Below are 57102 nucleotides of genomic sequence, written 5' to 3'. Positions count from 1 at the left end.
TCCGGATGCGCGTGCTCCGCGCCCCGGGCCGCCCTATTCCAGGTGGATATCGGCCTTGCGGATCACCTCGGCCCAGCGTTTCGTTTCGCTGGCGACATAGGCGCCGAATTCGGCGGGGGTCGAGCCGGTGGGGATGTAGCCCAGCGGCTCGACCAGTTTCTTGAACTCGGGATCCTGCAAGGACGCGTTGATTTCGGCGTTCAGCTTGGCGACCACCGCGTCGGGCGTCCCGGCCGGCGCCAGGATGCCGTACCAGCCGTAGACCTCGAAGCCCTTCAAGGTCTCGGCGATGGCCGGCACGTCGGGGGCCAGCGCGGAACGCTCCAGGCTGGTCACCGCCACGGTATGCAGGCGGCCCGAGCGGGCGATGGCCAGGGAGTCGGGGCCGGCGAAGACCATGGGTATCTCGCCGCCGATGGCCGCGGTGATCGACGGACCGCCGCCCTTGTAGGGCACGTGCATCAGCTTCACGCCGGCGGTGCTGGCGAACAACTCGCCGGCCAGGTGGCTGGTGTTGCCGCTGCCGGCCGAGCCGAAACTCAACTGCCCCGGATTCTTCCTGGCGTAGTCGATGATTTCCGCCACGGTCTTGGGCCCGAACCTGGGATTGGTGTAAAGGACCAGGGGAAGGCGCGCCACCATGGACACCGGCGCGAAATCCTTGGCCGAGTCGTACGGCAGGTTCTTGTACAGGCTGGGGTTGATGGCATGCGCGGCCAGGATCATCAGCAGCGTGTAGCCGTCGGGATTGGAACGCGCCACGTATTGCGTGGCGATGGCGCCGCCCGCGCCCCCCTTGTATTCGAGCACCACCGGCACGCCCAGGCGCTTGCCCAGGACCACCGACAGCGGCCGCGCGATGGCGTCGGCGGTGCCCGCCGGCGGATAGGGAATCATCAGGGTGATGGGGCGCGCCGGGAAGCCGGCGGCCGCGGCGGTCAGCGCGGGCAGCGCCAGCGCGGCGGTGCATAGGGCCTTGCGTAGCAGCGTGAACATGGGTTTGTCTCCGGTTATCGGTTTGTTTGTTGTGTAGGTGGTATGGGTACTCAATGCGCCAGCACGACGACGTCCTCGGCCCAGTGCAACGGCGCCTCGGTCAGGGCCTGGACGGCGTCGCGGCTGACGCCCTCCGCCAGGCCGCGCACCACGAAACCGCGGCCGGGAACGACGTCGATGGCCGCGAGGTCGGTGTACACGGAGGTGACGACGCCGCAGCCGGTCAGCGGAAAGACGCAGCGCGACAGCAGTTTCGGCCGGCCGTCCCGCGTGGTGTGCTCCATCGTGACGATGACGCGGCGCGCCCCCGCCACCAGGTCCATCGCCCCGCCGATGCCGGGCACCGCGTCGGGATCGCCGGTCGACCAACTGGCGATGTCGCCGTTGGCCGCCACCTGGAAGGCGCCGAGGATGGTGGCGTCGAGATGGCCGCCGCGCATCATCGCGAACGAGGTGGACTGCTCGCAGATCGACGAGCCGGGCACCAACTGGACGTGTTCCTTGCTGGCGTTGATCAGGTCGACGTCGCCCGGCTCGCCCGCGCGCAGGCCGCGCAGGCCCAGGATGCCGTTCTCGCTGTGCAGGATCACCTCCTTGGCGGGATCCAGGTAGCGGGCCACCAGCGTCGGGATGCCCAGGCCCACGTTGACGTAGCTGCCGTCGGGAATCTCGTCGGCGACGATCTGCGCCAGCCGCTGGCGGGACAGTTTTCTGATTTCAGCCATGACCGTGTCTCCTCACCGCGCGCGCCACGAAGATGCCCGGCGTCGCCACGGCATCGGGGGCGATGGCCCCCAGGGGCAGGACGTCCTCGACCTGCGCGATGGCGTGCCGCGCCGCCATGCACATCACCGGACCGAAGCCGCGGCCGGCCAGGCGGTAGGTCAGGTTGCCCCATCGGTCCGCCTGGTAGGCGCGGACCAGCGCGTAGTCCGCGCGCAGCGGCTGTTCCAGCACGTAGCCGCGGCCGTCGATCACGCGGGTCTCCTTGCCGTCGGCGATGGGCGTCCCATAGCCCGTGGGCGTGAAGAAAGGCCCCAGCCCCGCGCCGCCCGCGCGCATCCGCTCCAGCATCGTGCCTTGCGGCACCAGTTCGAGCTCGATCCGTCCCGCCTTGTAGAGGCGTTCGAATACGTGCGCGCCCGAGGACTTGGGATAGCTGCACACCATCTTGCGCACGCGGCCGGCCGCCAGCAGGGCCGCCAGCGCGTGGTCGCCCGTCCCGGCGTTGTTGCTGATGACGGTCAGGTCGCGCGCGCCATGGTCCACCAGCGCATGCAGCAGTTCGATAGGCAGCCCGGAATCGCCAAAGCCGCTGACCATGACCGAGGCCCCGTCGACGATATCGACCACCGCCTCGCGCAGGCTCGTCGCAATCTTGTCGATCACAGCGCGGCCTCCGTCGCCAGGATGGCGGTCGACTGGCTGGACAGCGTGGCGCCGTTGCCGTGCACCAGCGCCACCTCGACGCCGGCCTGCTGGCGGGCGCCGGCGCTTCCGCGCAACTGCGCCACCGCCTCCAGGATGAGGAAAATCCCGTACATGCCGGGGTGGCCGTAGGACAGGCCGCCGCCGTTGGTGTTCACGGGCAGCCGCCCGCCCGGCGCGATGCCGCCGTCCTGCACGAAGGCGCCGCCTTCGCCCTTGGCGCAGAAGCCGAGGTCTTCCAGGAAGAGAATGACGTTGATGGTGAAGGCGTCGTAGAGGCAGGCCAGGTCGACGTCGCCGATCGACAGCCCGGCCATCGCCAGCGCGCGCGGCCCCGAGCGGCTGGCCGAGGTCACGGTGAGGTCCGGCATGGAGGACACCTGCCGGTGCCAGGTCTCGCTGGCATTGCCCAGCACGTAGACGGGCTTGCGCGGGCCGTCCTTGGCGCGCTCCGCCAAGGTCAGCACGAAGGCGCCGGCGCCATCGGTCAACAGGCAGCAGTCGCGCACGGTGAGGGGATCGCAGACCTTGCGGGCGTCGATCACGTCCTCGATGGTCAGCGGATCCCGGCTGTAGGCGTCCGGGTTCAGGCGCGCCCATTGCCGCGCGGCGACGGCGACTTCCGCGAGCTGGCGGCGCGTGGTGCCGTATCGATGCATGTGGCGCGCGGTCGCCAGCGCGTAGGCGCTGATCGGCTGCATGGGCTGGTAAGGCGTTTCGTAGGGCTGCGGGTCCAGCACCTGCCGCATGCGCGTGACGGCGGCGCGGTCGACCGCGCCGCTGCGCTGCGTACTGCCGTAGCAGACCAGCACGTGGGTGCAGTCGCCAGCCAGCAGGGCGTGGACCGCGGGCAGCAGGTGCGCGACGAAGCTGGAGCCGCCCAGCATGGTGCTGTCGACGAAGGCCGGCCGCAAACCCAGGTACTCCGCCACCGGCAGCGCCCACATCGTCGCCGAGGCGCTGCAGGTGCACAGTCCGTCGATGTCCGCCATCTTCAGGCCGGCGTCGGCCACGGCGCGTTGCGCGGCCAGGGACAGGATTTCCATCTCGGTGTAGCCGCTGGCGTCGCCCATGCCGGCGCAACCGATGCCGGTGATCGCGGCGGCGCCGCGCAAGGGCGCGAAATTGCCGTGCATCATTGCGCGTCCCCCGCCATGCGGAACAGCACCAGGGGCGTCTCGCCCGCCTGGCCGACATAGGCGGCCACGCGGTCGCCGATGGCGACGCTGGCGGGGTCCGCCTCCTCCACGCGGCTCATCATGCGAAAGCCCTCTTCCAGGTCGACCAGGCACAGGTGCAGGTCGCCGCCGGCCTTTGCGGGCCGGCGCATGACGGTGGTGGCGTGGACCACGCCGCGGCCGCTGGGCGCGAACCAGTCGTAGTCGGCCGAGCCGCAATGCGGGCAGGCGGTGCGAGGAAAGAAGATAACCTGGCGGCAGGCGTTGCAGCGCTGCACCTCCCAGCGTCCGGCCGCCAGGGCCGCGGCGTAGCGGGCATCGGGCCCGCGCGCGTCGAGGACGTCGTTTTTCATGCGTCTCCTTTATGTATAGACAAATAATATGTACGAACATATTTTCCGTCAATAGCGGCAATCGAAAAGGGGAAGCAGGCGTAGCGATGGACGAATGCGACCGGCGGCCCGGTCATGGGGACGCGCCGGCGGCCGAATGGCCGCCGTTGCAGGAACGAGGCGTCGAAAATACGGCGGCGGCGGCGTTGCCGGTCCGCCAGCACGGCTTCCCGGAACACCGCGCGGCGCGCCGGGGCTATTTGCTCTATTTGCTTCTTGGCGGGCTATTTGCTTCTTTTCAGGACCGTCGTGTACGACGAGCGGTCCGCGGGATGCACGCTCACGGAAATCTGGAACAGCTCGCCGGCCTGGTCGAAATACTGGCGCGTGAACTCCAGCGCGTGGGTGTCCGGGGCGACCTCCAGTTCGGCGGCCAGGGATTCCGGCACGCCGATGGCGCGCACCGTCTGCCGCACCTCGTTGAGCACGCGGCCCGTCGCCTCGTGGATCAGGTCGGAGATGAGCCGCTGGTCGGTCTTGAGCTTGCCGCGTATCAACGCGCCGTCCGCCTGCGTGACATAGACGCGCCAAGAGGCCATGGGCGGGCCCTCGACGCCGGGTTCGGTGCGCGCGGCGTCGATGCGCATCCACGCCGAACCGGCCGCGCAGCCCAGCCGCGCGGCCAGGTCCCTGTCGGCCACGATGCGGCGGACCCGGTGGACCGTGCGCTGCGAATGGGCGGAATACTGGATCAGTTCGTCGACCGAGGAGATGCTCGGTTCGTAGGTGGAGACGGGAGGATATTGCGCTTCGACCCGCGTGCCGGCGCGGCGGCGGCGGGAGATCAGGCCCAGGTCCTGCAACTTGTCCAGCGCCACGCGGACCGTGCCGCGGCTGACGCTGAAGGCTTGCGCCAGGTCGGTCTCGCTGGGCAGTGTGCTGCCCACAGGGTAGGTTCCAGCGGCGATACGGCTGACCAGGGCCTTGGTAATGGCGGCGTAGCGCTGCTCCACGTGTGGCGATCCCGCAAACGAATTGTCGAGGCTGGATTTTATGGCCTGGCATCGAGGAACGCCATTTGGGCCGCTCGCTATAACGCTCTCTATAAATGAGAATTATTTATAATAAGTCCACCGCCGGTCGACCAGGTCTTCGCGGCCGAATCGATGTCTTCGCGTTGGAATCCATCCTTTGCCGCTTCCCCGACTTCTCAACCGTCCCGAACCGATGGCGTCCTCCGTAAACTGGTCCCGGCAATTCTCCACCGACATGACCGTATCGGCGGGTTGCGTCATGCCGAGGACGCCGCTGAAGATCACCGCGCCGGTATTCGAGGGCCTGCAGGTCATCGCCTCGCTGGGCAGCCGGCTCAGCAGCCGGGTCGACGACGGGCCGCTTTTCGACATCTCCGGCGCGGGCGTCTACCTGGTGATCTCATCGGGCCAGCATGAGGGTTACGACCGTCTTGCTTCCGGCACGCTGCACCAGTTCGTGCGCGTCGGCATCGACCCGCAAAGCGCCGACCGCAACGGTTTCGACCTCGGAAGAATGCTCCAAAGCGGCTGCAAGAAGCTGTACAGCCACGGCGTCACCGTCTTCCAGTTGCCGCTCACGCCGACGCTGCAGGCCATCGCCCGGCAAACGCTGACGTGCCCGGTCCAAGGTCCCATGCAGGACATGTTCATCGCCGGCAAGGGACTGGAACTCGCGTCGATCGCGATCGACAGCGTCCTGGACCGGCGCAATGCGCATCACGACAAGTTGACGAATGCCGACCTGGAACGGCTATGGCATGCCCGGGAACTGGCCGTCGGCCACTACCAGCAGCCGCTGACCTTGCATGAAATCGCCCGGCAGGTCGGCACGAACGTGGGGAAACTCAATACCGGCTTCCGGCAATTGTTCGGCGCGACCGTCTTCCAGTACGTGCAGCAACACCGCTTGCAGGAAGCACACAGGATGCTGTCGACGGGCGCCTATTCGGTCTCCGAAGTCGCCTCGTTCGTCGGCTATGCCATCCCTCACTTCTCCACGCTCTTTCGCAAGCGCTTCGGTTTCCCGCCGAAGAACCTGGTCCGTTAGTTCACTAGTTCGATAGTCCGACAGCCCCTGCCCTCGCCATCCGCGGCTTCCGGCTCCCGGCTCCGCCCAGGGCCGGACACGCCTTTTCCCCCGCAACTTCCCGCCGCGGAAAAAACGAAAGAAATAATGCCGTTCGCTTAAGCATCCCGGATCGTCCGTCCCTAGACTAGATGAAATTAATTCTCATTTATCCAGATCCGGAATTCCTTGATGCCGCGCCCGACACGACGCTCCCCCGCCTTCCCTTTTCCGCGCCGTCATGGCGCCGCACCCGCCGTGATCGCCACGGCGCTCGCCGCGGGCGTGACGCCCGCCGCATGGGGGCAAGACCTTTCCGGCCGGGAAGAAAGCCAGACCTTGCCCGCGATCACGGTAACGGGCAGCGCCGCCGAGGGTCCGTCGGAAGACACCGGCTCGTACACCACGCGCGATACGAGCGTCGGCACCAAGATGCCCACCTCGCAGAAGGAGACGCCGCAGTCCGTCTCGGTCATGACCCGCGAGCGCATGGACCAGCAGAACCTGACCACGCTGGACCAGGTCATGGGCCAGGCGACGGGCGTCACGACGGACTTGAGCGGCACCGCGGTCATCCCGGCGTTCTACATTCGCGGCTATCCCGTCGAATACTTCGAGTACGACGGCGTGCCGATCCAGACCGGCGGCGCCTCCTGGGCCATGCCCGACATGATCATGTTCGATCGCGTGGAAATCCTGCGCGGCGCGGGCGGCCTGTTCAACGGCGCCGGCCAACCGGGCGGCGTCGTCAACCTGGTCCGCAAGCGCCCGACGCTCGAACCCCGTCTGTCCGGCTCGCTGAGCGCGGGTTCGTGGGACGCCTATCGGGGCGAGCTGGACTACAGCACGCCGTTGAATCGAAGCGGCTCGGTCCGCGGCCGGGTCGCCGCCTCGTACGACGATCGCGGTTCCCATGTCGACTATGCGAACAGCCGGCAGCGGGCCGTCTACGGCATCGTCGAAGCCGACGTCACGGACGACACCACGGTTTCCGTCGGCGCGAGCTACTCGAAGCGCGACTGGCGGCCCGCCATGATGGGCCTGCCGCGCTACAAGGACGGGGGCGACCTGGGCTTGCCGCGCAGCACCTTCCTGAGCACGCCCTGGACGCACTGGAACTTCGAGACCACGCAGGTCTTCGCCGACCTGTCGCACCGCTTCAACAGCGATTGGAAGCTCAAGCTGAGCGCGGTCTCCGATCATGAAACCAGCGATCTCAAATATGCCTACGTGTCGGGCGCCGTCGACCGGACGACCCACATGGGGCCGGTGCTCAACGGCGGCGCCAACGCCTATGACAACAAGCAGATCGGCCTCGACGCCAACCTGACCGGCGCCTTCCAGGCATTCGGGCTGCGCCACGAAGTCGTCGTGGGAGCGAACTGGTACGACCGCAAGGCCGAGTCCGAAGGCGGCAGGCTGCCCGGGTTCGGCGGCACGCCCGTCGATGTCTTTCATTTCGATCCCTCATCCATTCCCGACCCCGGCGATCCAGTCTGGACCAGCGACAGCCGCACCGACACCAGGCAATACGGCGTCTACGGCGCGACGCGCCTGAAGCTGGGCGAACCCCTGACCCTGCTGCTGGGCGGCCGGGTCAGTTGGTGGAAGAGTTCGACCCGCAACCTCATGACGGGGGCGTCGACATCGGACTACCGGCAGAGCGCCCGTTTCACGCCCTACGCCGGCATCGTCCATGACCTGAACCCGACATGGTCCGTCTACGCCAGCTACGCCGACATCTTCCGCGTGCAAAGCAACTACAAGGACGATGACGGCAAGAGCCTGCCCCCGGTCGTGGGCGCCAACTACGAAGCGGGCATCAAGGGCGCCTTCGACGACGGCAGGCTCAATGCCTCCTTCTCCGTCTTCCGCATCCGGGAAAGCAACCGGGCCATCCTGGTTTCGCCCCTGGCCGTGGACAACTGCTGCTACGCGACCAACGGCAAGGTGCAAAGCCAGGGCTTCGAAGCGGAGGTGTCGGGCGAGCTTGCCAGCGGCTGGCAAGCCATGGCGGGCTACACCTTCAACACGACCAGGTACCTGCAAGACGCCACCTACCAGGGCCAGTCCTTCCGCAGCTTCGCGCCCAAGCACCTGCTGCGGCTGTGGACGACCTACCGGCTGCCGGGCGAGCTGAACGCCTGGACCATCGGGGGCGGCGTCGACGTCCAAAGCGGCATCTACAGCACGGGCGGTTCGCCCAGCGTGAAGGTGACGCAGGGAGGCTACGCGGTGGCCAATGCCTACCTGGGCTATCGCATCGACAAGCATTGGTCGGTGGCCCTGAACGTCAACAACCTGTTCGATAGGACCTACTACGCGCGGCTCGGCTCCGCCGGCGCGTTCGGCCCGGCCAACTTCGGCAACGTCTACGGCGAACCGCGCAACGTCATGCTGACCCTGAGGGCAAAACTATGAGCCGGTCCCCTACCCTGACATCCCGTCTGGCGCGGCGTCTGCTGCCGTCGATCCTGGCCGCGGCGCTGGCCGTGCCGGCCTGGGCGGCCTGGGCGGACGACCATCCTTCGTTCGCCGCGCCGCCTGCCGTCGCCGCGCCCGCCTGGGCCGGCGCCTACCGTTGGTCCTTGAAAATGAAAGGACAGACCGAGCCGCCGTTCCGGCTGCGGCTCGGCTTCATGGCGCTGCCCGACGGCGAATGGTCGACGACGGGCTCGCTGCTTCTCGACGACGCCGAACTCGGCGCCCACGGATCGGCGCGCCTGCGCGCGGGGAAACTCGTCATCGACCTGATCGTCAGCGGCGGCGTCCGCGACGTCCCGCCGGACCCGGCCAAGCGGGCGCTTTTCCCGCCCGGCCACGTCCCCGAGCGGATCAGTTCGGCGGGTTTTGCGACGATGCGCATCGAACTGGACCCAGGCCGGCTCGACGGCATCGCCTCGATGTACATGACCAACGTGGTCGACGGCAACCGGGTGCAGGGACCGTTCTATATGGACGGAACGCTGACCCTGGATCGGCAATGACGATAGCGCATGCGATCGGTCGGGTAGCCGGCTCATCTCCGGATCGAGCTTGCCGCGGCCGCTCGATCCGGCTGACCGAAGCCGCCTTGTGTGTGACCGCCTCTTGTATGGCTGCATCTCGTATGGCTGCCTCTAGAAAATATAAATAAGATTTATTATCATTAAATACTGGAACAAACCGGCAACGGCTCGGGAAAGGAACGAGCCCGCCTATTCCCGGGCGTCGCGTCTGGGCGCCGACGGCGTCCACACGGTTCACCGCGCGAGCCTCGTGCCGTGTCCGGTTTCGAGGCGTACGGCCCTGCGTGTTCGATTGCGTATTCGAATTGGAGTATTGGATGACATTCACCATCATTTCGTCCCGCCATAGCGGCGACGGCTACTCCAAGCCCGACAACCGCATCGATGTCGCCCATTTCGATACCAACCTGAAACTGCTGACCGGCACGTACCAATCCACCAGCGAGGATTGGTACGAGGAACCGATGGAACAAGGAGTGAAACTCGTTTTGCTTCAGAGCGGCCATCTTCAGTGCCGCGTGCCGGGCCAACCCGAGCTGTCGCTCGAAGGACCGCGTCTTTGCCTCATGGCCAACGACGGCGATTTCACCTACACGACGCGGCAACTTCATGGGATGAAGGCGGCCTTGCGCTACACCATAGTCCAGTTGGGACCAGAGCTTCTTCAGCAGGAGCGCGAGCTGCTTCCCGGTTCGTTGAACCGGCAACGCAGCCAGCCGCTATTCGTCGACGCCCCGGTCACCAAGGCGCTGCGCGCACTCGCCGCGCAGATCGAACTATGCCCGCTGGAAGGATCGTTGCGTAACCTGTATCTCGGCGGCAAGGCCTTGGAACTGGCGGCGCTCGCCACGCACTCGTTCAGGACGGCGGGAAAGACGTCCAGCAATGAACCGCTCGTCACGACGCAGGACCTGGAAGGCATTCATAGGGCGCGCGACATATTGCGGGCCGAGTATCGCGAGCCGCCTTCCCTGCCGGCGCTGGCGAGCCGGGTCGGCATGAATTCGCGCAAGCTCACCGCGGGATTCCGGAAGGTGTTCGGCACCAGCGTCTATGCGTTCGTGACCGAGCATCGACTCGGCCAGGCGTACAGCATGCTTTGCGACGAAGACACGCCCGTGTCCATCGTGGCGCATCGCGTGGGCTACACGCCCGCGCACTTCTCGGTTGCGTTTCGCCAACGCTACGGCATTTCACCGAGCGATATCCGAATCACGCGCAGCCAGTGAACCGCGCTTTCGCTTCCGCTCGCGCAGCCGGCATGCAGGCGCCAGCGCCTGTTCTCCGCGACGGAATCAAGCCCCGGCATCGATGATGGGCCGCGAAGAGAAAGTCGCGCCCGCAATCTAACGAAAGAAACCGGCAAACGAAAATCCGCCTGCATGGCGACCGGGATAATCGGATGACTTTCCGCAGGCGCCTGCCCCGCCGGGCGTTCCTGCGTGCCCCAAACATTGCCGGAGTGCTCGCCGTGACGCTGCCTTTGCGCGAAGTCCTTGGCCCCTGTGCGCGCGGCCTGCTGTTCGCGGTATTGCTGCAAGCAGCCGCGGGGATATCGTCCTGTCTGTCATGGGTGGCGTTGGCGAAGGTCGCCTCGGCCTGGGCCAGTCCCGGTGCCGCTGCGACCGCTTCGTGGATCGCCATGACCGCGGGCGCGGCCCTGCTGGCCTGCGTGAGCCAGGCCTTCGCCTTCCACCAGACCCATCGGGTCGATGCCCGCCTGGTTCGCAGGCTGCGCCGGCTGCTGGTCGACCGTCTATCGCAACTGCCCCTGGGCTGGTTTGTCCAGTCCGGTCCCGATGGCGTCGCTCGCTACGTCGGTGCCGACGTCGAGGCGCTGCACCAGCTCGTCGCGCATGCGCCGGCCGATCTCGCGCGCGCGGTCGTGGTTCCGATAACCGCCTTCATCTGCCTTGCCATGGTCGACCCGTGGCTGTTGGCATGGAGCACCGTGCCCCTGGCGTGCGCGATCCTGGTATTTCGCCGCGTCCGTGCCGCCAGGCACCGCCCATTGTTTGCGAACCGCGCGGCCGCGCTGGAACAGCTTTTATCCGACTATGCCCAGTTGGCCAATGATCCATTGCAGACCAGGCTCTTCCCCGGCGTCGGCCACGAGGCCCGGCTCAGGCGTTCCATCCGGCGTTTTTCCGACGCGTTCTCGCAATGGGTGCGCCGGATCGGCAGGCTGGGCGCACTCACCGACACTCTGCTCGGAACGCCGCTGCTGACCGCATGGATCGCCCTGGGGGCCTGGCACGCCGCGCACGGCCGATTTGACATCGCTCGCCTGAGCGTATTCGTCCTGTTGATCCGCGCAATCGCCGCGCCGATTCTGTCCATGGGCCACGGCGGCGACGCGCTGCGAGCGGCGCTGGGCGCCGCCGCGCGCCTGCAAGCCCTATTCGCCGTGCCTGCGCTCGAACCGGGACAGTCCCGCGCGGCGCCCGGCGATGCGTCGATCGTGTTCAGGCGCGTCAGCTACGGAGCCGAGCAAAACGCCATCCTGCATGGCATCGACCTGGCCGTGGAGCCCGGCAGCGCGACGGCGCTCGTCGGGCCATCCGGGGCGGGCAAATCCACCTTGCTCATGCTGGCGGCGCGCTTCATGGACCCGGATCAAGGCGACATTCTCATGGGCGGCCGGAACATTCGGGAACTGCCCGCGCGCCTCCTCTATCGGCACCTTTCGATCCTGCCTCAGCACGCCAGCGCGCTGGAGGCGACGCTGGCGGAGAACATTGCCCTGTATCGTCCCCAGGCCAGCCTGCACGAGATTCGCCAGGCCGCCCGACAGGCTTGCCTCGATGACCGCGTGATGGCCTTGCCGGACGGCTATGACACCGTCTATGGCCGCGACGTCGTGCTTTCGGGTGGAGAACTGCAGCGCCTGGCCTTGGCGCGGGCGCTGCTGTCGCCTGCATCCGTTCTCCTGTTGGACGAGCCCGCGTCCGCCGTGGACCCGGCCACCCGCCGGGCGTTGGAACGCGTTCTGCTCGGGGAGCGCCGCACCCGCCTGATCGTGACGCACGACCTGGACCTGGCGCGCCGAGCCGACCGGATCGCCGTCATGAGCCGGGGCCGCATCGTCGAACACGGCTCTCACGCTCAGCTATTGCAGGCGGACGCGGCCTATGCCGCGCTGTGGCGGCAATGGCGGCTCGGTCGGCATGGCCTGGACGCCAGCCAGGCGGAATCGGGATACGCATGAAAGCAAGAGATCGCCGCCCCGAAGACGTATCCTCCTCATCGCCGCGCGACGCGCTGGGCACGTATCGGCGCGCCGGGCAATGGCTGCGGCGCTTACGCGCGCTTCCGCCCGCCGTCTGGCGGGCGTGCAGGCGCGCCTGCCTCTGGGCCGCCGTGACAGCCGTCGCCGAAGGCGTGTGCGGGGTATTGCTGCTCCCGGTGACCAGGGCGTGGCTCGCCGGCGACGCCGCGGCGGCCCTGCGCTGGACGCTTGTCCTGGCCGGCAGCGCGGCCGCGCACGCCGCGCTGGCCTACGTGGCCCGGTATCGGGGATACGCCGTAGGCGCCCATTTCGCCGCCGGCGCCGTCGATTTACTGTGCGCGCGCCTGCCCCGGGTGGCGGATTGGGCCGACGTCGCTTGCCTGAACCCGCCAGGCCTGGTTCGCGGCCCCGTCCTGCGCGCCATGTCGATACCTGCCCACCTGATGGCCCCCATGGTCTCCGCGGTGGTCGCTCCCTTGACGGTCATCGCGGCGATGCTCTGCATCGATGCGCGAATCGCCCTGTACCTGCTATGCGCGGCCTTGCTGCTGGCCCGGGTGTTGCGATGGTCGACAGCGCGAACGGCGTCGTTCGAGGAAGCGGCGCGGCACGCCCACGATCAACTGGCGCGGCAACTTCAGGCCTACGGCGCACGGCAGGATCTGCTGCGGACGGCGGACCAGGCGAGCCTGGCGCGTACGCGCCTGACCGACGCCATCGAGTCGGTCCATATCCGTACGCTCACGGTCCTGAAGGCATCGTTTTGGCCGGCGACGCTCTTCGACCTAGCCGTGTTCGGGGTCCTGGCGCTCTTTCTGGCGCTGGGAACCGCGTCGATCGCCCATGCGCGGATCGACAGCGCCCTGTGCGCCGGCGTATTGGTGGTGTTGGCCGGCATGGTCCAGCCCCTGGCGGCGCTCGCGCATCTGGGGCAAGCGTTGCGCGGCGCGATGCAGGCCGCCGATGCGGTGCTGCGCGCATTGGAGGCGCCCGTTCTCGCCAGTCCGGAGCAAGGGCGGCAGCCGCGCGATGGCGGACTCGCGCTTGTCGGAGTCTGCCATTTCACGGGGACGAAAAAGCGTCTGCTGGACGGCGTATCGCTGCGGATTGCGCCCGGGCAATTCGTCGCCATGGTCGGGCCTTCCGGGGCGGGAAAGACGGCATTGCTCGGACTGTGCGCCCGCCTGGCCGATCCGCAGTCCGGCGCGGTCCTGCTCGGTGAAATCGATGCGTGCGAAATCGATGAGCAGACGTTGGCCCGCTGGCGCTACCTGCTGCCCCAGGATTGCCGGCTGGTCCGCGGCACCGTCGGCTGGAATCTGCGCATGGAGCGACATGATTTGTCCGACCAGGCCTTGTGGCGGGCACTTCATGCCGTAGGCATGGAGGCGGAAGTGCGATCCCTGCCCCAGGGCCTGGATATGGAAGTCGGAGAAGGCGGCGGCGCCCTCTCCGGCGGGCAGCGCCAGCGCCTGTGCCTGGCGCGCGCGCTGCTGTCGCCGGCGCCCGTGTGGCTGCTCGACGAGCCGACTTCGCAACTGGACGCCCGCAACGCCCGGACGATCGAGGACATGCTGACAAGGCACGGGTACGGACGCACGCGGGTGGCGACGACCCACAGCCCGGCGCTGGCGGCCAAGGCGGACTTCATCGTGGTTCTGGATCAGGGACGGATACAAGCATGCGCGCCGCACGATGTGCTGGTCCGCGAAAACGCCTGGTACACGGCCTTCGCCGAGACCGGCGACCGATAGAGAAAGTCCCGGAATCGAAACAACGATATTTACTTACAAATGAAAATAAGTATCGTTAATGTTCCGAGGAAATCATGAATACTGCAAATGGGCCTTGGCGCGCGATGGCCTGCGCGGGACTATTGCTTGTCATTGGGCCGGCGTTCGCGCAGGAAACCGCCCCCCGGGTAGCGGCGGACAAGACAGGCGAGGATATCGCCGCTCCTGGCGGCGGAGACGGGAACGCAAGGGCGACGACCGGCAACGCGGCGGCAAGCCAGGTCCAGAGCCTGCCGGCCGTGACGGTCGTCGGAGACACGGGCGGCGCGGCCGCGTCTTCGAACTCGATTTCCAAAATGGCGTTGACGCCAAGGGAAGTTCCCCAGTCCTTGACCGTCATCCCGCGGGAGCAGATCCAGCAGCAGAATCTGCGCGCCATGGAAGACGTCATGTGGCAGGCGCCGGGCGTGGTGGTGCAGCCTTATACGAACTTGACGACGAATTACTACGTGCGTGGCCTGCAAGTCACTTCGTACGAGATCGACGGCGTACCGGTGCCGCTGGCCGACACCGCCAACGCGCCGGTGGATATGTCGGCGTACGACAGCGTCGAAATCCTGCACGGCGCCAATGGACTGCTCCATGGTTCGGGCAATCCTTCCGCGACCGTCAACCTCGTGCGCAAGCGCCCGCCCAGGGAATTCTCCCTCTCGGGGTCCGTCTCCACGGGGAGTTGGGACAGCTACCGCGCATCGGTCGATATCGGCGGCCCATTCAACGAGGCCGGCACGGCGCGCGGCCTCCTTGGCGCCACCTATGACCGGCGTGGGTATGCAGTGGACCGCGTCAACCGGAAGTCGCAATCGGTCTATGGGATAACCGAGCTGGACGTCGCGCCGGGCACGCTGGTAACCCTGGGATTCCAGTACGACACGACCCAATCCGTTCCGGACATGGGAGGCGTGCCCATGGCCAAGGATGGTTCCAGCCTCGGCCTGCCGCGCTCCGCCTACCTGGGCGCCGATTGGCAGCGGTTCAACTGGCAGACGACCAGGGCATTCGGCTCGGTGCAACAACAACTGGGAAACGGCTGGAAGGCAAAGCTCAGCGCCGAGTATCAGCGCATGTCCTCGAATCTCAAGTACGACACCGCCTATGGCGCCGTGGATCCGGCGACCGGCGCCGGCGCTTCGCTGATGGGCGCCGCGTACAAGTTCTATCACTATGACCGCAGTGTCGACCTGAACGTACAAGGGCCGATCGAACTGTTCGGGCGCAAACACGAACTGCTGTTCGGCCTGAGCTATGCCAACGCCGACAACGAACAGTTCACTGGGAAGCTGCTGTCCGGAACGGGCGTCCCCGTGAACGTCTACACCTGGGATCCGGGCAGCGTGCCGGAACCCGCCGTGAGCGCCTACAGCCTCCAGAGCGAGACCGACGTTACGGAAAAAGGCGCGTATGCGATGGGCCGCTTCAAACTGTTCGATCCTTTGACGCTGGTGCTCGGCGGACGCTTGAGCTGGTGGGACGAGGACACGCTGGCCGCCCAATACAAACCGGGTCGCCAGTTCACGCCCTACGGCGGCCTGATCTGGGATTTCGCGCGCGACTGGTCGGTGTATGCCAGCTACGCCGCGGTGTTCCAGCCGCAGACGCGGTACAGGTACGACGGCAGCTTGATCGACCCGGTCAAGGGCAATACCTACGAAGCCGGGATCAAGGGCGAGCTGGCCGACGGCGCGCTCGACGTCGGCGCGGCGCTGTTCCGCGCGGCGCTTACCAACAATGCGCAAGTCGACCCTGACCACCCCTGCGCGGGCACCGCGTGCTATTACGTCAACGGCGGAAAAGTGCGCAGCCAGGGAATCGAACTCACCGCGGTCGGTCACATCACGCCTTACTGGAATATTTCGGGCGGCTATACGTTCGACACCACGAAGTATGTGCGGGACACCACCAACAGCGGCGCCTACGCCACATTCAATCCCAAGCACATGCTACGCATATGGACCAACTATGCGCTGCCTTGGGACGGCCGCCGCTGGAGCGTCGGCAGCGGCATTCAGGCGCAAAGCGCCTACACCGTCGCGTCGGGCAATACGACGCTGCGCCAGGGCGGCTACGCGCTGGTCAATCTTCGGGTCGGCTACCGCATCGACAAGAACTGGGAAGCCGCGCTGAACGTCAACAACGTCTTCGATCGCAAGTACTACCAGAGCTTCAGCTCCGCCGCCTGGAGCAACCGCTATGGAGATCCGGCCAATATCGCGGTCTCCCTGCGAGGCGTCTTCTGATGTCATACGGGAACGCACGGGAGCCTGGTTCAGTGAATGGCATATTCAGGCAGTGGCGACTCGCGGCCGCCATTACGCTTCTTTATCTTTCGCAAGGCATGGCGGTCGGCGTGGCCATGGACGCGCTGCCCACGATGCTGCGGCATGACGGCGCTTCCCTGCACGCCTTGTCTTTTCTGCCGCTAGTCGGCCTGCCCTGGATCTTCAAGTTCCTGTGGGCGCCCTGGATCGATAATCATGGCCTGGCCGTCCTGGGCCGCCGCCGTAGCTGGATTCTCCCGATGCAGGCCATCGTGTTCCTGTGCCTGGTCGCACTGGCGTTCCTGCCGAAGACCGCGGACGCGGCCGGTTGCGCCGTCGCCTTGATGGTGCTTGCGTCGCTGGCCAGCGCCACCCAGGATATCGCGTCCGACGGCATGGCGGCCGAACACTTCGAAGGGCCGGCGCTCGCGGACATCAACGCCATCCAGGTGGGCGGCGTCATGGTGGGTTTCTTCATGGGCGGATCGGGAGCGTTGGTCCTGGCGGGGCGGCTCGGCAGCGCAGCGGCCGCCTTTGGCCTGCTCTCCATGCTGCCCTTGCTCAGCCTGCTCGCCGCCGCCTTCATACCAAAGCGCGAATCGCTCGCTCCGCGCGCGGGACCTTGCCGCGCGAGTCTGCCGAGATTTGCGCGCCGCCCTGGCGCATTGCCGCTCCTGACCCTGGCGCTGCTTTCCGCGATGACGGCGGTCTCCGGTTTCGGACTTTCCAAGCTGTTCCTGAATGACCTGGGCTGGCAGTTGGCGGATATCGGGACGCTGGGCGCGGCCGGCGGATCGGTCACGATCTTCGCGGGTTGCGGCGTAGGCGCGTGGCTGGTGCGGCGCCTGGGAATCTGGAATGCCTTCAGGATAGGCGTGGCTTGCGCGGCGCTGGGCGCCGTGACGTGGGCGGGCGTAGCCTTGCATATCCTGCCCGCACGCCTCCTCTGGATCTGCCTCGGCACGGCGCTGGGATCGCTGGCGACGGGGTTTACCTCGGTATCAATCATGAACGCCGGCATGCGGTTCGCCCGCGAGGCCGATCAGGCGGGCACGGACGTGTCCGCCGTGCATTGCGCGCGCGATCTCGGCGAAATGATTGCGTCGTCGTTCCTGGTCGCGATCGCCGCGCGGACGAGTTATGGCGGCGGGTTTCTGGTCGGCGCGGTCCTGGCCGTGGCGGCATGGCTGCTAGCCGGGCGCCATGGACACAAAGTAGCGGCGCTGTTCGGGCGCCGCCCATGAAGCCGCTGGACGCCGCCACGGGCGCACGCCCATGACGCTAGGCCACCGCCTGGAACATCGTCCGCTTGGTATTCCGGAACGAGGGCCGGACGCGGTCGCTCCAACTGCTGGCGCGCACCGCCAGCCACGGCGGGCTGCCGAAGGTTTCGCGGGTGTGCAGGTCGTAGCAGGCGTGATAGCGCGGGGCCGCGTCGCAGACGTAGCGGCGGGCGCGCACCGTGCCCGGCACGGAGGCCAGGCCGGGCAGGTGTTCTTCCTCGTACCAGGCGTTGAAGTCCTGCTCCGCCTCCGCCAGCACGTCGGTCTCCACGATGTAGTGCCACGGCGCGGGCTGGTCCGCCGAGGCGCCGGGGCGGTCCGTCGTCAGGCGCAGCACGCGCGCCTCGGCCTGCGGATAGAGCCGGCCGGCCACGGCGCGCAGCGCCGCCAGGCTGCGTGGCGCGAACCGCGCGTCGGGATGCAGGTAGACATAGGTCTCGGCGTGCTCCACCGCCGTGTACGCGCTGGCCCGCGCCGCGCCCGCGCCGGCATCCATGGCGATCTGCTGGCGCAAGGCCTGCAGTTCCGCGCGATCCAGACGACGCCCCGCCAGGCGCAACAGCAAGATTTCCGACATGCGTTTCTCCCTCAGTGCCCGATCCGCAGCGCGGACAGGAAGCGCGACACCATGTTGTACGCGGCCACCGTCGCCGCCAGCTCCACCATCCCCTGGTCGCCCAGCGACGGCGCCAGCGCGTCGTAGCAGGCGTCGCCGACCTCGATGTCGCGCGTCATCGCGTCCGTGAAGGCCACCACGTCGCGCTCCAGCGCGGACAGTCCCGCGATGTCCGCGGGCGCCCGTTCCTCGCGCAAGGCCTCGACCAGGACGGCGTCCATGCCCGCCTTCAGCGCGTGCGGCACGTGCGCCTCGAATTCATACGGCGCGCGGTTGAGCACCGCCACGCGCAGGATGACCAGTTCGCGCAGGCGCGGCGACAGGCCGATGCGGTTGCGGATGGCGGTCAGCATGGCTTCCCAGCCCTGCACCACCGGCGGGCTGTTCAACAGCACCTGGTACAGCGGCGAGATGCGGCCGCGCTCGGCCATGATGCGCGCTTCCATCGCCGCCAGTTCGGGGCGCGTCCCCGGCACGACCGGCGCCACGCGCGGTCCCTTGTGTGATTGCGCCATGGTTCAGTCCACCTTGATGTGCTTGCGTTGGATCAGGTCGCCCCACTTGGCGCGATCGCTGGCGATCAGCGCCGCCAGTTCCTGCGGCGAGGAAGGCGCCGGCTGGGCGCCGAAGCTTTCCAGCTTCTTGCGCGCCTCCGGGTTCGCCAGCGCCGCGCGCACGGCGGCGTTGAGTTTATCGACGATGGCGGGCGGCGTGCCGGCCGGCGCCAGCAGGCCGTACCAATTGTTCGACTCGACGCCCGGGATGCCCTGCTCGGCCAGCGTCTTGACGTTGGGCAGCACCGCCAGGCGCGCCGGCGCGGCCACGCCCAGGGCCTTGAGCTTGCCGCCCTGGATATGCGTGATCAGCCCCGGCACGTCGCCGAAGAAGCCCGCCACCTGGTTGCCGAGCAGATCGTTGATCACCGGCGCGGCGCCCTTGTAGGGCACGTGCATCACGTTCGCCTTGCTGGCGTCGGCGAACATTTCCAGCGCCAGGTGGGGAATGCTGCCGACGCCCGACGAACCGATGGCGACCGGTTGCGAGGCGGCCTTGGAACGGGCGACGAAATCGGCGGCGTCGCTGGCCGGATTCGACGGGTTGACCACGAACACGGTGGCGTTGTCGACCACGCGCGAGACCGGCGCGAAGTCCTTCACCGGGTCATACGGCAGGCTCTGGTAGAGCGACGGGCTGATGGACACCGCGCCGACGCTGGTCAGGAACAGCACCGTGCCGTCGCGCGGCCCCTTCGCCACGTAGGCCGCGCCGATATTGCCGTTGGCGCCGGGCTTGTTTTCGACGATCACCGACTGGTGCAGTTCGCGCGTGAGCTGTTCGGCCAGCACGCGGCCCACCAGGTCGACCGGACCGCCCGGCGGAAACGCGACGATCAGGCGCACGGGCCCGTCGGCCGAGGCGCTGCCGCACGCCGCCAGGGCGAGCACGCCGGCGGCGAAAAATCGTTTGAACATGGCAAGTCTCCTTTGAATTCTCATGGCGCCACGGCGGGTGCGGTGTGTGTGCATGTGCGTGCACGCGCGTGGCATTCTTCGTAATGCGGCGGCGCCCGCCCCGTAACGACAGGGTCAGAAGCCGTACAGGCGGGCCGGGTTGTCGACCAGGATGCGCCGACGCGCATCCGCGTCGGGCACGGCCTGGAAGAACAGGTCGACCAGTTCGCCGTCGTCGGGCATGTCCCCCGCCACGTTGGGATGCGGCCAATCGGTCCCCCACAGCACGCGGTCCGGCATGGCCCGCGCCAGCGCGCTCACGAAAGGCAGGCCTTCCGGATACGGGCGCCGGCCCTGGCTGATGCGGTCCACGCCCGATACCTTGACCCAGGCCTGCGGCACGTCCGCCAGCTCCAGCAAGCCCTGGAACGCGGGCTGCGCCAGCCCGTCGGCGGCGCGCACGCGTCCCATGTGGTCCACCACGAAGGGCAGCGGCAACCGGCGCAGGGTCGGCAGCAGCGCGGTCAGGGCCGGCCCGTCGACGTGCAGGCACAGGTGCCAGCCGAAGGCGGCCACCTGCCGGGCGATGCGGTCGAAGACCTCGGGCGCGGGCGGCTTGCCCAGGTGGGCGACGAAGTTGAAACGCGCGGCGCGCACGCCGCCGGCATGCAGCGCCTCGATTTGCGCGTCGGTCGCGTCCGCGCCCAGCAGGCCGACGCCGCGATAGCGGCCCTCGCTGCGGGCCAGGGCGTCGAGCAGCGCCGAATGGTCGCCGCCATGGCAGGCGGCCTGCACGATGACGGCGCGCTCGACGCCGAGATGACGGTGCAAGGCGGCCAGTTTCTCGTACGGGGCGTCGGGCGGCGTGTACGAACGCCCGGCCGCGTACGGGAAGACGGCGGCGGGACCGAATACGTGGCAATGGCTGTCGCAAGTCAGCGGCGGCAGGGCATTGCGCGGACGCGAGGGCGCGTCCAGCGGGGGCAGGCAATCCGGCATGGGTTTCCTGTGTCTCGAATTCGTTGTCGTTGTCGTGGTCGGGGCCGCTGTCGCCGGCTATCCGGCTGTCCGGTAGTCCGGTAGTCCGGTAGTCCGGCAATCCGGCTGTCGGTACGACATGGTGAGGCAAAGCCGAAGCCGGAACAATGCTATATCTTTGATTTCTAGTATAGAAAAATTCGATATCATGGAGACCGCCGGGCAGCGGCAGCCCGCGAATGCGATCCGGCATGCGCCTGCCGGCGTCGATCCGCCCGCCCTTTCCCTTCCCTTTCCTGCCCCGACCGCTCCATGGACCTGCGCCAGATCGAATACTTCGTCCGCGTCGCCGAGAACCGCAGCTTTTCCCGCGCGGCGGGGCAGCTCGCGGTGTCCCAGCCCTCCCTCAGCCGCCAGGTCGGCCTGCTGGAGCAGGAGCTGGGCCAGCACCTGCTCTATCGCAACGGGCGCGGCGTCGAGCCCACCGAGGCCGGCCTGCGCTTCCTGGAACATGCGCGCGCGCTGCTGGCGCTGGCCGCGCGCGCCAAGGAAGACCTGCGCAGCATGGGCGACGTGCCCAGCGGCAAGGTGATCGTGGGCCTGCCGCCGCGCATCGCGCTGGTGTTGACGCCGCCGTTGGTGCGGGCCTTCCACGAAGCCTTTCCGGACGCCTCCATCACCGTGGCGGAAGGCCTCAGCGTGCAGGTGCGCGAGTGGCTGCTGGCCGGCCGGGTCGACCTGGCCATGCTCTACGACCCGCCGCCCTCCCCCCAGTTGACCTATGAATCGCTGTTTCGCGAGGAATTGGTGCTGGTGGCGGCGCGCGCCCATCGTCCCGACCTGCCCGCCCGCGTGACCGTGGCGCAGTTGCGCGACTACCCCCTGATCCTGCCTTCGGCGCCCAACGCCATCCGCGCCCTGGTGGAAAGCGTCTGCCGCGCCCATGGCGTGCACCTGCGCGTGGTGGCCGAGGTCGACGCCGTGCACACCCTCGTCGAGCTGGCCAACCAGGGGCCGGCCTGCGCCATCCTGCCCCGTTCGGCGGTGCGCGGGCCGGAGCCGCAGCCGGGGCTGGCCGTGGCCGGCATCGTGTCCCCGCGCATCCTCAACGACCTGGTGCTGGCCAGCCCGCGCCACCGGCCGGCCACCCGGCTGGCCGGCGCCACGGCGGCGCTGCTGCGCGGCCTGGACCTGGCCGCCCTGTTTCAGGGACGGACCCCGGCGCCCGGGCGCAAGCCGCCGGGCGGGCGGCCGCCGGCGCGCCCGGGACAACATGCGGGACGACACGCGGAATAAGGCCGCGTGTAAGGCCACGCGCAAGGGCCCGGGTAAGGTCCCGTGTAAGACCGTCCACGCCCTGGATCCATCCTCCCCGGCGCAATCCGCCATCCCGCCGCCGCAAACGCGATAAAATCCCTGGTTTCGTCCCTTTTCCTAGCGATACGCAATGGCAACGATCCTCCAGCACATCCCCACCGGCCAAAAGGTCGGCATCGCGTTCTCCGGCGGCCTCGACACCAGCGCCGCGCTCCATTGGATGCGTGAAAAAGGCGCGGTGCCCTATGCGTACACCGCCAACCTGGGCCAGCCCGACGAGCCCGACTACGACGACATCCCGCGCCGCGCCCTGCAATACGGCGCCGAAAAGGCCCGCCTGATCGACTGCCGCCAGCAACTGGCGGCCGAAGGCATCGCCGCCCTGCAAAGCGGCGCCTTCCACATTTCGACGGCCGGCGTCACCTACTTCAACACCACCCCCATCGGCCGCGCCGTCACCGGCACCATGCTGGTGGCCGCCATGAAGGAAGACGACGTCAACATCTGGGGCGACGGCAGCACCTTCAAGGGCAACGACATCGAGCGCTTCTACCGCTACGGCCTGCTCACCAATCCCGACCTGAAGATCTACAAGCCCTGGCTGGACCAGACCTTCATCGACGAGCTGGGCGGCCGCGCCGAAATGTCGGCCTACATGCGCCAGTCGGGCTTCGAATACAAGATGTCGGCAGAAAAGGCCTACTCGACCGATTCCAACATGCTGGGCGCGACCCACGAAGCCAAGGACCTGGAGCACCTGAACTCCGGCATCAAGATCGTCCAGCCCATCATGGGCGTGGCGTTCTGGCGCGACGAGGTCGAGGTCAAGCGCGAGGAAGTGCGCGTGCGCTTCGAGGAAGGCCGCCCCGTCGCCCTGAACGGCGTCGAGTACAAGGACCTGGTCGAACTGCTGCTGGAAGCCAACCGCATCGGCGGCCGCCACGGCCTGGGCATGAGCGACCAGATCGAGAACCGCATCATCGAGGCCAAGAGCCGCGGCATCTACGAAGCCCCGGGGCTGGCGCTGCTGTTCATCGCCTACGAACGCCTGGTCACCGGCATCCACAACGAAGACACCATCGAGCAGTACCGCGACAACGGCCGCAAGCTGGGCCGCCTGCTGTACCAGGGCCGCTGGTTCGACCCGCAGGCCATGATGCTGCGCGAAACCGCCCAGCGCTGGGTGGCCCGCGCCGTCACCGGCGAGGTCACCGTCGAACTGCGCCGCGGCAACGACTACTCCATCCTCAACACGGAATCGGCCAACCTGACCTACAAGCCGGAACGCCTGACGATGGAAAAGGGCGAATCGGTGTTCTCGCCGCAGGACCGCATCGGCCAACTGACCATGCGCAATCTCGACATCGTCGACACGCGCGACAAGCTGATCACCTACGTCAAGACCGGCCTGCTGGCGCCCGCCGCCGGCGCGCCCCTGCCGCAGATCAAGGAGTAAGTTTCCTGGCTGCCTCGCGCAGCAGGAACTTCTGGATCTTGCCCGTCGCCGTCTTCGGAATCGCGCCGAACACCACCGTGCGCGGGATCTTGAAGGCGGCGAGATGCTTGCGGCAGTGCGCGACGATGTCGTCGCTGCTGCAAGCCGCCCCCTCCTTCAAGGTGACGAAGGCGCAAGGCGCCTCGCCCCAGACGGCGTGCGGCCGGGCCACCACGGCGGCCTCCAGCACGTCGGGATGGCGATACAGCACGCTCTCCACCTCCACGGTGGAGATGTTCTCGCCGCCCGAAATGACGATGTCCTTGATGCGATCCTTGATCTCGATATAGCCGTCGGGATGCACGACGCCGAGATCGCCCGAGTGGAACCAGCCGCCGGCGAACGCCTCGGCCGTGGCGCCGGGATTGCGCAGATAGCCTTTCATGACGGTGTTGCCGCGCAGCACGATCTCGCCCAGCGTCGCGCCGTCCGCCGGCACCGGCCGCATGTCGCCGTCCACCACCCGCACCGCCTCCACATTGAGCTTGCGCACGCCGATGCGCGATTTCAGCGCGGCGCGCTCGGCCAGCGGCAGCGCGTCCCATTCCTCGTGCCAGGCGCAACTGATCGACGGGCCGTAGGTTTCCGTCAGGCCATACAGATGGGTCACGCCTATGCCCAGGTCCTCCATCGCCTCGATCACGGCGGCCGGCGGCGCGGCGCCGCCCGTCATCGCCTGCACCGGCTGGACGGCGCGCCGGCGCACGTCCGCCGGGGCGTTGACCAACATGTTCAGCACCACCGGCGCGGCGCAGAAGAAGCCCACGCGATGGCGCGCGATGGCGTCGAAGATGGCGGCCGGCTCGACCTTGCGCAGGCAGACGTTGGTGCCCGCCAGCGCCGCCAGGGTCCAGGGGAAGCACCAGCCGTTGCAGTGGAACATGGGCAGCGTCCACAGATACACGGCATGCGGCGGCATGCCGCAGGCCAGCACGTTGCCCGTCGCGTTGAGATAGGCGCCCCGGTGGTGGTAGACCACGCCCTTGGGATTGCCCGTCGTGCCGGAGGTGTAGTTCAGGCAGATGGCGTCCCATTCGTCGGCGGGACCGGCCGGCATGCCGTCCGCCGATGCGTCGGGCGCGGGCGCGCCCGCCAGCCATTGCTCATAGTCCGTTTCGCCCAGCGTGCCGTGCTCGCCGCGATATTCGCTGTCCTCGATGCGGACCAGGCGCGGCGGCGCGGCCATGCGCGCGGCCACCTCGCCCACGGTCGCGGCGTACTCGCTGTCGAACAGCAGCACCGACGCCCCGCCGTGCTCCAGGATGTAGGCCAAGGCGGCGGCGTCGAGCCGGGTGTTCAGCGCGTTGAGCACCGCGCCCGCCATCGGCACGCCGAAATGGGCCTCGTACAGCGCGGGTATATTGGGCGCCAGCACGGCGACCACGTCGCCACGGCCCACGCCCCCGGCCTTCAGCGCCGCGGCCATGCGCAGGCAGCGCCGCCAGGTCTCGTCCCAGCTTTGCCGGAAGTCCGCGCCATGCACCAGCGCGGTATGGTCGGGATGAACGCTGGCTGCCCATTGCAGGAAGCCCAGCGGCGTCAGCGGGACGTGATTGGCCGGATTGCGCGGCAGGTCGTCGTCGATCATGGCGTTTCTCCCACGGAGTCGCTGGAATCGCTGGAATCGCCGGCGTGATCGGAGCCGGCGGTGTTGGCGCCGGGGCGCGTGGCATCGGACGCACCCGCGCCGCGCCCGCTTTCCGCCTGCGCCGCCGCCCACCCCAGCTCCGCCAGCGGCGCCACGCGCGCGCCCATCTCGTGGGCGTCGTCGCCGGCCGCGTTGCCCGCCAGGCCGCGCGCGTACACGCCCTGCAAAATGGCGGCGATGCGGAAGAAACTGTAGGCGAGATAGAAATCCCAATTGTCCGGCGGCCGGATGCCGCGCGCGCGGCAATAGTCCGCCACGAATTCGGCTTCGCCCGGAATGCCCAGGCTGTCCAGGTCCAGGCCCGCGATGCCGCGCCACAGCGCCGGCGAGATGCGCCAGCACATGCAGTGATAAGCGAGGTCCGCCAGGGGATGGCCCAGGGTGGACAACTCCCAGTCCAGCAGGGCGATGGCGCGCGGCGCCTCGGGATCGAACACCAGGTTGTCCAGGCGATAGTCGCCGTGCACCAGGCTGGCGCCCTCCTCCGGCGGCAGGTGGCGCGGCAGCCAGTCGATCAGCGCTTCCATGGCGGGGATGCGCTGCGTCTCGGTCTCGCGGTACTGGCGGCTCCAGCGGGCCACCTGGCGCGCGTAGTAGCCGCCGGCGCGGCCATAGTCCGCCAGGCCGACGCGCGCCGGCTCGACGCGGTGCAGCGCCGCCAGCACGCGCCCCGCTTCGCCATAGATGGCGCGCCGTTCGTCCGGCGCCAGGCCGGGCAGCGCGGGATCCATGAAGACCCGCCCGCGCGCATAGCCCATCAGGTAGAACGGCGTGCCGACGATGGCGCGGTCGTCGCAGTAATGCAGCATGGGCGGCACCGGCACGTCGGTATCCGCGAGCGCCGACATCACGCGATACTCGCGGTCCACGGCGTGCGCCGAAGGCAGCAACTGCCCCGGCGGCTGCTTGCGCAACACGCGGCAGCCGTCCTTGTCCTCCAGCAGATACGTCGGATTCGACTGGCCGCCCGACAGCGGGCACAGCCGCAGCGTGGCGGCATCGGCCAGGCCGTGCCGGGACAGATAGGCCGACAGCGCCGGCAGCCAATCGGGCGCCGCGCCGCCCTGGATCGGAGAGACAGTATTCATTGATGTGCCCTCCTGTCGCTTCGCGACCGCCTCCCCAGGGGAGGATTCGCGCTTGGGGCGGCCCGGCGCGCTCATACCAAAGCCTTGCGAGGCGCGTCCGCCTCGTCCCAGCGCCAGTAGCCGTCGCCCTCGTCCATCAGGTAGCGCGCAAGCACCATCTTGTGCACTTCGGAGGCGCCGTCCACCAGGCGCGCCTGGCGGGCATAGCGATAGATCCACTCCAGCGGCGTGTCCTTGGAGTAGCCGCGCGCGCCGTTGAGCTGCAAGGCCGTGTCCACGACCTTGTGCAGCGTCTCGGAAACCACGATCTTGGCCATGGAGATTTCCTTGCGCGCGTAGTCGCCCTGGTCCAGCCGCGCGGCCGCGCGCATGGTCAGCAGGCGCCCGATCTCGATCTGCATCGCGGCGTCGCCCAGCAGCCACTGCACGCCCTCGCGCTCGGCCAGCCTCTGGCCGAAACTGGCGCGCCGGTCCACGTACTCGACGGCCAGCGACATGGCGCGGCGCGCCAGGCCCAGCCAGCGCATGCAGTGCGTGAGCCGTGCCGGCCCCAGGCGGATCTGCGTCACCTTCAGGCCGTCGCCGACGCCCATCAGGCGGTTCTCGTCGGGAATTTCCAACCCGTCGAATACCAGTTCGCAATGGCCGCCGTGTTCCTCCGGCCCCATGATGGGTATGCGCCTTTCGATGCGCCAGCCGGGCTGCCCGGCGTCGAACAGGAAGGCCGTCAGCCCCTTGCGCGCATCGTCCGAGGTGCGCGCCATCAGGATGAAATGCCGCGCCACGCCGGCGCCCGTGATGAACCACTTGCGGCCATTGACGATCCACTTGTCGCCCTCGCGGGTGGCCGTGGTCAGCATCATGGAAGGATCGGAACCGCTGCCGGGATGCGGCTCCGTCATGACGAAGGACGAGCGCACCTTGCCGTCGATGATGGGTTGCAGCCAGAGGTCCTTCTGGTCGGGCCTCGCCACCTGCGCCAGCACCCGCATATTGCCGTCGTCCGGCGCGGCGGCGTTGAAGGCCACCGGGCCGAAGATGGAGCGGTTCATCTCCTCGTAGCAGGCCGCCAGCCCCACCATGGGCAGGCCCTGGCCGCCGCGTTCGCGCGGCATCTGCAAGGCCCACAGGCCGGCCTCGCGCACCCGCGCGCGAACGCGCTCCAGCGCGTCCTCGGCGATGTTCTCATGGGCGTCGTAGTTGGCGCGATCCGCTTCCAGCGGAATGAGTTCGCGGTCGACGAAGTCGCGCACGCGGATGCGGTAGTCCTCGAGCGCCGGCGGCAGGGAAAAATCCATGTGCATCTCCATATCCATCGTTCAAAGCGAGCTGACCAGGTGGCCGCCATCGACGTCGATGACCGACCCGGTCATGAAGGCCGAGGCATCCGACGCCAGCAGAAGCAGCGGCCCGTCCAGATCGTGCAGTTGTCCCAGCCGGCGCTGCGGCACGCGCTTGATCAGGGCTTCGCCGGCCGGCGAGGCAAAGAAGGCGCGGTTCAGGTCGGTGGCGATATAGCCCGGCGCCAGGGCGTTGACGCGGATGTCGTGGCGCGCCCATTCGAGGGCCAGCGCGCGCGTCAGGTGCAGCAGCCCGGCCTTGGCGGCGGCATAGGGCGCGACCTGCGCGGCCACCCGCTGCCCCAGGATGGAGGCGATGTTGACGATGACGCCGGGCCGCGCGTGCGCCCGGAAGTGGCGCGCGCCGGCCTGCGCCACCCGCCACGCACCGTTCAGGTTCACGTCGATGAGGCCGCTCCAGGCCGCCTCGTCGATGTCCAGCGCGGGCGCCGTGATGGCGACGCCCGCGCAGTTGATCACCACGTCCACCGGCCCCAGCGCCCGCGCCGCGCCGTCGAAAGCGGCCCGCACGCTGTCCGGGCAGGTGACGTCCATGCCGATTACGCAGGCCTGGGCGCCGGCCTGCCGCAAGTCCGCGGCGACCTCCTCGCCCAGCGCGGTGCGGCGCCCGCACAAGGCCAGCCGGGCGCCGGCGCGCGCCAGCACCGTGGCGAAGTGGCGCCCCAGCCCGCTGTAGGCGCCCGTCACCAGGACGGTCTTCGATTGCAGATCCTCGAACATCTCCGTCACTCCTCCGCCGCCAGCCCGGGACCGCGCAGCCGCGGCGCCCAGGCATCGGGCACCTCCAGCTCGAAGCGCAGCACCGCGCTGGCCAGCGCCTTGCCGTAGTTGTCGATCGCCAGGCTGCGCGACACGCCGCCGCCCAGCGCCCCCTCCAGTACGAAATTCAGCACGCCCAGACCCTCCACAGCATAGCGCGTGATGGCGCCGCGCACCGCCTGCTCCGGGTAGATGCCGCGCATGGCCGCCACGGTGAGGGCGCGCTCGATGACGGGATAGAAGTCGGGCTCGTAGGCGATCACGGCAATATTGGAGGTATTGCCCTTGTCGCCCGAGCGCGTGTGCGCAATGCGCCGCAAAGTAACCTGCATGATGTCTCCCCCGCTGTTCAGACGATTCAGACGAATTGGACCGTGCAGCGCACGGTATCGCGCGGCACCAGCGTCGACCACAGCCCGATCACCTCGCGCACCCGGTCCTGGTGCGGCACGCGCTTGCCGGTGGACGCCAGGCCGCAGACCGCCATGCCGTCCACCTCGCGGCCGATGCGTTCGGCCTGGGCGCGCGTGGCGCAACGGGCCGCGATGCGCAGCGCGATCTCCGCCGGCGCGCAGGCCGGCGGCGCCGAGGCCGCGCCATGCACCGCGTTCAGGCCGAGGAAGTCGATGCGCAGGTCTTCGCATTGCAGGTCGCTCAGGCGTTCGCGCAGGATGGTCTCGGCCAGGCGGGCCTTCTCCAGGCAGCCCGGGCCGGCGAAGAAGAACATGTCTTCGCCGATATAGCCTTCCGTGCAGCCCATCGACACCTTCAGCGTGTCGGTGCGCGCGCGCCCGCCGATGCCGGACACGCGCACGCGGTCGGCGCCCGCCTGCGCCAGGCGCGCCGTCGTGAAGTCCACCACCACGTCCGGCGTGATGTAGCGCGCCGGATCGTGGACCTCGTAGAACATCTGTTCCTTCACCGTGCGCAGGTCGATGCAGCCGCCCGTGCCCGCCACCTTGCCGATCTCGGCCGTGCCGTCGGCGGCCACGTCCGCATAGGGAAAGGCCAGGTTCCAGGGCTGCGGCACGTCCTTGTAGCCGGGATCGCCGAAATAGCCGCCCGTGACCTGGGCCCCGCATTCCAGCAGATGGCCGATGCCGCTGCCCTGGCCCAGCCGCTGCCAGTCGTCGGCGCGCCAGCCGTAGTGATGCATCATGGGCGCCAGGAACAGCGAGGGATCGGCCACGCGTCCGGTGATGACGATATCCGCGCCCTGGTCCAGGGCCTGCACGATGGCTTCGGCGCCGGCGTAGGGCTCCGCCGAAATCAGGGTGGCGCCTATCGTCGACACCGGCGCCCCGCTTTCCATGATGGCCAGCTCGCGCCGCGCGATGTCGGCGGTCAGGTCGGAGGCCTGGATCGCCGCCACCCGCGCGTCCCGCCATCCCGCTTCCGCGCACAGCGCCGCCACGCGGCGGGCCGCGGCCAGCGGATCGATCCATCCCTGGTTGGAGACGATGCGCGTGCCGTTGGCCTTGCAGTGCGGCAGGACCGCGCGCATGCGGTCGTCCAGCCAGGTGTCGTAGCCCGGAAAACCGGGGTCGCGCCGCTTGCGCACCTGCGCGGCCGAGACGGTGGCCTCGGCCATGGTCTCGAAGCACAGGAAATCCAGCTCGCCGCGCTCGGCGTTCCAACGCGCCGGTTCGATCCGGTCGCCCCACCAGCCCGCGCCCGAACCGATGCGCAGCGTGCCCGCTTTTTCAGTCATCAACGTCTCCTTGCTCATTGCGGATGGATGCCGGCGTCCTGGATGATCTTGCGCCACTTGGCGGTGTCGTCCCGGATGACGGCGGCGTACTCCTGCGGGGTATCGGCCACCGGCACGGCGCCCAGTTCCTCGACCTGCCGCCGCACCGCGGGCGTGTTCATCGCGTCGGCCACCGCCGACCGAATACGCCGCACCACCTCGTCCGGCGTACCCGCCGGCGCGAGCAGGCCGAACCAGGAGTTCACCTCGTAGCCCGGCAGGCCCGCTTCGGCCACGGTGGGCACATCGGGCAGCATGGGCACGCGCTCGCGCGTGGTGACGCCCAGCGCCAGCACGCTGCCGGAACGGATCTGGCCGATGGCCGAAGGCAGGTTGTCGTACATGAGCTGCACCTGTCCGCCCAGCAAGGCCGTCATCGCGGGCGCCGAGCCGCTGTAGGGCACGTGCCGGATATCCACCTTCGCCAGGCTGTTGAACAGCTCGCCCGACAGGTGCGGCGTGCCGCCCAGGCTGGTGGACGCGAAGTTCAGGACGCCGGGCTGGGCCCGCGCCCGCTGGATGAGCGCGGCCACGGAGGCAATCCCGAGCTTGGGATTGACCATCAGGACGTTGGGCGAGTTGGCGACCAGCGTCACCGGCGCGAAGTCGCGCGCCGAGTCGTAGTGCACGTTGGCGTAGAGGAATTGATTGGTCGCCTGCGTGCCCACGGTGCCCATCAACAAGGTGTAGCCGTCGGGCGCGGCGCGCGCCACGGCGGCCGCGCCTATGCCGCCGCCGGCGCCGGGGCGATTCTCCACCACCACGCTCTGGCCCAGCCGGGCGCCCGCCTCGCGCGCCACCAGGCGGCCCAGCAGGTCCGTGGTACCGCCCGGCGGAAAGGGCACCACCAGGGTGATGGGCCGCGTGGGCCATGCCGGCGCGGCCTGGGCGGGCGCGGCCAGCGCCGCCGCCGCGGCCAGCACGGCGGAGAGTATCGACGAAACCCTGCGCGCAGCCGCGCGCGGGCCAGGACGTGAATGAAGACGCATCGGGACTCCCGGTCGCTGAACGAATCAGCTTGAGTGGTCGGACAGCTTGAATGGTGAGATTTGGGTGGTGAGACTTGGCTCGTCAGGCTTGAATCGCCGGTTTTGAATCGTCAGGATTGAATGGTCAGGCTTGGATCATCAGGCTTGGAGGGTCAGGTCTGGATAGTCAGGCCGAGGACGGCGGCGCGCCGGCCAGTTCGACGAGCGCGTCCAGCGCCACGGCGCCCTGCCCGCGCGCGCCCACCAGCACCGGATTGATGTCGACCGAGGCCACCCGGCCGCCCGCCGCCCGCGCATAGCGTCCCAGGCGGACGGCCTGCTCGGCCAGCGCCTCCACGTCGGCGGGCGGATCGCCGCGCACGCCCGCCAGCAAGGCGCCGATGCGCAGGCCGCGCAGCTTGGCCGCCACGTCCTCCGCGCCGAAGGGCGGCAGCAGCACGGCCACGTCGTCCAGGGCCTCGACATACTTGCCGCCGGCGCCCACCAGCACGACGGGGCCGAACACCGGGTCGTTGCGCACGCCCAGCGCGCACTCGTGCAGCCCTGCATGCATGCGCGCCACGATCCAGGCGGCGTCGTCCACGCCCAGCCGCGCCAGCGTCTGCGCCTGCCGCGCCAGGGCCTCGCGCAATGCCGTTTCGTCGTTCAATCCCAGCGCCACCAGGCCGTGTTCCGATTTGTGGGGAAGACGGGCCGAGCACGCCTTCAAGGCCACGGGCACGCCGATGCGCCGCCACGCCGCGACCGCCGCGTCGGCGTCCGCGCAGACCGCGTGCTCGGCCACCGTCAGGCCATGGCTGGCGAGCAGCGCCAGGCTATGGGCCTCGGACAGCGTTCCGGTGGATGGCTGCGCTTGCGCGGATGAATCCTCGCCTAAGCCCGCAGGCGGCACCGTGGCCGCCGCATCGGACGTCCAGGCCGGCGCAACGCGGCCGCGCAGGCGGTGCAGCCGATAGAGCGCGGCCAGGGCGCCGCAAGCCTGCTGCTCGTCCGCATAGACGGCCACGCCGCGCTCGCGGAAGGCGGCGGCCACGGGCGCCTGCCAGGCCACCACGGCGACCGGCTTGCCGGCACGGGCGGCGAAATCGGCGGTGTCGGCCGCGAAGGCGGCGACGTCATAGCCGCGCCCCGCGACCGGGATATCGATGAGAAACCCGTCGGCGGCGGGATCGGACGCGATCAGCGGCAGCACCTCGCCGAACAGGCCGTTGTTCGACAGCAGCGCGGCCGTGATGTCGACGGGGTTCGTGGTCGTGGCGAAGCCGGGCAGGCACCGCGCCAGGCCGGCCTGCGTGGCGGCGTCCAGGGGCGCGATCTCCAGCCCGCTTTCCTGCGCCGCGTCCGACGCCAGCACGCAGCTCGCCCCCGAATTGCTGACGACCACCAGGCGCGGCCCCCGCGGCAGCGGACCGCGCAGCGCCAGCTCCGCATAGCGCACCAGTTCCTGCGGATCGCGCGCGCGCAGGATGGCGTGGTGTTCGAAATAGGCGTCCACCGCGCGGTCCTCGTTGGCCAGCGCGCCCGTGTGCGAAGCCGCGGCGCGCGCGCCGGCCTCGGAGCGGCCCGACTTCACCGCGATCAGGGCCACGCCGCGCGCCCGCGCCATGGCGGCCGCCTCGGCCAGCGCGCCGGCCTCGCGCAGGGACTCCAGGTAGAGCAGCACGATGCGCACCTCGGGATCGCGCAGGACCGCGCAGGCCAGGTCGGCCACCGTCACGTCGGCCTCGTTGCCGGTGGCGTGCACGTGTCGCACGCCGATGCCGCGCTGGCGCAAAAGGCCGTACACCATCGCGCTCATGCCGCCGCTCTGGCTGATGACGGCCACGGGGCCGTCGGCCGGCGGCACCTCCAGGAACATGGTGGAAAAGCTGGCGATGGCGCCGGTGCCGAAATTCGCCAAGCCTTGGGAATTCGGTCCCACGATGCGCATGCCGGCCGCGCGCGCCCGCGCGGCCATGGCGTCCTGCAAGGCGCGGCCCGTGCTCCCCGTCTCGGCGAAACCGGCGGAAATCACGATGGCCGCGGCCACGCCCGAGGCGGCGCACTCGTCCACCGCCCGCACCCCTTGTTCGCCCGCGACCGCGACGATGGCCAGCTCGGGCGCGGCCGGCAGGCTCGCCAGGCTGGGCCAGCAGCGCTCGCCCTGGACGTCGGCGCGCTGCGGGTTGATGGGATAGAGCTGGCCCGCGTAGCCATGGCGCCGCATGTAGTGGATGGGACGCCCGCCGATCTTGTCGGGATTGTCGGACGCGCCGATGATGGCGATGGATGCGGGATCGAGCAGTTGCCTGAGGGTGGCGTCGTCGTTGCGAGTGAGCATGTGTTCCCCTGCCGTGTTCAATTGACGGTCGCGCCGGAGGCCCGCACCACGCCCGCCCATTTGTCCACCTCGTCGTTGACGAAGCGGCCGAAGTCCGGCGGCGTCATCCATTCGGCGGAAAAGCCCTGCGCGGAGAACTTGGCCTGCACGTCGGGACGGCCCAGCACCTTGCGCAAGGCCTCGCTCAAGCGCTGCACCACCGGCGCGGGCGTGCCGGCCGGCGCCATCAGGCCGTTCCAGGCCGTGGCCTCGTAGCCGGCCAGGCCGGACTCGGCGACCGTCGGCACTTCGGGCGCGGCGGGCGAACGCCTGGCGCTGGTCACCGCGATGGCGCGCAGCTTGCCGCCATGCACGAAAGGCATGGAAGACAGCATGGTGTCGAACATGATGTCGGTCTGCCCGCCCATCACGTCGGTCAGCGCGGGCGCGCTGCCGCGGTACGGCACGTGGACCATCTGCGTGCCGGCCATGCTGTTGAACAGCGCGGCGGCCAGATGCGTGGATTGCCCGTTGCCCGACGACGCGAAGGTCAACTTGCCCGGCCGCGACTTGGCCAGCGCGATCAGTTCGCTCACGCTGTGCGCCGGCAGGTCGGGCCGCGCCACGATGACCAGGGGCCCCTTCGTCAGCAGGGACACCGGCGCGAAACTCTTGCGCGTGTCGTAGGTGCGGTTGGCGAACAGCGACATGTTGATGGCGTGCGCGGTGGTCGCCAGCAGCAGCGTGTAGCCGTCGGGCGCGCTCTTGGCGACCATCTCCGCGCCGATATTGCCGCCGGCGCCCGAACGGTTGTCGATGATGATGGTCTGCCCCAGCTCCTCGCCCAGGCCCTGCGCCACCACCCGGCCGACGATGTCGGTGGGACCGCCCGGCGGATAGGGCACGACCAGGGTGATCGGCCGGGCCGGCCAATCGGCGGCCGCCGCGGCCGCGCTCGCGGTCAGGGCGAGCGCGGCCAGGGCCGCCCGCCATATCGAAATTGCAGGCATGCGTGTCTCCTCCGTCCTCATGGGGACGTTATGGTTTGGAATGGTTTGGGAATGTTTTTTTGAACGGACCGGCGATGGACGGCCGGCAGCGCGTCAGGGCGGCCGGCGCGCCTCGAAACGGAGCAGGAGATGCTGTCCATGCGCCCAGACCTGGCCGGCCACGGCGTCGCCCACGGCCACCCCGGGCGCGGCGTGGCCCATCAGCACCGGCCCTTCCCGCAAGCGGACCAGCACCAGGGTATAGGGCGCGTACTCGCGCCAGGCGGCGTCGGGCGCCCGATGCACCACGCTGCACGCGGTGACGACGCCCTCGCCGCTCGCGCGCGTCCACGCCAGGGACGTGCCGCCGCAGGCGGCGCAGGCATAAGGCCGCAAAGCCCACCATGCGCCGCAATCCGCGCAGCGCTGCATGTCGAGAGGATGCCGCTGCGTCATGCCGCCTCCGCTTCCAGCACCAGGCTGACGTGGGCCGACAGCACGCCGCCGTCGGCATGCACCAGGGCGCGCCGGCGGCGCCCGATCTGCCGATCCCCTGCCGCGCCGGCCAGTTGCTCCCAGGCTTCGGCGACGTGGGACAGGCCGCCCGCCACGCCGGAATGGCCGAACGACAGCAGCCCGCCGTGGGTATTGAGCGGCAGCGCGCCGTCCGGGTCGTAAATCCCCTGCCGCAGGCGCGCCGCGGCGCCGCCGCGCGGCGCATAGCCCAGTTCCTCCAGCAGCATGACCAGGGTGACGGTGAAGGAGTCGTAGATGGCCAGGTAGTCGATCTGTTCGCGCGATACGCCGGCCTGGTCCAGGGCACGCCGCGCGGCGCGCGCGGCCCCCGTGTCCAGCACGTCGCGCAACGCCGACAGGTGCTGGTGGCGATGCGCCTGGCCCGCGCCCGCCAGCCGCACCGGCCCGGCGTCGGTGGACAGCAGCAAGGCCACGGCGCCATCCGAAATGGGACAGCAATCCAGCAGATGCAGCGGCGTGGCGATGGGCCGCGCATCCAGCACCTGCCGCAGGTCGATCGGTTCCCGCAGGTGCGCGCGCGGATGGCCGGCGGCGTTGCGCCGCATCAGTACCGCGAACTCCGCCAGGTCCTCGCGCCGCGTTCCGGTGGCGGCCATGTAGGCCGACGCCAGCAGCGCGTAGTAGGCCGGCACCGACGCGCCGTTGGGCACCTCGGTGTCCGCTTCGCCCACCTGGGCCAGCGTCTGGATGGAGGTGTCGCGCGCCTGTCCGGTCAGCCGGTTCTCCCCCGCCACCACCAGCACGCGGCGGCAGGCGCCGCTGCGCAGCAGCTCGCCGGCCAGCATCACCATCGCCGCGCCCGTGGCGCCGCCCATCTGGATGCCGTGCGCGTAATGGGGCTCCAGCCCCAGTTTCTCGCTGAGCAAGGTGGCCAGCATCAGGTGCGGATAGGTGGTGGCGTAGCCGCACAGCACGCCGTCGATGCCGCCGCGCGCGACGCCCGCGCGGGCGATCGCCGCATTGGCGGCCTGCGCCATCAGGTCCAGCGCGCTCTGGCCTTCCAGGCGCCCGAAGGGCGTGCCGGCCGCGGCCAACAGGTAAGGATGGCGGTTTTCAGGCATGGGGCATCCAGGCTTGTTCGATCTGCCGCGCTTCGACGGCCAGGGCCTGCGCGAGCTCGTCCTCGCGCGACTCGATGCGCTCGTTCAGCGCGGCCACGCTCAAGGCGGCGATGGCGCGGCCGTCCGGGCCGCGCACCGCCACGCCCAGGCCGCCCATTTTCTCCTGCACCACGTCCAGCAGCATGGCATGGCCCCGCTCGCGCGCGCGCTCGGCGGCGGCGTCCAAGGTCGGCACGGGAAAGCGCGGATAGCGCGCCGCCAGGCGCTGGTGCACCATGGGCAGGACGGTGCGCAGTTCGTTGTCCGCCAGCACCGAATACAGCGCCAGGCTGCCCGCCCCCACGCCCAGCGGCCGGCGGCTGCCGACTTCGAGGTAGTTGGCGCGGATCGGATAGTCGCCGAAGCACAGGTCCAGGCATACGGACTCCCAGCCCATGGGCACCGACAGGATCACGGTATCGCCGAAGCGGCGCGCCAGGCGGATCAGGGCCGGCCGCGCCAGGCTGCGCACGTCCAGCCCGGCCACCATCGCATGATGCATGGCGTAGACCTGCGGGCCGAGCATGTATTGCTTGCTTTCGGGGTCTCGCTCCACGAAACCCTCCTCCTCGAGCTCCTTCAGGATGCGCAGGGCCGTCGACATGTCCAACCCGGCATTGCGGGCGATGTCGGTGAGCCGGCAAACGCGCCGGTCCGACAGCGCCGCCAGCACGCGGCAGGTCTTCTTCGTAGCGGATACGGGGGTCTGGTCCTGCGACGACATGGCGTCGGCCTCGCCTCATGCTGAACACGGGCACAAGATAGAGAACCGGCACGGGACCGGTAAAGTTGCGTCGCAACAAACTTTCACGGGACGAAAGTCCGGCGCCGTTGCCCACCCGTCATCTGCCCATCGCCCGCCCGTCACCCGCCCTCCCCCTATTACCTGGGAGGTAGTTGGGCGATCTCCACCAGCCCGCTCTAATCCTCCTGCCGCGATCGATTCCGTTCGCGGCGAACCCAAGAGGAACCCCCATGCCTTCCTATCCCATACACACGCTCGCCACGGCGCCGGAGCAGGCGCGTCCCGTTCTCGAACATCTCAACAGAACCTTCGGCACGATCCCGAACATCGCGGGCGCCATGGCGAATTCGCCGGTCCTGATCGAGGCCTTCGCCGGCCTGTTCCGGCAAGTCCACGCCGGCACCTTCAGCGAAGCCGAGATCCAGGCCGTGCTGCTGACCAACGCGGTCGCCAACGCCTGCGATTGGGCCGTCGCCTTCCACAGCATGCTGGCCCTCGATGAAGGGATCGCGCCCGCCGACGTCGAGGCGATCCGCCGGCGCGACCTCCCGGCCGACGGCAGGCTGGCCGCGCTGTCGGCCTTGGCCCGGCGCCTGATCGAGACGCGCGGGCATATCGGCGACGCCGATCTCGCCGCCTTCGCCGCCGCGGGTTTTCGCCCGGACCAGGCGCTCGAAATCCTGGCCGTGACGGCGGCCTCAACCATCACCAACTATGCCGGTACCATAGTCCGGCCGCCGTTGGAGGATTTCCTGCAACCGCATGCCTGGCGGCCCTGAATGCGATCGTGTCCCGCCGCCGCGATCCAGTGACCACGAAGGAGTTTCGCCATGTCCACGCCGGATTCGATTGCCCTGCCGCGGGGCGGCCAGGTCGGCGCCCTGCTGCGCCACTGGCGCGACCTGCGCCGCAAGAGCCAACTGGAGCTCTCGCTCGACACCGGCGTGTCGCAGCGGCATCTCAGCTTCATCGAGATCGGACGCAGCGCGCCCAGCCGCCAGATGCTGATCGACATCGCCACCGCCCTGGATATTCCCCTGCGCGACCGCAACACGCTGCTGCTGGCCGGCGGCTATGCGCCGATATATCAGGACGGCGCCTGGGACGGCCCGGAGATGCGGGCCATCGCCAAGGCCCTGGAACAGATGCTGCGGCGCCACGAGCCTTTTCCGGCGCTGGTCATGGACCGCTACTGGAACGTGCTCATGACCAACCGGTCCGCGCCGCGCTTCTTCGGCCGCTTCACCGACCTTTCCGCGCGCAAGCCGCCGCGCAACATGCTGCACCTGGTCTTCGATCCGGCCGGCCTGCGTCCCTGCATCGCGGACTGGCCGGCCGTCGCGCGCAGCCTGATGCAGCGCGTGTACCGCGAAGCGGTGGGGCGCGTCATCGACGACAAGACCCGGGAGCTGCTGGCCGCGCTGATGGCCTATCCGGGCGTCGAGCCGGACTGGCTATCGCCGAAAGCCGCGGACGCCCGGGCCGCGATGCCCGTCATCCCGCTGGGCCTCGTCAAGGACGGCCGGGTGCTCAATTACTTTTCCCTGGTCACGACCGTGGGCACGCCCCAGACCGTCGCCGCCCAGGAAATCCGCATCGAGTGCATGTTCCCCGCCGACGAGGCGACCGAGGCCTTGCATGCCGAATTGCTGGGCGAGGAAGCCTGAACGCGGGGACCGTTTCCCTACAACTCGACCTGCATCCCCATTTCCACCACGCGATTGGGCGGAATCTTGAAGAACTTGGTGCTGCGGGTGGAGTTGCGCGCCATGAAGGCGAACAGCGCGCGCCGCCAGCGCCGCATGGCCGGCCGCCGCGCCGACACCACCGTCTGGCGCGACAGATAGAAGGACGTGCGCATCGGCTCCAGGTCCAGCTCCGGATAGGACTCGGCGATTTCCCGCAGCACCTCCGGCACGTCCGGTTCTTCCTTGAAGCCGTAGGTCACCACCGCCTGCCAACTGGACGCGCTGAGCTTGGCCACCGTGAAGCGCTCCTCGGCCAGCACGTAGGGCACGTCGGCGCTGCGGATGGTGAAGAAGAGCACGTGGTCGTGCAGCACCTTGTTGTGCTTGAGGTTGTGCAGCAGCGCCGGCGGCACGTAGCCGGGGCTCATGGTCATGAAGATGGCCGTGCCGTGCACCCGCGCCGGCGGATAGGCCTCCAGTTGCTCCATGAATTCCTTCAGCGGCTGGCGGTCGCGCTGCTGCAGTTCGCTCAGCAGATAGCGGCCGCGCCGCCAGGTGATCATCAGCGTGAACACGACGATGCCGACCATCAGCGGCAGCCAGCCGCCTTCATGCACCTTCAAGGCATTGGCCGAGAACAGCAGCAGGTCGAAGATCAGCAGGAAGCCCAGCACCACCGACCACATGACGCGCTTGGCGCCGGCGTTCAGGCGCATGGTCAGCGAGAACATCAGCACCGAGGTGGTCAGCATCGTGCCCGTGACCGCGAAACCATAGGCGGCCGCCAGGTTGTCCGAGCTGCGGAACACCAGCACCAGCACGATCACCGCCGCCAGCAGCAGCGCGTTGACCTGCGGCAGGTAGATCTGGCCCTTCTCGATGGCGGACGTATGCAGGATCTCCATGCGCGGCCAATAGCCCAGTTGCACGGCCTGGCGCGTCATCGAATACGCGCCGGAGATCACCGCCTGCGATGCCACCACCGTGGCGACGGTGGCCAGCGCGACCAGGGGCGCCACGAACCAGTCCGGCGCCATCAGGAAGAAGGGGTTCTTGATCGCGCCCGGATCGCGCAGCAGCAAGGCGCCCTGGCCGAAATAGCACAGCGTCAGCGACGGCAGCACCATCCAGAACCACGCGCGGCGGATGGGGCTCCGGCCGAAGTGGCCCATGTCCGCGTAGAGCGCCTCGGCGCCGGTCAAGGCCAGCACCACGGAGCCCAGCAGCACGAAGCTGGCGCCCGGCGACTCGATGACGAAGCGCACGGCCCAGATCGGATCCAGCGCCTGCAGGATGGCGGGCGTCAGCCAGATCTGCCAGCCGCCGACCACCGCCAGGGTGCCGAACCACAGGGCCATGATGGGACCGAACAGCTTGCCCATGGTGCCCGTGCCGCGCGACTGGATGACGAACAGCGCGATCAGCACCACCATGGACAGGGGCACGACCCAGTGCTCGAAGCGGTGCGACACCACGCTGATCCCTTCCAGCGCGGACATCACCGAAATCGCCGGCGTGATCATGCTGTCGCCGTAGAACAGCGCGGCGCCGAAAATCGCCAGCATGATAAGGAAGGTGCGCAGGCGGCCGGTGCGGCCGCGGATGGCCAGCTCCAGCAGCGCCAGCGTGCCGCCCTCGCCGCGGTTGTCCGCGCGCAGCACCAGGGTCACGTACTTGAACGAGACCACCAGCATCAGCATCCAGAACAGGATGGAGAGCACGCCCAGGACGTGGCCGGGCTGCAGATCGCCGTAGCCCGTCAGGCAGGCCCGCAGGGTATACAGCGGGCTGGTGCCGATATCGCCGTACACCACGCCCAGCGCGCCCATGATCAAGGCGGCCTTGGAGGATGGCGCATGCGCCACGGGGCCCTTGCCGACGGTTGCGGTGCTTGAAGTCATACTTGTTTGTCGTGTCGGGTCAATTGCGCCCCCTTGCGCGGGCCGGGAAACACCACCGTCAGGCGGGTGCCCGGATACTCGGGCCGGCTGGTGAGCTTCCACCAGGCGCCGTGCGCGTGGGCGATCTCGCGCACGATGGCCAATCCCAGTCCGGAGCCGCCGGCCGTCGCCGAGGGCGAACGGTAGAAGGCCTCGAACACGCGGTCCCGGTCCTCGGCCGCGATGCCCGGCCCGTCGTCCATCACCGTCAGCGACGGCGGATTGCTGCCCACGTGCAGGGTAATGCAACCGCCGGGATTGCCGTAGCGCATGGCGTTGTCGATCAGGTTGCCCAGCAATTCGTCCAGCAGCAGGGGATCGGCGTCGATCCAGACCGGTTCGTCCGGCGCCACCAGGTCCAGTTGGACCTGGGCCGCCCGCGTGCGCGGTATCCATTCCGCGCCGCTGGCGCGCACCCAGTCGCACAGGTCGACCCGCTGGAAACTGTCCTGCGGCCGCGCGTTGGGATCGGCCCGCGCCAGCACCAGCAATTGCTGGCCCAGGCGGATCATGCGGTCGCTGACCGCCTTGATCCGCTCGGCGCGGGCGCGCACGTCGTCCGGCAAGGGCCGCGACAGCATCAATTCGGATTCCAGGCGCAGGCCGCTGAGCGGGGTGCGCAACTGATGCGCCGCGTGGCCGATGAAGCGCCGCTGGGCCGCCAGCGAGGAATCCAGGCGCGCCAGCAGGTCATTGGTGCGCAGCACCAGCGGCTCCATTTCCGCCGGCACGCCCGCCACTTCCAGCGGCTGCATGTCGTCGATGGAGCGCTGGCTGATCTCCTCGGACAGCAGGTTCACCGAACGCAGGCCGGAGCGCACGCCGTGCACCACCACCCAGGCGAACGCCACCATCAGGATGGCCTGGCCCAGCACCATCAGCCAGAAGAAGTCCTCCAGCATCCAGATGGCGAGATCGATCTTGTGGGTGATGACCCAGGTGGCCGCCAGGTCCAGCAGCACCAGGAGAAGAATGGCGGGCAGCAGGCGCACCACCAGATGACGGGCCAGCGAACCGGCCGGCAGCAGGCCGGGCCGGGCGATGGCATCGGCGGCGGCCGGCCGCGCCGGGGCATCCGGTCCGCTATTGCGCAGGGCGTGGGGGGCGACTGGTTCGGACCGTGTATCCACGCTCATGGTCTGGGGCGCCTCTTGCCGGCACAGCGTCCCGGCAGGGCGTCGAAAGAGGGCTCGAAGGAAGAAATGGCGTCGCTGGCCAAGCGGAGCAAGCGCCGCTCAGGCCGCGGGGGCCGCCGTTTCCACGTCCAACAGGTAGCCGAAGCCGCGCACCGTCTGGATGCTGGCGCCCGTGCCTTCCAGGCGCTTGCGCAGACGGTACACATAGACTTCGACCGCGTTTTCGCTGAAATCGGCGTCCCAGGCGGACAGCGAATTGACGATTTGCCGCTTGGTGACCACGCGGCCGACACGCGCCATCAGCATCTCCAGCACCGACAGCTCGCGCACGGACAGGGCCAGGCGCTCCCCGTTGACGCGCACCTCGCGGCCGACGGTGTCGAACACCAGCGGACCGACCTCGATCAGCGGCTGGGCCTGCCCGCTGCGCCGGCGGGCGAAGGCGCGCGCGCGCGCCGCCAGTTCCGGCAGGTCGAAAGGCTTGGTGACGTAGTCGTCGGCGCCGGCGTCCAGTCCCGCGACACGGTCTTCGATGCCGTCGCGCGCGGTGAGTATGAGGACGGGAACCTGATTGCCGTCCAGACGTAGCTGGCGCAGCACATCGAGGCCGCTCATGCCGGGCAGGTTGAGGTCCAGGACCAGCAGATCGTAGGGCTGTCCGGCCAAGGCGCCCAGCACCTTGTCGCCGTCGGTCAACCAGTCGACCGCATAACCCTGGTCCGCCAGGAATTCCTGGAGCGCGTGGCCCAGGGTGGTGTCATCTTCGATTACGAGTACTCGCATGGCGCGATTCTAGCGCGATCCAGCTTGCAGCGACATGACCTGTTCCGCCCGCCCGACAATTTTTTTGCCGCCGGGCCAGGGCTGCCTCCCGGGGCGGCGGGAAAACAGGAAGGCCCCGCGATCCTGCCGATCGCGGGGCCTTCCCGGGAAAACGCGGATACCGGCCTACCCGGCGCCCCGGGCGAGCCGCCATTTCGCGATACGGAATGGCTGAGCCGCCCCGGGGCCGGGCCGCCCCTACCCCCCTTTACTTCGCGGGGGCGGCGGCCGGCGCCGGCGGGATGGCCGCCTGGCCGGGCGCCGGGGTGGTGACGAAGCCGATGCGGCCCAAACCCGAGCGGCGCGCCGAGGCCATGACCTTGGCCAGAGTCTCGTAGCGGGTGTTCAGGTCGGCGCGGATGCGCACCTCGGGCTGCGGCTTCTTGCCGGCCTCGGCGGCGAAGCGCGCCTGCAGGTCGTCCAGGAAGACCGGCTTCTCGTCCCAGAACAACTGGCCCTTGCCGTCGATGGCCAGGTCGATCACCTTGGGATCTTCCGTGATCTGCTCGGCGCTGACCTGGGGCATGTTGATGCGGATGGAGTGCGCCAGCAGCGGCGCGGTGATGATGAAGATCACCAGCAGCACCAGCATCACGTCGATCAAGGGCACCATGTTGATTTCGGACATGGTGTGCCCGCCCCCGCCCTTGTTGTCGAAACCACCGAAGGCCATTTATTCGCTCCCGCGGGTTTGCGCGCCGGCGGGCAGGCCGGCCGAACGGCGCAGCGCGCGCACCTTGCCGTCGGACAGGGCCACTTGCTGGCCGGTCATCAGGAAGGCGAACAGGTCATGCGCATAGGCGTCCAGGCGCGACAGGAACACGCGGTTGTTGCGCACGAACATGTTGTAGGCCAGCACCGCGGGAATCGCCACCGCCAGGCCCAGGCCGGTCATGATCAGCGATTCGCCCACCGGGCCGGCGATGCGGTTGATGGTCACGCCATCGGACAGGCCGATGCCGACCAGCGCGTGGTACACGCCCCACACCGTGCCGAACAGGCCGACGAAAGGCGCGGTGGAGCCCACCGAGGCCATGACCGTCAGGCCGTTTTCCAGCTTGGCGGTTTCCTCGTCGATCACCTTGCGCATCGTGCGGGTGACGAATTCGCCGTTCGAGCCGGTTTCCTCCAGCTTGGTGGCGCCGTACTTGGCGTGGTGGGCGCGCGCATGCATGGCGTGGCTGGCTAGGTGCGAGAAGGGATCGCGCGCGCCGTGCGTGGCGATTTCGTTTTCCACCTGGTCCAGCGAGCTGGCGTTCCAGAACTTGTTGAGGAAGTCGCGCGAACGCTTGCGCACCAGCGCGTTGTTAATGACCTTGACGATGATCAGGTACCACGTGATCACCGACATCAGCAGCAGGATGACGAACAGCGCCTTGCCGACGCCGTCGGCCTGCGCGATGAAGTGCATGACGCCCATGTCGGGCGTGACGGGCGCCGGGGCCGGCAGCGCGGCGGCGGCCTGCTGGACGGTATTGGCCGCGGCCGGCAAGGCGCCGGCTCCCTGCGGCGCGACGCCCGGATCCGCCGGCGCGGCGGTGGTCGCCTGCGCCAACAGCATGGCGGCAAGGTCAAGAGCGTTGGACATGTCAGTTCCTCATGTTGAAATCGAACGGGATCCTGGCCTGCACGGTGTAGGCCACGCCGTTGCGCGTATACGGTTTGAAGTGGACCCGGCGCAGCGCGTCCAGCGCGGCCTGGTCCAGGCGCGAATAGCCGGACGACTGGACCACCGTCGCCTTTTCTATCGTGCCTTCGGTATTGATCACCACCAGCACCATGACCCGGCCTTCCTCGCGCAGGCGGCGCGAGGCTTCCGGATACACCGGCCGCGGGCCGCGTCCGTCATAGGCCACGTTGGAGACCAGCTCGGGCTGGTCCGGCGGCGGTCCCTGGGTCGGCGCCTGCGGCTTGCTGTCGCCCTGCGGCGTGCCCGAAGGCGGCGCGGGCGGCGGCGGGTTTTCCACCGGCTTGGGCGGCGGCTCCTCTTTCTTGGGCTGCGGCTTCGGCTGGGGCTTGGGCTTCGGTTTGGGTTTCGGCTTGGGCTTGGGCGCGGGCTCCGGCGGCTTCTCGATCACGGGCTCCGGCTCGGGCTCCGGTTCCGGCTTGACGTCGGGCGTGGGGTCCGGCTTGACGTCGGGCGGCGGTTCTTCCTCCGGCGGCGGAGGCGGCGGCTCTTCCACGGGGGGCTGCGGCGGCTCCGGCGTGGGATCGGCCTTGGCCATCTGCGGCACCGGCGCCTCGATGACGCTTACCATGATGGGCGCGTCCTGAGGCATATCCAGCTTCGTCTCGTCGCTGACGAACAGCGCGGCCGCGACCGCCGCATGCAGAATTGCCACCGCCACGCCCGCGCCGATGCGCAAGCCTGGAGAAATCGAGGAAGATGTTGACCAACCGCTTTTGACGCTAGGCATGAATCAGCCAGGGGACGATATCGCTATGCACACCCTGCGATGAAACGGAACGCGAAACGCGCACGCACGAGGACACAGGGCGAATGAAGCCCAAGAATATATCTTAAATAGGAATTATTCGCAAATCCGTTCAGATTATTCTTAAAACAATATCGCCCCCGCCTGATTCGTCCCCTTCTCGATTCCTCCATGAACGCCTTCGACTTCAGCCTGATCGACCGCCTGCCCTCCTACCCCGCCGGCGCCGGCCGCCTGCTGCTGAGCGCCCCGCCGGCGCACGGCCAGCCGCTGCTGCTCTTCGTGCACGGGGCGTATCACGGCGCCTGGTGCTATGCCAACTACCTGGCCTATTTCACCGGGCAGGACGTCGCCTGCGCCGCCCTGGACCTGCCCGGCCACGGCGGCCTGCCGCAGGACGCCAGTTTCCTGCACGCGGGCATCCGCGACCTGGCCGTCTCGGTGCAGCGCGCGGCCGAACGCCTGGAGGGGCCCGTCGTCCTGGTCGGCCACAGCATGGGCGCCCTGCCCGTGCTGGTCGCGGCCGCCGAAATGGCGCGCGCGCCGGCCGGGGTCGTGCTGCTGGCGCCCTCTCCGCCCGCCAACCTGCCGGGCGCGGCGGCCTTGCCGCCGGTGCCCGAGGACGTCCTGCGCGCGCCGCCGGGCGACAAGGAAATCCGCGAACGCTTCGCCGGCTGCGCGGCGGACGTGGACGTCAGCGCCATCCGCCTGCGCCTGTGCGCCGAAAGTCCCCAGGTGCTCAACGACCGCTACGCCCTGCGCGTGGCCGTCAACCCCTTCGCCATGCGCAGCCCCGGCCTGTGCGTGGAGGCGGGCCTGGACGATCCCGCGCGCCATCCCGCGGGACAGGACCGCGCGATCGCCGATTTCTTCGGCTTCGAACACCGGTTGCTGGCGGACCAGCCGCACGCCATGATGTACGGCGAGCGCTGGGAAAGCAGCGCGGAGGTATTGCTGGACTGGTACCGGCGCACCTACGACAGGCGGCGCGGCAACCCGCGTTGACGCGGGACCGCGACCCGCCGCGGCAACCATCGAATTTCCCGAGGAGACAGACACCATGCAAGCTTCGTTCATCGCCGCGCGCGCGGCCGCCCGCCTGTTGCTGGGCGCATCGGCCGCCCTGGCGGTCCTGCCCGGCGCCGCGCGCGCGGCCTGGCCGGAAAAACCCGTGACGATCATCGTGCCCTCGGCGGCGGGCGGCGCCGCCGACCTGACCGCCCGGACCTTCGCGCAGTTCCTCGGGGCCAAGACCGGCCAGAGCATCGTGGTCGAGGACCGCGCCGGCGCCGGCGGCATCGTGGGCACCAATGCCGCCAGGACGGCGCCGCACGACGGCTACACCTTCCTGCTGTCGACCAATTCCACCCATTCGGCCAACCAGTTCCTCTACAAGTCGCTGCCCTACGACGCGCAGAAGGATTTCCGCCAGGTGGGCATGTTCGGCACCTTCGGCACGGTGGCCATCGTGCGGCCGGACGCGCCCTACAAGACGGTGCCCGAGCTGGTGCAGTACGCGCGCGACCATCCCGGCAAGGTCTTCTTCGGCTACTACAGCTCCTCCTCCCAGGTGCCGCCGGAACTGTTCAAGGCGCGCGCCGGCATCAAGGTCGACGGCGCCGCGTACAAGAACATCACGCAGATCATCACCGACCTGCGCGGCCGGCAGATCGATTTCGCCTTCGTCGACTACCTGACCGCCATGGGCCAGATCGACGGCAAGAGCCTGCGCCCGCTGGCGGTGACGGGCGCCCAGCGCCACCCGAGCTGGCCGGACGTGCCGACCATGGATTCCTACTATCCGGGTTACGTGGTGGAAGGCTGGCTGGGGCTGTCGGCGCCGGCCGGCACGCCGGACGACGTCGTCCAGGCCATGAACGGCTACATCGCGCAGGCCTTGCAGGACCAGGCCACGGCCGACAGGCTGCGCGCCCTGGGCCTCATGCCCAAGGGGATGGACGTCAAGCAATTCGACGCGTTCGTGAAGGCGGACACCCAGCGCTGGAAGGAATGGGTGGGGGTGGCGGGCATCCAGCCGCAATGAGTCGGGCGCCTGCATAACGCACCTGCATGGCGCACCTGCATGGCGCACCGACGTGACGCGCCCACACGACGCTCCCCTATACCCCGCGGCGCCCGGCCCCGGGCGCCGCCGTCATCCCACTGTCATCGGCCGGTCATACCATTCTCGCACCCCCCAACGATAAGCAATTCCGAGAGGTAGACCCCATGAATACCGCAACCGAGAGCGCGGCCCTGCCGCCTTCTCACGGCGGCGTGCGCTCGCGCTTCGACCAGCGCACCGGCCCCACGACAGTGATCGTTTTCTTCGGCCTGCTGGCCATCGGCCTGTTCTACACCGGCTACAGCCTGTTCCACGACATGGACAACGCCCATGTCGATTTCATCTCCTGGCTCCCCTTCGTGCTGCTGGGCGTGGCCCTGCTGATCGCGCTGGGCTTCGAATTCGTCAACGGTTTCCATGACACGGCCAATGCCGTGGCCACGGTGATCTACACCAACTCCCTCGCGCCCAATTTCGCCGTCATGTGGTCGGGGCTGTTCAACTTCCTCGGCGTGCTGTTGTCCAGCGGCGCGGTGGCCTTCGGCATCATCTCCCTGCTGCCGGTCGAGCTCATCCTGCAGGTGGGCTCCAGCGCCGGCTTCGCCATGGTGTTCGCGCTGCTGATCGCCGCGATCATCTGGAACCTGGCGACCTGGTGGCTGGGCCTGCCGGCGTCGTCCTCGCACACGCTGATCGGCTCCATCATCGGCGTGGGCGTGGCCAATGCCATGATGCACGGCCGCGACGGCACCGCCGGCGTCGACTGGGCGCAGGCCAAGAGCGTCGGCCTCACGCTGCTGGTGTCGCCCATCGTCGGCTTCGTGTGCGCGGCGCTGCTGCTGGTCGTGCTGCGCACCTTCGTCAAGAACCGCGAGCTGTACCAGGAGCCCAAGGGCAACACCCCGCCGCCCTGGTGGATCCGCGGCCTGCTGATCCTCACCTGCACCGGCGTCTCCTTCGCCCACGGCTCGAACGACGGCCAGAAAGGCATGGGCCTGATCATGCTGATCCTGGTGGGCACCGTGCCCTTGACCTACGGCCTGAACCGCGCCATGCCGGTCGAGGAAATGAACCGCTTCGCCGCCGTGGCGCAGGCCACGCAAGCCTCCCTCATCCGCACCTCGCCCACCGCCGCGCCGGCCGATCCGCGCGCGACGTTGACGGCCTACATCCGCAGCAACGAAATCAATCCGGGCGTGGTCCCCTCGCTGGCGGCCCTGACCGGCTCCATCGGCGGCCAGGTGCGCCACTACGGCTCGCTCGCCGCCGTTCCCGCCGACGCCGTGGGCAACGTCCGCAACGACATGTACCTGGCCTCGGAGACCATCAACCGCATCAAGAAGAACGGCGGCGTCGCGTTCGACGCCGAGACGCAGTCCAACCTCGACGCCTTCAAGCGCTCGCTCGACGACTCGACCAAGTTCATCCCGCTGTGGGTGAAGGTGGCGGTGGCGATCGCGCTGGGCCTGGGCACCATGGTGGGCTGGAAGCGCATCGTCGTCACGGTCGGCGAAAAAATCGGCAAGACCCACCTGACCTATGCGCAGGGCGCGTCGGCCGAACTGGTCGCCATGGCCACCATCGGCGCCGCCGACATGTACGGCCTGCCCGTGTCCACCACCCACGTCCTGTCCTCCGGCGTGGCGGGCACCATGGCCGCCAACCGCTCCGGCCTGCAATGGAGCACGCTGCGCAACCTGGCGCTGGCCTGGGTCCTCACCCTGCCCGCCGCCATGCTGCTGTCGGGCGGACTGTACTGGGTGATGCGGCACGTGTTCTGAGCGGAACGGCCGCGCATGGCGCGGCGCCGTGACGCCATCCGATGACGGGCCGTCGCGCTTGCCGCGCGACGGCCCGTCGTCATTGATGAGGAGGATGCGTGGCGGCGCCGGGGCAGGCGACCGGACGCAGGCCTCGGCCGGGACCGGCCTTGCTTGCGGTCCCTTCGGGGCGTCCTATAATACTGTACATACATACAGCATTCAGGAACGGCATGGACGTCCTCACCAAGCTCGAAGTCCTGGCGGACGCCGCCAAGTACGACGCCTCCTGCGCCAGCAGCGGCGCCCCAAAGCGGGACTCCATCGGCCGCGCCGGGCTGGGCGCGAGCACCGGCGCGGGCATCTGCCACAGCTTCACGCCGGACGGCCGCTGCGTCTCGCTGCTGAAGATACTGCTGACCAACTTCTGCCTCTACGACTGCCAGTACTGCGTCAACCGCCGGTCCAGCAACGTGCCCCGCGCGCGCTTCGCGCCGCGCGAAGTCGTCGACCTGACGCTGGATTTCTACCGCCGCAACTACATCGACGGCCTGTTCCTCAGTTCCGGCATCATCCGCAGCGCGGACTACACCATGGAGCAACTGGTGCAGGTGGCGCGCTCGCTGCGCGAGGAACATCTCTTCCGCGGCTACATCCATCTGAAGACCATCCCCGACGCCGATCCCAGGCTCATCGCGCAGGCGGGCCAATACGCCGACCGGCTCAGCGTGAATATCGAACTGCCCACCGAAGGCGGCCTGGCGCGGCTGGCGCCGGAAAAGGACGCCCACACCATCAAGCGCGCGATGGGCGCGATACGGCTGGCGCGAGAGGAAGCCGAAGGCGAGGCGCGCGACGGCGCGAAACGATCGCTCGCCGCGCCAAGCAAGCCGGCGGCGCGCGCGCCCGCCGGGCAAAGCACGCAGATGATCGTCGGCGCCGACGACGCCAACGACCGCACCATCCTGCAGACCGCGCAGACCCTGTACGGCGCCTACCGGCTCAAGCGCGTCTACTATTCCGCCTTCAGCCCCATTCCCGACAGCCCGTCCAGCGTCCCGGCCCAGGCGCCGCCGCTGTTGCGCGAGCACCGGCTGTACCAGGCCGACTTCCTGATGCGCGGCTACGGCTTCCAGGCCGAGGAATTGTTCCAGGACGACGGCGACCTGCCCTTGGACATCGACCCCAAGCTCGGCTGGGCGCTGGCGCATCGCGAGGCGTTTCCGGTGGACCTGAACCGCGCCCCGCAGCGCCTCATCGCGCGCGTCCCCGGCATCGGCATGCGCAATGCCCAGCGCATCGTGGAGTTGCGCCGCCTGCGCGCCGTGCGTTACCAGGACCTGATCCGTTTGCGCTGCGCCATCGACAAGGCCAAGCCGTTCGTGGTGGTGCGCGACTACCGGCCGGCGACGGCGGAGTCTTCCTCCGAACAACTGCGGCGCGCGCTCGCGCCGCCGCCCGAACAACTCTCCCTGCTATGAGCGCCCGATGAACGCCAACGCCGCCGGCGCGCACAGGCTGCTGATCGACGGCAGCTACGTCAGTTGGCGCGAGCAGGCCCTGCGCGCCCTGGCCGCGCAGTGGGCGCCGGAAGACGTGCAGTGGCTCGCCGTGGAGGGAGGGGCCGCGCCCGGCGACGCGCAGATGACGCTGGACGGTTTCGTTGCGGCGGAAACGCCTCCTTCGTGCCGGGACGGAGGCGCCGGCGATTCACCGCCGGCGGGCGATACGGACGGGACGGGCACGGTTCATGCGGACGCCCCGCCCGTCATCCGCGTCTCCAGAACCTTCGCCGAGCTCATGCAAGACGCCGCCCTCTACCGTTCGCCGCGCCGTTGGGTTCACCTGTACCGCGCCCTCTGGCGCTGGCGCCACGACGACCGCGCGGTCGCGTCGCCGGCGGACGAGGACGGCGCCCGCCTGCACGCCATGGCCAAGGCCGTGCGGCGCGCCAAGCACGATATGATCGCCTACGTGCGCTTCCATCGGCGCGCGGCGGACGACGGCCCCGAATATCTGGCGTGGTACGAGCCCGAGCACGACGTCCTGCCTTGGGCCGCGGAGCACTTCGCGCGACGCATGGGCGCGTCCACCTGGTGCATCGCCACGCCGGCGGGCGCGGCATTCTGGGACGGCGCGTCCCTGCGATACTCCGCCGCCCCCGTCGACGGCGCGGCGGCGGCGCGCGCCGGGGCCGGCGCCGACGACATCGAGCCGCTATGGCTGGCCTACTACCGCAGCATCTTCAACCCCGCCCGCCTGAACGAAAGCGCCTTGCGCCTGCACATGCCCGTGCGTTTCTGGAAAGGGCTGCCGGAAGCCGCGCAGATTCCCGGCATGGTCGCCGCCGCCCGCAACGGCGCGCGCCGCGTCGGGCAGGCGCGGGACGTCGGCGGCATGGACGGCAAGCCGGTGGCGGTCGCGGCCCACCGCGCGCAGCCGCAACGCGATGCGCCCTCCTCGCTGGACCAGTGCCGACGCTGCGACCTCTGGCGCAATGCGACCCACGGCGTGCCCGGCAACGGTCCCGCGTCGGCCCGCATCATGCTCATCGGCGAACAGCCCGGCGACCAGGAAGACCTCGCGGGCAAGGCCTTCGTCGGCCCGGCCGGCCGCATCCTGGACGAAGCGCTGGCGCGCGCCGGCATCGCGCGGGACGAGGTCTACGTGACCAACGCGGTGAAGCACTTCAAATGGATCCCGCGCGGCAAGCGGCGCATGCACAAGACGCCCGCGCAGCGCGAAGTGGACGCCTGTCTCTACTGGCTGGACCAGGAACTGGACCGCATACGCCCGCCCGTCATCGTCACCCTGGGCGCCACCGCGCTGCGCGCCATGGTGCGGCGGCCGGTGCACATGCAGGACTACCTCGACCAGGCCGTCCGGCTGGGCGAAGCCTGGCTGGTCGCCACCTGGCATCCCTCCTATGCCCTGCGCGTCACCGGCGAAGCGGAGCGCGAACACGTCATCGCCGCCATCGCCGGCGCGCTCGCCCGCGCGCGCGAGCTGGCGTCCAAGGGGCAGCCGGATAGTTGACGGCATGCCCGGCCGATCGAAGGACAGGGGCGGGACCGCGCCGGACCTCACGGTTGAGAAATCGGACGAACTCGTCTAAGTTGCTTGCTGCCGCGGCGGCGCGCGCGACGGAGAAGAAGCGCACGACGGCCGCCGCCGCGAGGCATCCTGAGTTCATCCTGGGGAAACGATGCAAGACTTGACCGACTTGGCGCGCCTGATTGGCCTGGGGCTGGCGATCCTGCTGCCGCTGGCGAATCCGCTGACGTCCATGACGCTGCTGTTGTCGCTGGGCGAGCAGATACCCTATCTGGAGCGCCAGAAGCAGATCAAGCAAGGGGCCATCTACGTCGTGGCCATCATGCTGGTCACGTATTACGCGGGCGCGTGGATCATGGCGACCTTCGGGATCTCGATCCCCGGGCTGAGAATAGCGGGCGGCCTGATCGTCGCGGCGATCGGCTTCAACATGATGTTCCCCTCCTCCGCGGCCGAGGACATACCCGAAGCCGACAAGGTCGAGGCGGCCGTGCAACGCAACAGGCATATTCCCAACATCGCCTTCGTCCCCCTCGCGCTGCCCGGCACCGCCGGTCCGGGCACCATCGCCATGATCATCAGCGCGACGGCCACCCGGGATGGCGTGGTCACCGCCGCCACCGCGGCCTGGGTCGTGGCCGTGGCGCCCATCGTCGTCTTCGTGCTCCTGGGCCTGTTGTTCTGGGTATGCCTGCGCTTCGCGGGACCGCTGGTTCGCATCATCGGACACGGCGGCGTCGAGGCGATCTCCCGGGTGATGGGTTTCCTCCTGATATGCATGGGCGTGCAGTTCGTCATCAACGGCGTGCTGGAAATCATCAGCCAGCACCACGCCTGACCGGGGCCGCGCGGGGCCGGGCCGGCTTCACCCCATCCATCCGGCCGCTCAATCGTAGCCGTACAAGCGCCGGGGGTTGTCGACCAGGACGCGATCGAGCGCGGCGGGATCGTCCGAGTACAGCGGCAGCAGGTCCACCAGCTTGCCGTCGTCGGGCACCTCGCGCACGTTGGGATGCGGCCAGTCGGTGCCCCACACGATGCGGTCCGGCGCGACGTCCAGCATGCGGCGGACGAAAGGCGCGGCGTCCGCGTAAGGCCGGTCCTGCCGCGACAAGGCCGCGGAGATGCGCTCCGGTCCGCTGATCTTCAGCCATGCGCGCGGGTGGCGCAGCACGTCGAGCAGGTCCGCGAGGGGTTGCTGGTCCAGGCCGTCGGCCACCATCGTGCGTCCCATGTGATCGATGACGAAAGGCACCGGCAGCGATTCGAGGAAGCCTCGCAGCGCGCCCAGGTGGGCGGCGGTGACGTGCAACTGCACGTGCCAGCCCAGCGGCGCGATGCGCTCGGCGACCGCCCGCACCTTGTCCGTGTCCGCGGACTGCCCCAGGTGCGGCATGAAGTTGTAGCGGACCCCGCGCACGCCCTGTTCGTGCAATTGCTCCAGCCTGCGCGGCGATACGTCGTCCTCGACCAGGGCCACGCCGCGGTAGCGCCGCGGCGCGCGCGCGATGGCGTCCAGCATGGCGCTGTTGTCGGTGCCGTGCACGGTGGCCTGCACCAGGACCGCCCGGTCCACGCCCAGCAGGCGGTGCAAGGCTTCGAGCCGTTCGATGGGCGCGTCCGGCGGATCGTAGGCGCGCGCGGGATCCAGGGGAAAGCGCGCGGCGGGACCGTAGACGTGCACGTGCGTGTCGCACGCATTGCGCGGCAGGACGAACGCCGGGCGGCTGGGGTGGGGATGCGGCGGCGGCACGCGCTTCATACTGTCTCGCTCTCTTCTTGTCCATCGCGGCCGGACATTCCTGGAGCGGGTCCGGCGCCCGGCCCCAAGTATCGCCGCCGCGCCGCCGGCCGGGGTTGCCTTGCGGCCCTCGCGCCGTTCTATTTCGCTTATGTACCGCCCCTTATGTACCGCCTTTATATACGACCTTTATGAACCGCCCGCCCGGCGGCGGGCCCGCCGCGGCACCCGCGCGCCGGTCCGCGCATCCATCGATACCGCCAGGCGCCTGACCTCGTCGAGCAAGGCCTGCGCGCCCGGCTGGAGCTGCGCGCCCGTGCGCAAGGTGACGCCGATGTGGCGCTGCATGCCGTCCAGCGGGAACTTGAGCGCCGCCAGGCCGCCGGCCTCGAATTCGTAGTAAAGCTGGTGGACCGACAAGGCGGTCAGCATGTCCGAATGCAGGAGCAGGCCGCGCAGCAGCGCCAGGTCGGCGGTCTCGACCGAAGGGACCAGGGGCGGCCTGCCCTTGGCGATGAAGAACGCGTCGAGCTGGTCGCGCAAGGGCGTGGACGCCCGCGACAACACCCACGGATAGGCCCGCAGATCGTCGAAGCCCACCGCGCGCTTGCGCGCCAGCGGATGGCCGGCGCGCGCGATCAGCACGATGTCCTCGTGCAGGAGCACCTCCGTGGTCAGGGCGGCGTCCTGCAAGGGGCGCAAGGCGCCCACGATGAAGTCCACGTCCGCGCTCAGCAGCCCCGCGCACAAATCGCCGTAAGGGCTCTCCAGCGTGCGTATGCGCAATCCGGGATGGCGCGCGAGCACGCCGGCGATCGCCGCCGGCAGCACCATGGTGCGGATCAAGGGCAGCGCGCCGACGGTGACGATGCCTTGGAGCACGCCTTGCAAGGCGGCGACGTCGGCCTGGATGTTCCGCAGCTCCGCCAGCACCCGCTTGAAGCGCACCACCCAGCGCGCGCCCGCCTGCGTCGGCACCATGCCGCGCGGCGTGCGCTGGAACAGCGGCTGGCCCAGCGTTTCCTCCAGGCCGGAGATGGAGGCGCTGATGGCCGGCTGCGTCAGCCCGGCAAGGTGGGCGACCGTCGACATGTGGTGCACGTCTGCCAGCAAGGCCGCGTGCATCAGGCGGCGCGTGTGAAACAGCGAAGCGGCCGTGCCCGCGCCGGCCGTCCCGCCTCCGCGGGCGCGCCGCAGCGCGAGCGCTTCCTCGTGCACCGCGGCAAGCTCGGCGGCGATGTGCGACGCGCGCACGCGCACCGCCTCGCCCGCCGCCGTCAGCAGCATGCCCGTGCCCTTGCGCTCGAACAGCCTGACGCCCAGGCTGTCCTCGAAGCGATTGACCGCGCGCGTCACCGCGGAAGACGCGCGAAACAGCGCCTCCGCCGTGCTGCGCACCCCGCCGGTGGCGGCCACGGTATTGAAGACGTGGAGATGATGCAGGCTGAGACGGCCCGCCGGATCGCCATGGGCGCCGGGACGTTGTTCGACCGAGGGATGAGCAGAAGCCATAAACATATTAGAACGCCCTCCCCCATACAAGGCAACCCGTATGCGCCGCCGCGGAACCATACTGCGCTCAAACATAGAACGAGAGCGGAGACAATGAGCGCTGGACAAGACAAGGCCAGGGAAAGCCAAAGGCAGCAGGCCGTGCCCTGCATGCTGATGCGGGGCGGCACCTCGCGCGGCCCCTTTTTCAAGGCGGCGGACCTGCCAGCGGACATCGCCGCGCGCGACGCCGTCCTGCTCGCCGCCATGGGTTCGCCCGACGCGCGCCAGATCGACGGCCTGGGCGGCGCCCACCCGCTGACCAGCAAGGTCGGCATCGTCGGCCCCGGCGCCGCGCCCGGCGTGGACCTGGAGTTCCTGTTCGCGCAGGTGTCGATCGCGCAGGCCAAGGTGGACACCACGCCGAACTGCGGCAACATGCTGGCCGCCGCCGTCCCCTTCGCGCTGGAAACCGGCCTGCTGCAAGCCCGCGGTGAAAGCAGCACCTTCCGGGTCCTGGCCTTGAACACCGGCATGCAATGCGATATCACCGTGCAGACGCCCGACGGCAGGGTCCGCTACGACGGCGACGCCCGCATCGACGGCGTGCCCGGCACCGCCGCACCCGTCTACATCGATTTCCTCGATACGGCGGGGTCGGTATGCAGCGGCCTGTTACCCACGGGCCGGCCGCTTGACCGCATCGAAGACGACGGCGCGGGCAGCCTGGAAATCACCTGTATCGACAACGGCATGCCCATGGTGCTGATGCGCGCGGCCGACCTCGGCCGCAGCGGCTATGAGACGGTTGCCGAGCTGAATGCCGACGCCGATCTCAAGCGCCGCGTCGAAGCCATCCGCCTGCGGGCCGCGCGGCTCATGGGCCTGGGCGACGTCAGCGAAAAACCCTATCCCAAGATGTGCCTGGTCGCGCCGCCGCGGGCGGGCGGCGCGATTTCCACGCGCTGCTTCATTCCCCATGTCTGCCACGACGCCATCGGCGTGCTGGCCGCGGTGACCGTGGCCACCGCCTGCGTGCTGGAGGAATCCGTCGCGGCGGGCGTGGCACGGCTCGAACCGGGCCTGCGCAAGCAGGTGTCGGTGGAACACCCGTCGGGCGAATTCAGCGTCGGCTTGGAACTGGATCCCGCCGATGCGCGCAAGGTCCTGCGCGCCGCCCTGTTGCGCACGGCTCGCCTGATCATGCGCGGGGAAGTGCAACTGTCGGCGCGGGTGCCGGCGGCCCATGCCGCCACTTCCTGATCCATCCGGCGACGCTCGCCGCCCCCGGCTCACGCGGCGAGCACGACCCCGGCCCCGGACCCGTTCACGACATCCTGGAGAACACTTTGATCATAGACTGCCACGGCCACTACACCACCGCGCCGAAGGCGCTGGAGGACTGGCGCAACCGGCAGATCGCCGGCCTCAAGGACCCCGCGTCCGCGCCCCGCGCGGCCGACCTGCGCATCGGCGACGATGAAATCCGCGCATCCATCGCCGCCAACCAGTTGCGCCTGATGCGCGAACGCGGCAGCGACCTGACCATCTTCTCGCCGCGCGCCAGTTTCATGGCCCACCACGTCGGCGACCTGCAGACCAGCCTGGCCTGGGCGGCGATCTGCAATGAACTCTGCCATCGCGTCGCCGCGCTGTTTCCCGACCACTTCATCGGCGCGGCGATGCTGCCGCAATCGCCGGGCGCGCCCATCGCCACCTCCCTCCCGGAGCTGGAGCGCTGCGTGAAGGAGTACGGCTTCGTCGCCATCAACCTGAACCCCGACCCTTCCGGCGGCCACTGGACCTCGCCGCCCCTGGGCGACCGCTACTGGTATCCGCTGTACGAAAAAATGGTGGAGTACGGCGTGCCCGCCATGATCCACGTCAGCACCAGTTGCAACGCCTGCTTCCATACGACGGGCGCGCACTACCTGAACGCCGACACCACGGCCTTCATGCAATGCCTGACCTCGGACCTGTTCAAGGACTTCCCGGACCTGAAATTCATCATCCCGCACGGCGGCGGCGCGGTGCCCTACCACTGGGGCCGCTTCCGCGGGCTGGCGCAGGAAATGAAGAAGCCGCCGTTGAACGAATCGCTGCTGAACAACATCTTCTTCGACACCTGCGTCTACCACCAGCCCGGCATCGACCTGCTGGCGCAGGTCATCCCCGTGCGCAACGTGCTGTTCGCCAGCGAAATGATAGGCGCCGTGCGTGGCATCGATCCCACCACCGGCTTT

The 57102-nt window shown here is 69.0% G+C and carries 50 protein-coding genes (1 of these 50 cut by a window edge); 20 read left to right on the top strand and 30 right to left on the bottom strand.

Features of this window, described 5'->3' with window-relative positions:
* Positions 1-33 precede the first annotated feature (33 nt).
* The 6 genes from CAL29_RS10730 to CAL29_RS10705 all read right to left on the bottom strand — a co-directional run bounded on the left by CAL29_RS10730 (position 34) and on the right by CAL29_RS10705 (position 4947).
* Positions 34-996: a tripartite tricarboxylate transporter substrate binding protein gene (locus tag CAL29_RS10730; RefSeq protein ID WP_094853034.1), complete on the bottom strand. Its 963-nt coding sequence runs from the start codon at positions 994-996 to the stop codon at positions 34-36.
* A gap of 50 nt (positions 997-1046) precedes the next feature.
* On the bottom strand, positions 1047-1721 hold the full coding sequence (locus tag CAL29_RS10725; protein WP_094853033.1) for a 3-oxoacid CoA-transferase subunit B: 675 nt from the start codon (positions 1719-1721) through the stop codon (positions 1047-1049).
* On the bottom strand, positions 1714-2385 hold the full coding sequence (locus tag CAL29_RS10720) for a 3-oxoacid CoA-transferase subunit A (RefSeq protein WP_094853032.1): 672 nt from the start codon (positions 2383-2385) through the stop codon (positions 1714-1716). The genes CAL29_RS10725 and CAL29_RS10720 overlap by 8 nt, the downstream gene beginning before the upstream one ends.
* On the bottom strand, positions 2382-3563 hold the full coding sequence (locus CAL29_RS10715) for a thiolase (protein ID WP_094853031.1): 1182 nt from the start codon (positions 3561-3563) through the stop codon (positions 2382-2384). The genes CAL29_RS10720 and CAL29_RS10715 overlap by 4 nt, the downstream gene beginning before the upstream one ends.
* On the bottom strand, positions 3560-3955 hold the full coding sequence (locus CAL29_RS10710; protein WP_094853030.1) for a Zn-ribbon domain-containing OB-fold protein: 396 nt from the start codon (positions 3953-3955) through the stop codon (positions 3560-3562). Before CAL29_RS10710 ends, CAL29_RS10715 begins: the two co-directional genes overlap by 4 nt.
* 263 nt (positions 3956-4218) lie before the next feature.
* On the bottom strand, positions 4219-4947 hold the full coding sequence (locus tag CAL29_RS10705) for a GntR family transcriptional regulator (RefSeq protein WP_094853029.1): 729 nt from the start codon (positions 4945-4947) through the stop codon (positions 4219-4221).
* A gap of 214 nt (positions 4948-5161) precedes the next feature.
* On the opposite strand from CAL29_RS10705, the gene CAL29_RS10700 reads away from it, so the two are divergent.
* The 8 genes from CAL29_RS10700 to CAL29_RS10665 all read left to right on the top strand — a co-directional run bounded on the left by CAL29_RS10700 (position 5162) and on the right by CAL29_RS10665 (position 17566).
* Entirely contained in the window at positions 5162-6016 is an 855-nt protein-coding gene (locus CAL29_RS10700) for a helix-turn-helix transcriptional regulator (protein WP_094853028.1), read from the top strand.
* A 276-nt stretch (positions 6017-6292) separates the two neighbouring features.
* The gene (locus tag CAL29_RS10695) at positions 6293-8455 is read left to right on the top strand and encodes a TonB-dependent siderophore receptor (RefSeq protein ID WP_256977347.1); all 2163 of its coding nucleotides are present in this window, start codon (positions 6293-6295) and stop codon (positions 8453-8455) included.
* The gene (locus CAL29_RS10690; protein WP_094853026.1) at positions 8452-9021 is read left to right on the top strand and encodes a hypothetical protein; all 570 of its coding nucleotides are present in this window, start codon (positions 8452-8454) and stop codon (positions 9019-9021) included. The genes CAL29_RS10695 and CAL29_RS10690 overlap by 4 nt, the downstream gene beginning before the upstream one ends.
* A gap of 338 nt (positions 9022-9359) precedes the next feature.
* Positions 9360-10271: a helix-turn-helix transcriptional regulator gene (locus tag CAL29_RS10685; RefSeq protein WP_094853025.1), complete on the top strand. Its 912-nt coding sequence runs from the start codon at positions 9360-9362 to the stop codon at positions 10269-10271.
* A gap of 242 nt (positions 10272-10513) precedes the next feature.
* Complete coding sequence (locus CAL29_RS10680) at positions 10514-12250, top strand: ABC transporter ATP-binding protein (RefSeq protein ID WP_256977346.1); 1737 nt, start codon at positions 10514-10516, stop codon at positions 12248-12250.
* Positions 12247-14025, top strand: coding sequence for an ATP-binding cassette domain-containing protein (locus tag CAL29_RS10675; protein WP_179283977.1), 1779 nt, complete (start codon positions 12247-12249; stop codon positions 14023-14025). The genes CAL29_RS10680 and CAL29_RS10675 overlap by 4 nt, the downstream gene beginning before the upstream one ends.
* 74 nt (positions 14026-14099) lie before the next feature.
* Positions 14100-16301, top strand: coding sequence for a TonB-dependent siderophore receptor (locus tag CAL29_RS10670; RefSeq protein WP_094853022.1), 2202 nt, complete (start codon positions 14100-14102; stop codon positions 16299-16301).
* Between the two features lie 32 nt (positions 16302-16333).
* The gene (locus tag CAL29_RS10665; RefSeq protein ID WP_256977344.1) at positions 16334-17566 is read left to right on the top strand and encodes a RhtX/FptX family siderophore transporter; all 1233 of its coding nucleotides are present in this window, start codon (positions 16334-16336) and stop codon (positions 17564-17566) included.
* Between the two features lie 37 nt (positions 17567-17603).
* Here CAL29_RS10665 and CAL29_RS10660 read toward each other — a convergent pair whose 3' ends face one another.
* The 4 genes from CAL29_RS10660 to CAL29_RS10645 form a co-directional block, all read right to left on the bottom strand.
* Positions 17604-18182, bottom strand: a complete 579-nt coding sequence (locus CAL29_RS10660) for a DUF4286 family protein (RefSeq protein WP_094853020.1) — start codon at positions 18180-18182, stop codon at positions 17604-17606.
* Positions 18183-18193: 11 nt separating this feature from the next.
* The gene (locus CAL29_RS10655; RefSeq protein ID WP_094853019.1) at positions 18194-18736 is read right to left on the bottom strand and encodes a carboxymuconolactone decarboxylase family protein; all 543 of its coding nucleotides are present in this window, start codon (positions 18734-18736) and stop codon (positions 18194-18196) included.
* 3 nt (positions 18737-18739) lie between these two features.
* Complete coding sequence (locus CAL29_RS10650; protein ID WP_094853018.1) at positions 18740-19693, bottom strand: Bug family tripartite tricarboxylate transporter substrate binding protein; 954 nt, start codon at positions 19691-19693, stop codon at positions 18740-18742.
* 114 nt (positions 19694-19807) lie between these two features.
* Positions 19808-20671 (bottom strand): amidohydrolase family protein, encoded by an 864-nt coding sequence (locus CAL29_RS10645; protein WP_094853017.1) that lies wholly within the window; start codon positions 20669-20671, stop codon positions 19808-19810.
* A 291-nt stretch (positions 20672-20962) separates the two neighbouring features.
* Between CAL29_RS10645 and CAL29_RS10640 the strand changes: the two genes are divergently transcribed.
* Together CAL29_RS10640 and argG are read left to right on the top strand one after the other, a co-directional pair.
* A complete protein-coding gene (locus CAL29_RS10640; RefSeq protein ID WP_094853016.1) occupies positions 20963-21946 on the top strand; it encodes a LysR family transcriptional regulator in 984 nt (327 codons plus the stop codon).
* Positions 21947-22097: 151 nt separating this feature from the next.
* Positions 22098-23423, top strand: coding sequence for an argininosuccinate synthase (argG, locus tag CAL29_RS10635; RefSeq protein WP_094853015.1), 1326 nt, complete (start codon positions 22098-22100; stop codon positions 23421-23423).
* On the opposite strand, the gene CAL29_RS10630 is transcribed toward argG, so the two are convergent.
* The 12 genes from CAL29_RS10630 to CAL29_RS10575 form a co-directional block, all read right to left on the bottom strand.
* Positions 23413-25050, bottom strand: a complete 1638-nt coding sequence (locus CAL29_RS10630) for an acyl-CoA synthetase (protein ID WP_094853014.1) — start codon at positions 25048-25050, stop codon at positions 23413-23415. The genes argG and CAL29_RS10630 overlap by 11 nt on opposite strands.
* On the bottom strand, positions 25047-26198 hold the full coding sequence (locus tag CAL29_RS10625) for a phosphotransferase (protein ID WP_094853013.1): 1152 nt from the start codon (positions 26196-26198) through the stop codon (positions 25047-25049). Before CAL29_RS10625 ends, CAL29_RS10630 begins: the two co-directional genes overlap by 4 nt.
* A gap of 71 nt (positions 26199-26269) precedes the next feature.
* A complete protein-coding gene (locus CAL29_RS10620; RefSeq protein ID WP_094854010.1) occupies positions 26270-27496 on the bottom strand; it encodes an acyl-CoA dehydrogenase family protein in 1227 nt (408 codons plus the stop codon).
* Between the two features lie 21 nt (positions 27497-27517).
* Positions 27518-28279, bottom strand: a complete 762-nt coding sequence (locus CAL29_RS10615) for an SDR family NAD(P)-dependent oxidoreductase (RefSeq protein WP_094853012.1) — start codon at positions 28277-28279, stop codon at positions 27518-27520.
* 5 nt (positions 28280-28284) lie between these two features.
* Complete coding sequence (locus CAL29_RS10610; RefSeq protein WP_094853011.1) at positions 28285-28650, bottom strand: AtuA-related protein; 366 nt, start codon at positions 28648-28650, stop codon at positions 28285-28287.
* Between the two features lie 26 nt (positions 28651-28676).
* Positions 28677-30029 carry an acyclic terpene utilization AtuA family protein gene (locus CAL29_RS10605; protein WP_094853010.1) on the bottom strand — a complete coding sequence of 451 codons (1353 nt, stop codon included), beginning with the start codon at positions 30027-30029 and terminating at the stop codon, positions 28677-28679.
* A 14-nt stretch (positions 30030-30043) separates the two neighbouring features.
* On the bottom strand, positions 30044-31057 hold the full coding sequence (locus tag CAL29_RS10600; RefSeq protein ID WP_094853009.1) for a Bug family tripartite tricarboxylate transporter substrate binding protein: 1014 nt from the start codon (positions 31055-31057) through the stop codon (positions 30044-30046).
* Positions 31058-31223: 166 nt separating this feature from the next.
* Complete coding sequence (locus CAL29_RS10595) at positions 31224-33377, bottom strand: acetate--CoA ligase family protein (RefSeq protein ID WP_094853008.1); 2154 nt, start codon at positions 33375-33377, stop codon at positions 31224-31226.
* A gap of 17 nt (positions 33378-33394) precedes the next feature.
* Positions 33395-34366, bottom strand: a complete 972-nt coding sequence (locus tag CAL29_RS10590) for a tripartite tricarboxylate transporter substrate binding protein (protein WP_094853007.1) — start codon at positions 34364-34366, stop codon at positions 33395-33397.
* Between the two features lie 93 nt (positions 34367-34459).
* On the bottom strand, positions 34460-34801 hold the full coding sequence (locus tag CAL29_RS10585; RefSeq protein ID WP_094853006.1) for a Zn-ribbon domain-containing OB-fold protein: 342 nt from the start codon (positions 34799-34801) through the stop codon (positions 34460-34462).
* A complete protein-coding gene (locus CAL29_RS10580) occupies positions 34798-35943 on the bottom strand; it encodes a thiolase family protein (protein WP_094853005.1) in 1146 nt (381 codons plus the stop codon). Before CAL29_RS10580 ends, CAL29_RS10585 begins: the two co-directional genes overlap by 4 nt.
* Positions 35936-36706, bottom strand: a complete 771-nt coding sequence (locus CAL29_RS10575; RefSeq protein ID WP_094853004.1) for an IclR family transcriptional regulator — start codon at positions 36704-36706, stop codon at positions 35936-35938. The genes CAL29_RS10580 and CAL29_RS10575 overlap by 8 nt, the downstream gene beginning before the upstream one ends.
* Positions 36707-36957: 251 nt before the next feature.
* Here CAL29_RS10575 and CAL29_RS10570 point away from each other — a divergent pair, with 251 nt between their 5' ends.
* Positions 36958-37506: a carboxymuconolactone decarboxylase family protein gene (locus CAL29_RS10570; RefSeq protein ID WP_094853003.1), complete on the top strand. Its 549-nt coding sequence runs from the start codon at positions 36958-36960 to the stop codon at positions 37504-37506.
* Positions 37507-37557: 51 nt separating this feature from the next.
* Positions 37558-38394: a helix-turn-helix domain-containing protein gene (locus tag CAL29_RS10565; RefSeq protein WP_094853002.1), complete on the top strand. Its 837-nt coding sequence runs from the start codon at positions 37558-37560 to the stop codon at positions 38392-38394.
* A 17-nt stretch (positions 38395-38411) separates the two neighbouring features.
* On the opposite strand, the gene CAL29_RS10560 is transcribed toward CAL29_RS10565, so the two are convergent.
* From CAL29_RS10560 to CAL29_RS10535, 6 genes are all read right to left on the bottom strand, one after another.
* Positions 38412-40316, bottom strand: coding sequence for a potassium transporter Kup (locus tag CAL29_RS10560; protein WP_094853001.1), 1905 nt, complete (start codon positions 40314-40316; stop codon positions 38412-38414).
* Positions 40313-41338: a sensor histidine kinase gene (locus tag CAL29_RS10555; RefSeq protein ID WP_306430690.1), complete on the bottom strand. Its 1026-nt coding sequence runs from the start codon at positions 41336-41338 to the stop codon at positions 40313-40315. Before CAL29_RS10555 ends, CAL29_RS10560 begins: the two co-directional genes overlap by 4 nt.
* Positions 41339-41590: 252 nt before the next feature.
* Positions 41591-42274, bottom strand: a complete 684-nt coding sequence (locus tag CAL29_RS10550; RefSeq protein ID WP_094852999.1) for a response regulator transcription factor — start codon at positions 42272-42274, stop codon at positions 41591-41593.
* A 247-nt stretch (positions 42275-42521) separates the two neighbouring features.
* Positions 42522-42986 carry an ExbD/TolR family protein gene (locus CAL29_RS10545; RefSeq protein WP_094852998.1) on the bottom strand — a complete coding sequence of 155 codons (465 nt, stop codon included), beginning with the start codon at positions 42984-42986 and terminating at the stop codon, positions 42522-42524.
* Positions 42987-43901, bottom strand: a complete 915-nt coding sequence (locus CAL29_RS10540) for a MotA/TolQ/ExbB proton channel family protein (RefSeq protein ID WP_094852997.1) — start codon at positions 43899-43901, stop codon at positions 42987-42989.
* Between the two features lies 1 nt (position 43902).
* Entirely contained in the window at positions 43903-44730 is an 828-nt protein-coding gene (locus tag CAL29_RS10535) for an energy transducer TonB (protein ID WP_094852996.1), read from the bottom strand.
* Between the two features lie 189 nt (positions 44731-44919).
* Between CAL29_RS10535 and CAL29_RS10530 the strand changes: the two genes are divergently transcribed.
* From CAL29_RS10530 to CAL29_RS10505, 6 genes are all read left to right on the top strand, one after another.
* Complete coding sequence (locus CAL29_RS10530; protein ID WP_094852995.1) at positions 44920-45753, top strand: alpha/beta hydrolase; 834 nt, start codon at positions 44920-44922, stop codon at positions 45751-45753.
* A 55-nt stretch (positions 45754-45808) separates the two neighbouring features.
* Positions 45809-46792 (top strand): Bug family tripartite tricarboxylate transporter substrate binding protein, encoded by a 984-nt coding sequence (locus tag CAL29_RS10525; RefSeq protein WP_094852994.1) that lies wholly within the window; start codon positions 45809-45811, stop codon positions 46790-46792.
* Positions 46793-46977: 185 nt separating this feature from the next.
* Positions 46978-48594, top strand: coding sequence for an inorganic phosphate transporter (locus CAL29_RS10520; protein WP_094852993.1), 1617 nt, complete (start codon positions 46978-46980; stop codon positions 48592-48594).
* A gap of 212 nt (positions 48595-48806) precedes the next feature.
* A complete protein-coding gene (locus CAL29_RS10515; protein WP_094852992.1) occupies positions 48807-50054 on the top strand; it encodes a putative DNA modification/repair radical SAM protein in 1248 nt (415 codons plus the stop codon).
* Positions 50055-50061: 7 nt separating this feature from the next.
* Positions 50062-51609 (top strand): UdgX family uracil-DNA binding protein, encoded by a 1548-nt coding sequence (locus CAL29_RS10510; RefSeq protein ID WP_094852991.1) that lies wholly within the window; start codon positions 50062-50064, stop codon positions 51607-51609.
* A 169-nt stretch (positions 51610-51778) separates the two neighbouring features.
* Positions 51779-52465 (top strand): MarC family NAAT transporter, encoded by a 687-nt coding sequence (locus CAL29_RS10505; RefSeq protein ID WP_094852990.1) that lies wholly within the window; start codon positions 51779-51781, stop codon positions 52463-52465.
* Between the two features lie 48 nt (positions 52466-52513).
* Here the strand turns inward: CAL29_RS10505 and CAL29_RS10500 are convergent, their stop codons facing one another.
* A complete protein-coding gene (locus CAL29_RS10500; protein ID WP_094852989.1) occupies positions 52514-53389 on the bottom strand; it encodes an amidohydrolase family protein in 876 nt (291 codons plus the stop codon).
* A gap of 168 nt (positions 53390-53557) precedes the next feature.
* Positions 53558-54886: a LysR family transcriptional regulator gene (locus tag CAL29_RS10495; RefSeq protein WP_256977342.1), complete on the bottom strand. Its 1329-nt coding sequence runs from the start codon at positions 54884-54886 to the stop codon at positions 53558-53560.
* 87 nt (positions 54887-54973) lie between these two features.
* On the opposite strand from CAL29_RS10495, the gene CAL29_RS10490 reads away from it, so the two are divergent.
* Positions 54974-56122 carry a 4-oxalomesaconate tautomerase gene (locus CAL29_RS10490; RefSeq protein ID WP_094852987.1) on the top strand — a complete coding sequence of 383 codons (1149 nt, stop codon included), beginning with the start codon at positions 54974-54976 and terminating at the stop codon, positions 56120-56122.
* 86 nt (positions 56123-56208) lie between these two features.
* Positions 56209-57102: the 5' portion of an amidohydrolase family protein gene (locus CAL29_RS10485; protein WP_094852986.1), read on the top strand. 135 nt of this gene lie beyond the right edge of the window; 894 of the gene's 1029 nt are visible here — the first part of the coding sequence; its start codon is at positions 56209-56211; its stop codon lies off the right edge, out of view.

It is taken from the genome of Bordetella genomosp. 10 (assembly GCF_002261225.1).
Classification (GTDB): Bacteria; Pseudomonadota; Gammaproteobacteria; order Burkholderiales; family Burkholderiaceae_B; genus Bordetella_C.
The sequence above is the reverse complement of the archived record's forward strand: the minus strand, read 5'-3'. Positions and strand labels throughout refer to the sequence as shown.

Excerpts from the sequence above, each read along its gene's own strand:
- CAL29_RS10730 (WP_094853034.1), bottom strand. The coding sequence starts at position 996 with ATGTTCACGCTGCTACGCAAGGCCCTATGCACCGCCGCGCTGGCGCTG.
- CAL29_RS10725 (WP_094853033.1), bottom strand. The coding sequence starts at position 1,721 with ATGGCTGAAATCAGAAAACTGTCCCGCCAGCGGCTGGCGCAGATCGTC.
- CAL29_RS10715 (WP_094853031.1), bottom strand. The coding sequence starts at position 3,563 with ATGATGCACGGCAATTTCGCGCCCTTGCGCGGCGCCGCCGCGATCACC.
- CAL29_RS10710 (WP_094853030.1), bottom strand. The coding sequence starts at position 3,955 with ATGAAAAACGACGTCCTCGACGCGCGCGGGCCCGATGCCCGCTACGCC.
- CAL29_RS10700 (WP_094853028.1), top strand. The coding sequence starts at position 5,162 with ATGGCGTCCTCCGTAAACTGGTCCCGGCAATTCTCCACCGACATGACC.
- CAL29_RS10690 (WP_094853026.1), top strand. The coding sequence starts at position 8,452 with ATGAGCCGGTCCCCTACCCTGACATCCCGTCTGGCGCGGCGTCTGCTG.
- CAL29_RS10685 (WP_094853025.1), top strand. The coding sequence starts at position 9,360 with ATGACATTCACCATCATTTCGTCCCGCCATAGCGGCGACGGCTACTCC.
- CAL29_RS10675 (WP_179283977.1), top strand. The coding sequence starts at position 12,247 with ATGAAAGCAAGAGATCGCCGCCCCGAAGACGTATCCTCCTCATCGCCG.
- CAL29_RS10670 (WP_094853022.1), top strand. The coding sequence starts at position 14,100 with ATGAATACTGCAAATGGGCCTTGGCGCGCGATGGCCTGCGCGGGACTA.
- CAL29_RS10660 (WP_094853020.1), bottom strand. The coding sequence starts at position 18,182 with ATGTCGGAAATCTTGCTGTTGCGCCTGGCGGGGCGTCGTCTGGATCGC.
- CAL29_RS10655 (WP_094853019.1), bottom strand. The coding sequence starts at position 18,736 with ATGGCGCAATCACACAAGGGACCGCGCGTGGCGCCGGTCGTGCCGGGG.
- CAL29_RS10650 (WP_094853018.1), bottom strand. The coding sequence starts at position 19,693 with ATGTTCAAACGATTTTTCGCCGCCGGCGTGCTCGCCCTGGCGGCGTGC.
- CAL29_RS10645 (WP_094853017.1), bottom strand. The coding sequence starts at position 20,671 with ATGCCGGATTGCCTGCCCCCGCTGGACGCGCCCTCGCGTCCGCGCAAT.
- CAL29_RS10640 (WP_094853016.1), top strand. The coding sequence starts at position 20,963 with ATGGACCTGCGCCAGATCGAATACTTCGTCCGCGTCGCCGAGAACCGC.
- argG (WP_094853015.1), top strand. The coding sequence starts at position 22,098 with ATGGCAACGATCCTCCAGCACATCCCCACCGGCCAAAAGGTCGGCATC.
- CAL29_RS10630 (WP_094853014.1), bottom strand. The coding sequence starts at position 25,050 with ATGATCGACGACGACCTGCCGCGCAATCCGGCCAATCACGTCCCGCTG.
- CAL29_RS10625 (WP_094853013.1), bottom strand. The coding sequence starts at position 26,198 with ATGAATACTGTCTCTCCGATCCAGGGCGGCGCGGCGCCCGATTGGCTG.
- CAL29_RS10620 (WP_094854010.1), bottom strand. The coding sequence starts at position 27,496 with ATGGATTTTTCCCTGCCGCCGGCGCTCGAGGACTACCGCATCCGCGTG.
- CAL29_RS10615 (WP_094853012.1), bottom strand. The coding sequence starts at position 28,279 with ATGTTCGAGGATCTGCAATCGAAGACCGTCCTGGTGACGGGCGCCTAC.
- CAL29_RS10610 (WP_094853011.1), bottom strand. The coding sequence starts at position 28,650 with ATGCAGGTTACTTTGCGGCGCATTGCGCACACGCGCTCGGGCGACAAG.
- CAL29_RS10605 (WP_094853010.1), bottom strand. The coding sequence starts at position 30,029 with ATGACTGAAAAAGCGGGCACGCTGCGCATCGGTTCGGGCGCGGGCTGG.
- CAL29_RS10600 (WP_094853009.1), bottom strand. The coding sequence starts at position 31,057 with ATGCGTCTTCATTCACGTCCTGGCCCGCGCGCGGCTGCGCGCAGGGTT.
- CAL29_RS10595 (WP_094853008.1), bottom strand. The coding sequence starts at position 33,377 with ATGCTCACTCGCAACGACGACGCCACCCTCAGGCAACTGCTCGATCCC.
- CAL29_RS10590 (WP_094853007.1), bottom strand. The coding sequence starts at position 34,366 with ATGCCTGCAATTTCGATATGGCGGGCGGCCCTGGCCGCGCTCGCCCTG.
- CAL29_RS10585 (WP_094853006.1), bottom strand. The coding sequence starts at position 34,801 with ATGACGCAGCGGCATCCTCTCGACATGCAGCGCTGCGCGGATTGCGGC.
- CAL29_RS10580 (WP_094853005.1), bottom strand. The coding sequence starts at position 35,943 with ATGCCTGAAAACCGCCATCCTTACCTGTTGGCCGCGGCCGGCACGCCC.
- CAL29_RS10575 (WP_094853004.1), bottom strand. The coding sequence starts at position 36,706 with ATGTCGTCGCAGGACCAGACCCCCGTATCCGCTACGAAGAAGACCTGC.
- CAL29_RS10570 (WP_094853003.1), top strand. The coding sequence starts at position 36,958 with ATGCCTTCCTATCCCATACACACGCTCGCCACGGCGCCGGAGCAGGCG.
- CAL29_RS10565 (WP_094853002.1), top strand. The coding sequence starts at position 37,558 with ATGTCCACGCCGGATTCGATTGCCCTGCCGCGGGGCGGCCAGGTCGGC.
- CAL29_RS10560 (WP_094853001.1), bottom strand. The coding sequence starts at position 40,316 with ATGACTTCAAGCACCGCAACCGTCGGCAAGGGCCCCGTGGCGCATGCG.
- CAL29_RS10550 (WP_094852999.1), bottom strand. The coding sequence starts at position 42,274 with ATGCGAGTACTCGTAATCGAAGATGACACCACCCTGGGCCACGCGCTC.
- CAL29_RS10545 (WP_094852998.1), bottom strand. The coding sequence starts at position 42,986 with ATGGCCTTCGGTGGTTTCGACAACAAGGGCGGGGGCGGGCACACCATG.
- CAL29_RS10540 (WP_094852997.1), bottom strand. The coding sequence starts at position 43,901 with ATGTCCAACGCTCTTGACCTTGCCGCCATGCTGTTGGCGCAGGCGACC.
- CAL29_RS10535 (WP_094852996.1), bottom strand. The coding sequence starts at position 44,730 with ATGCCTAGCGTCAAAAGCGGTTGGTCAACATCTTCCTCGATTTCTCCA.
- CAL29_RS10530 (WP_094852995.1), top strand. The coding sequence starts at position 44,920 with ATGAACGCCTTCGACTTCAGCCTGATCGACCGCCTGCCCTCCTACCCC.
- CAL29_RS10525 (WP_094852994.1), top strand. The coding sequence starts at position 45,809 with ATGCAAGCTTCGTTCATCGCCGCGCGCGCGGCCGCCCGCCTGTTGCTG.
- CAL29_RS10520 (WP_094852993.1), top strand. The coding sequence starts at position 46,978 with ATGAATACCGCAACCGAGAGCGCGGCCCTGCCGCCTTCTCACGGCGGC.
- CAL29_RS10515 (WP_094852992.1), top strand. The coding sequence starts at position 48,807 with ATGGACGTCCTCACCAAGCTCGAAGTCCTGGCGGACGCCGCCAAGTAC.
- CAL29_RS10510 (WP_094852991.1), top strand. The coding sequence starts at position 50,062 with ATGAACGCCAACGCCGCCGGCGCGCACAGGCTGCTGATCGACGGCAGC.
- CAL29_RS10505 (WP_094852990.1), top strand. The coding sequence starts at position 51,779 with ATGCAAGACTTGACCGACTTGGCGCGCCTGATTGGCCTGGGGCTGGCG.
- CAL29_RS10500 (WP_094852989.1), bottom strand. The coding sequence starts at position 53,389 with ATGAAGCGCGTGCCGCCGCCGCATCCCCACCCCAGCCGCCCGGCGTTC.
- CAL29_RS10495 (WP_256977342.1), bottom strand. The coding sequence starts at position 54,886 with ATGTTTATGGCTTCTGCTCATCCCTCGGTCGAACAACGTCCCGGCGCC.
- CAL29_RS10490 (WP_094852987.1), top strand. The coding sequence starts at position 54,974 with ATGAGCGCTGGACAAGACAAGGCCAGGGAAAGCCAAAGGCAGCAGGCC.